Origin of the sequence: Nocardia sp. NPDC060259 (genome assembly GCF_042728775.1) — a bacterium.
Classification (GTDB): Bacteria; Actinomycetota; Actinomycetes; order Mycobacteriales; family Mycobacteriaceae; genus Nocardia.
Genome location: NZ_JBHXAY010000059.1, coordinates 1 through 43246, shown reverse-complemented (window position 1 = coordinate 43246; position 43246 = coordinate 1). Strand labels below are relative to the sequence as shown.

General features: G+C 67.5%; 46 protein-coding genes. 28 read left to right on the top strand and 18 right to left on the bottom strand.

Going from position 1 to position 43246, the window contains the following annotated elements; genetic code table 11:
• Nucleotides 1-348 (top strand): hypothetical protein (locus tag ACFWF2_RS21200; protein ID WP_379309153.1); only part of this gene is annotated, 348 nt, incomplete at its 5' end.
• A gap of 241 nt (nt 349-589) precedes the next feature.
• Here the strand turns inward: ACFWF2_RS21200 and ACFWF2_RS21195 are convergent.
• A complete protein-coding gene (locus tag ACFWF2_RS21195; RefSeq protein ID WP_379309152.1) occupies nt 590-871 on the bottom strand; it encodes a hypothetical protein in 282 nt (93 codons plus the stop codon).
• Between the two features lie 918 nt (nt 872-1789).
• On the opposite strand from ACFWF2_RS21195, the gene ACFWF2_RS21190 reads away from it, so the two are divergent.
• A complete protein-coding gene (locus tag ACFWF2_RS21190; RefSeq protein ID WP_379309151.1) occupies nt 1790-2683 on the top strand; it encodes an ADP-ribosylglycohydrolase family protein in 894 nt (297 codons plus the stop codon).
• A 129-nt stretch (nt 2684-2812) separates the two neighbouring features.
• Here ACFWF2_RS21190 and ACFWF2_RS21185 read toward each other — a convergent pair whose 3' ends face one another.
• Together ACFWF2_RS21185 and ACFWF2_RS21180 are read right to left on the bottom strand one after the other, a co-directional pair.
• Nucleotides 2813-3142: a hypothetical protein gene (locus tag ACFWF2_RS21185; RefSeq protein WP_379309150.1), complete on the bottom strand. Its 330-nt coding sequence runs from the start codon at nt 3140-3142 to the stop codon at nt 2813-2815.
• Nucleotides 3143-3326: 184 nt separating this feature from the next.
• Nucleotides 3327-3719, bottom strand: coding sequence for a hypothetical protein (locus ACFWF2_RS21180; RefSeq protein ID WP_379309148.1), 393 nt, complete (start codon nt 3717-3719; stop codon nt 3327-3329).
• A 181-nt stretch (nt 3720-3900) separates the two neighbouring features.
• Between ACFWF2_RS21180 and ACFWF2_RS21175 the strand changes: the two genes are divergently transcribed.
• A complete protein-coding gene (locus ACFWF2_RS21175; protein ID WP_379309154.1) occupies nt 3901-4074 on the top strand; it encodes a hypothetical protein in 174 nt (57 codons plus the stop codon).
• 116 nt (nt 4075-4190) lie between these two features.
• On the opposite strand, the gene ptsP is transcribed toward ACFWF2_RS21175, so the two are convergent.
• The 3 genes from ptsP to dhaK are packed head-to-tail and all read right to left on the bottom strand — an operon-like array spanning nt 4191 to nt 8355.
• Nucleotides 4191-6737, bottom strand: coding sequence for a phosphoenolpyruvate--protein phosphotransferase (ptsP, locus tag ACFWF2_RS21170; protein WP_379309147.1), 2547 nt, complete (start codon nt 6735-6737; stop codon nt 4191-4193).
• Nucleotides 6734-7354 carry a dihydroxyacetone kinase subunit DhaL gene (gene dhaL, locus ACFWF2_RS21165; protein WP_379309146.1) on the bottom strand — a complete coding sequence of 207 codons (621 nt, stop codon included), beginning with the start codon at nt 7352-7354 and terminating at the stop codon, nt 6734-6736. The genes ptsP and dhaL overlap by 4 nt, the downstream gene beginning before the upstream one ends.
• Nucleotides 7354-8355 carry a dihydroxyacetone kinase subunit DhaK gene (gene dhaK / locus ACFWF2_RS21160; RefSeq protein ID WP_379309145.1) on the bottom strand — a complete coding sequence of 334 codons (1002 nt, stop codon included), beginning with the start codon at nt 8353-8355 and terminating at the stop codon, nt 7354-7356. Before dhaK ends, dhaL begins: the two co-directional genes overlap by 1 nt.
• A gap of 211 nt (nt 8356-8566) precedes the next feature.
• On the opposite strand from dhaK, the gene ACFWF2_RS21155 reads away from it, so the two are divergent.
• A complete protein-coding gene (locus tag ACFWF2_RS21155; RefSeq protein ID WP_379309144.1) occupies nt 8567-9307 on the top strand; it encodes an IclR family transcriptional regulator in 741 nt (246 codons plus the stop codon).
• A 48-nt stretch (nt 9308-9355) separates the two neighbouring features.
• Here ACFWF2_RS21155 and ACFWF2_RS21150 read toward each other — a convergent pair whose 3' ends face one another.
• Nucleotides 9356-9631 carry a hypothetical protein gene (locus ACFWF2_RS21150; protein WP_379309143.1) on the bottom strand — a complete coding sequence of 92 codons (276 nt, stop codon included), beginning with the start codon at nt 9629-9631 and terminating at the stop codon, nt 9356-9358.
• Between ACFWF2_RS21150 and ACFWF2_RS21145 the strand changes: the two genes are divergently transcribed.
• The 7 genes from ACFWF2_RS21145 (at nt 9618) to ACFWF2_RS21115 (ending at nt 16828) form a co-directional block, all read left to right on the top strand.
• Nucleotides 9618-10700: an ABC transporter substrate-binding protein gene (locus ACFWF2_RS21145; protein ID WP_379309142.1), complete on the top strand. Its 1083-nt coding sequence runs from the start codon at nt 9618-9620 to the stop codon at nt 10698-10700. The two genes, ACFWF2_RS21150 and ACFWF2_RS21145, sit on opposite strands and share 14 nt — an antisense overlap.
• Nucleotides 10697-11557 (top strand): ABC transporter ATP-binding protein, encoded by an 861-nt coding sequence (locus ACFWF2_RS21140; protein ID WP_379309141.1) that lies wholly within the window; start codon nt 10697-10699, stop codon nt 11555-11557. The genes ACFWF2_RS21145 and ACFWF2_RS21140 overlap by 4 nt, the downstream gene beginning before the upstream one ends.
• A complete protein-coding gene (locus ACFWF2_RS21135) occupies nt 11550-12446 on the top strand; it encodes an ABC transporter permease (protein WP_379309140.1) in 897 nt (298 codons plus the stop codon). Before ACFWF2_RS21140 ends, ACFWF2_RS21135 begins: the two co-directional genes overlap by 8 nt.
• Before the next feature lie 13 nt (nt 12447-12459).
• Nucleotides 12460-13800, top strand: a complete 1341-nt coding sequence (locus tag ACFWF2_RS21130; protein ID WP_379309139.1) for an LLM class flavin-dependent oxidoreductase — start codon at nt 12460-12462, stop codon at nt 13798-13800.
• Between the two features lie 105 nt (nt 13801-13905).
• Nucleotides 13906-14841, top strand: a complete 936-nt coding sequence (locus tag ACFWF2_RS21125) for a TauD/TfdA dioxygenase family protein (RefSeq protein ID WP_379309138.1) — start codon at nt 13906-13908, stop codon at nt 14839-14841.
• A gap of 62 nt (nt 14842-14903) precedes the next feature.
• Entirely contained in the window at nt 14904-16493 is a 1590-nt protein-coding gene (locus ACFWF2_RS21120; RefSeq protein ID WP_379309137.1) for an FAD-binding protein, read from the top strand.
• On the top strand, nt 16490-16828 hold the full coding sequence (locus tag ACFWF2_RS21115) for a 4Fe-4S dicluster domain-containing protein (protein ID WP_379309136.1): 339 nt from the start codon (nt 16490-16492) through the stop codon (nt 16826-16828). The genes ACFWF2_RS21120 and ACFWF2_RS21115 overlap by 4 nt, the downstream gene beginning before the upstream one ends.
• Here the strand turns inward: ACFWF2_RS21115 and ACFWF2_RS21110 are convergent.
• Entirely contained in the window at nt 16818-17519 is a 702-nt protein-coding gene (locus ACFWF2_RS21110) for a hypothetical protein (RefSeq protein WP_379309135.1), read from the bottom strand. The two genes, ACFWF2_RS21115 and ACFWF2_RS21110, sit on opposite strands and share 11 nt — an antisense overlap.
• Nucleotides 17520-17791: 272 nt before the next feature.
• On the opposite strand from ACFWF2_RS21110, the gene ACFWF2_RS21105 reads away from it, so the two are divergent.
• A complete protein-coding gene (locus ACFWF2_RS21105; RefSeq protein WP_189028041.1) occupies nt 17792-18133 on the top strand; it encodes a hypothetical protein in 342 nt (113 codons plus the stop codon).
• 22 nt (nt 18134-18155) lie between these two features.
• Here ACFWF2_RS21105 and ACFWF2_RS21100 read toward each other — a convergent pair whose 3' ends face one another.
• Nucleotides 18156-18527, bottom strand: a complete 372-nt coding sequence (locus tag ACFWF2_RS21100) for a YybH family protein (protein ID WP_379309133.1) — start codon at nt 18525-18527, stop codon at nt 18156-18158.
• Nucleotides 18528-18596: 69 nt separating this feature from the next.
• On the bottom strand, nt 18597-19166 hold the full coding sequence (locus ACFWF2_RS21095) for a hypothetical protein (protein WP_379309132.1): 570 nt from the start codon (nt 19164-19166) through the stop codon (nt 18597-18599).
• 558 nt (nt 19167-19724) lie between these two features.
• On the opposite strand from ACFWF2_RS21095, the gene ACFWF2_RS21090 reads away from it, so the two are divergent.
• From ACFWF2_RS21090 to ACFWF2_RS21070, 5 genes are all read left to right on the top strand, one after another.
• Nucleotides 19725-20258, top strand: coding sequence for a hypothetical protein (locus ACFWF2_RS21090; RefSeq protein ID WP_379309131.1), 534 nt, complete (start codon nt 19725-19727; stop codon nt 20256-20258).
• Nucleotides 20259-20362: 104 nt separating this feature from the next.
• Nucleotides 20363-22216 carry a glycoside hydrolase family 15 protein gene (locus ACFWF2_RS21085; RefSeq protein ID WP_379309130.1) on the top strand — a complete coding sequence of 618 codons (1854 nt, stop codon included), beginning with the start codon at nt 20363-20365 and terminating at the stop codon, nt 22214-22216.
• A gap of 107 nt (nt 22217-22323) precedes the next feature.
• Nucleotides 22324-22644 (top strand): acetyltransferase, encoded by a 321-nt coding sequence (locus ACFWF2_RS21080; protein WP_379309129.1) that lies wholly within the window; start codon nt 22324-22326, stop codon nt 22642-22644.
• A gap of 108 nt (nt 22645-22752) precedes the next feature.
• On the top strand, nt 22753-24015 hold the full coding sequence (locus ACFWF2_RS21075) for a diacylglycerol/lipid kinase family protein (RefSeq protein ID WP_379309128.1): 1263 nt from the start codon (nt 22753-22755) through the stop codon (nt 24013-24015).
• Nucleotides 24016-24129: 114 nt separating this feature from the next.
• Nucleotides 24130-24801, top strand: a complete 672-nt coding sequence (locus tag ACFWF2_RS21070) for a TetR/AcrR family transcriptional regulator (protein WP_379309127.1) — start codon at nt 24130-24132, stop codon at nt 24799-24801.
• Here ACFWF2_RS21070 and ACFWF2_RS21065 read toward each other — a convergent pair.
• Nucleotides 24798-25769, bottom strand: coding sequence for a CSLREA domain-containing protein (locus ACFWF2_RS21065; protein ID WP_379309126.1), 972 nt, complete (start codon nt 25767-25769; stop codon nt 24798-24800). The genes ACFWF2_RS21070 and ACFWF2_RS21065 overlap by 4 nt on opposite strands.
• A 461-nt stretch (nt 25770-26230) precedes the next feature.
• Between ACFWF2_RS21065 and ACFWF2_RS21060 the strand changes: the two genes are divergently transcribed.
• Nucleotides 26231-26605 carry a hypothetical protein gene (locus tag ACFWF2_RS21060; RefSeq protein WP_379309125.1) on the top strand — a complete coding sequence of 125 codons (375 nt, stop codon included), beginning with the start codon at nt 26231-26233 and terminating at the stop codon, nt 26603-26605.
• Nucleotides 26602-27474, top strand: a complete 873-nt coding sequence (locus ACFWF2_RS21055) for an ABC transporter ATP-binding protein (protein ID WP_379309124.1) — start codon at nt 26602-26604, stop codon at nt 27472-27474. The genes ACFWF2_RS21060 and ACFWF2_RS21055 overlap by 4 nt, the downstream gene beginning before the upstream one ends.
• A 93-nt stretch (nt 27475-27567) precedes the next feature.
• Here ACFWF2_RS21055 and ACFWF2_RS21050 read toward each other — a convergent pair whose 3' ends face one another.
• The 4 genes from ACFWF2_RS21050 to ACFWF2_RS21035 form a co-directional block, all read right to left on the bottom strand.
• Nucleotides 27568-28590: a hypothetical protein gene (locus tag ACFWF2_RS21050; RefSeq protein ID WP_379309123.1), complete on the bottom strand. Its 1023-nt coding sequence runs from the start codon at nt 28588-28590 to the stop codon at nt 27568-27570.
• 89 nt (nt 28591-28679) lie between these two features.
• Nucleotides 28680-29261 carry a hypothetical protein gene (locus tag ACFWF2_RS21045; RefSeq protein WP_379309122.1) on the bottom strand — a complete coding sequence of 194 codons (582 nt, stop codon included), beginning with the start codon at nt 29259-29261 and terminating at the stop codon, nt 28680-28682.
• Between the two features lie 48 nt (nt 29262-29309).
• Entirely contained in the window at nt 29310-29897 is a 588-nt protein-coding gene (locus tag ACFWF2_RS21040) for a hypothetical protein (protein ID WP_379309121.1), read from the bottom strand.
• 202 nt (nt 29898-30099) lie between these two features.
• On the bottom strand, nt 30100-31092 hold the full coding sequence (locus ACFWF2_RS21035) for an Lrp/AsnC family transcriptional regulator (RefSeq protein WP_379309120.1): 993 nt from the start codon (nt 31090-31092) through the stop codon (nt 30100-30102).
• A 141-nt stretch (nt 31093-31233) separates the two neighbouring features.
• Here ACFWF2_RS21035 and ACFWF2_RS21030 point away from each other — a divergent pair, with 141 nt between their 5' ends.
• The 7 genes from ACFWF2_RS21030 to ACFWF2_RS21000 all read left to right on the top strand — a co-directional run bounded on the left by ACFWF2_RS21030 (nt 31234) and on the right by ACFWF2_RS21000 (nt 36802).
• A complete protein-coding gene (locus ACFWF2_RS21030) occupies nt 31234-31608 on the top strand; it encodes a VOC family protein (protein WP_379309119.1) in 375 nt (124 codons plus the stop codon).
• A 131-nt stretch (nt 31609-31739) separates the two neighbouring features.
• Nucleotides 31740-32075 carry a YnfA family protein gene (locus tag ACFWF2_RS21025; RefSeq protein WP_379309118.1) on the top strand — a complete coding sequence of 112 codons (336 nt, stop codon included), beginning with the start codon at nt 31740-31742 and terminating at the stop codon, nt 32073-32075.
• Between the two features lie 489 nt (nt 32076-32564).
• Nucleotides 32565-33224, top strand: a complete 660-nt coding sequence (locus ACFWF2_RS21020; RefSeq protein ID WP_379309117.1) for a hypothetical protein — start codon at nt 32565-32567, stop codon at nt 33222-33224.
• Nucleotides 33225-33322: 98 nt separating this feature from the next.
• Entirely contained in the window at nt 33323-33646 is a 324-nt protein-coding gene (locus ACFWF2_RS21015) for a hypothetical protein (RefSeq protein ID WP_379032151.1), read from the top strand.
• Nucleotides 33588-34181, top strand: coding sequence for a hypothetical protein (locus ACFWF2_RS21010; protein WP_379309116.1), 594 nt, complete (start codon nt 33588-33590; stop codon nt 34179-34181). Before ACFWF2_RS21015 ends, ACFWF2_RS21010 begins: the two co-directional genes overlap by 59 nt.
• 1 nt (nt 34182) lies before the next feature.
• Nucleotides 34183-35376 carry an MAB_1171c family putative transporter gene (locus tag ACFWF2_RS21005; RefSeq protein ID WP_379309115.1) on the top strand — a complete coding sequence of 398 codons (1194 nt, stop codon included), beginning with the start codon at nt 34183-34185 and terminating at the stop codon, nt 35374-35376.
• Between the two features lie 10 nt (nt 35377-35386).
• Nucleotides 35387-36802, top strand: coding sequence for a cytochrome P450 (locus ACFWF2_RS21000; RefSeq protein WP_379309114.1), 1416 nt, complete (start codon nt 35387-35389; stop codon nt 36800-36802).
• 1222 nt (nt 36803-38024) lie between these two features.
• Here ACFWF2_RS21000 and ACFWF2_RS20995 read toward each other — a convergent pair.
• Nucleotides 38025-38798 carry an SDR family oxidoreductase gene (locus tag ACFWF2_RS20995; protein WP_379309112.1) on the bottom strand — a complete coding sequence of 258 codons (774 nt, stop codon included), beginning with the start codon at nt 38796-38798 and terminating at the stop codon, nt 38025-38027.
• A 179-nt stretch (nt 38799-38977) separates the two neighbouring features.
• Between ACFWF2_RS20995 and ACFWF2_RS20990 the strand changes: the two genes are divergently transcribed.
• Nucleotides 38978-39913 (top strand): helix-turn-helix transcriptional regulator, encoded by a 936-nt coding sequence (locus ACFWF2_RS20990; RefSeq protein WP_379309111.1) that lies wholly within the window; start codon nt 38978-38980, stop codon nt 39911-39913.
• A 3-nt stretch (nt 39914-39916) separates the two neighbouring features.
• Here ACFWF2_RS20990 and ACFWF2_RS20985 read toward each other — a convergent pair whose 3' ends face one another.
• Nucleotides 39917-40561, bottom strand: a complete 645-nt coding sequence (locus ACFWF2_RS20985; protein WP_379309110.1) for a TetR family transcriptional regulator — start codon at nt 40559-40561, stop codon at nt 39917-39919.
• 136 nt (nt 40562-40697) lie between these two features.
• Here ACFWF2_RS20985 and ACFWF2_RS20980 point away from each other — a divergent pair, with 136 nt between their 5' ends.
• The gene (locus tag ACFWF2_RS20980) at nt 40698-41621 is read left to right on the top strand and encodes an SDR family oxidoreductase (RefSeq protein ID WP_379309109.1); all 924 of its coding nucleotides are present in this window, start codon (nt 40698-40700) and stop codon (nt 41619-41621) included.
• A 26-nt stretch (nt 41622-41647) separates the two neighbouring features.
• Here the strand turns inward: ACFWF2_RS20980 and ACFWF2_RS20975 are convergent, their stop codons facing one another.
• Complete coding sequence (locus ACFWF2_RS20975) at nt 41648-43183, bottom strand: carboxylesterase/lipase family protein (RefSeq protein ID WP_379309108.1); 1536 nt, start codon at nt 43181-43183, stop codon at nt 41648-41650.
• Nucleotides 43184-43246: the final 63 nt, after the last annotated feature.

The following is a 43246-nucleotide window of genomic DNA, read 5'->3' as shown; positions in this document are numbered from 1 at the left end:
ATCGACACCTTCGAAATCTGTGCTGGCATGCAGCCTGCAGGTGACGCGTACGGCGGACTCGTACCCCGATTCGTCCGGTTCGAGTCGGCGATGGATCACTTCCACGGGTCCTCTCCCCTCACCACGGGACAGAAGACTCCCGTACTTGCGTGCAGTTGCGGGGAATTGGGCTGCTGGCCGCTGCTGGCTCGCATAAGCCTGACCGGCGACCTTGTCGTGTGGGACTGCTTCGAACAGCCCTACCGCACGACTCGTGACTACACCGCATTCGGTCCATTCCTGTTCGACCGCAACCAGTACGACAAAGCCGTCCAGGGACTCAGCACCGCAATCGCCGCCCACGAATGAAACGCCCAAGACACACCTGACCGTTGAGCAAGCGCATCAGCGAGACCGCTCTCGAGAAGATCCTGTATTGCCGCGACCCGCGCTGACCGAACCGGGCACCGCGGCATTTCGGAGGATCAACGATGCGAGGCCGTACGACAGCCAGCAGTGTGCGCGCGTGCCGAGTATGTGGCGACTTCGCCTGCACCGCCCGGTGTGATGAAACCTGGCTCCGGCGCAGCCATCAGCCGAACAGATCGGGTCAGGTCCCGCGGCGGGCCTCGACTCGCTGTCCAATCGCGATGATCGAATAGATCAGGCTCCCCACCAGCGCGACGAAGCCGACGACCAGCGATATCAAACCTTCGTTCTGATTGGCCGACCGCTGCTCGGCGTAGCTGCGCTCACGCACCGTGGAGCCATCGATCTCCTGGCAGCGATCGCCGCGGCTCATCTGCTGGTAGCCGCACGACACCCGGGTCTCGGTCAGTTTGTCGTAGCTGTTCGTGAAGCTGCCGATCGCGATCACCACACCGAACAGCACCCAGACCACAGCACGCATCGGCCATCCCCCATAACACTCGCTCCCACCGATCGTGGGCTGACAGGAGATTAGCAGCGGCTGTGGGCGTGATGACCAAGGGTCGTGCTGCGGCCGCCGCGGTTCAAAGGATCTGCGGCTCAGAACGTCCGCATCTGCCGATGGCGTGTATTCGCCTTGGCGACCTCATCGGTCATGATTGGCCCATGTCCATGATCACGATGTACTGGCCACGCGTTTCGGCCGGACAGTCACGCCCAGCAGCATTCCCGTACGACAGAGATTGGATCACTGTCGGCTGGTACGGAACTCGGCCGAAGTTGCCAGCTCGTCGATTCCTGGCAGGTTGACTGCGTCGGCGCGGCATCGACTGGATGCCCCTGTGTGAAGACGAGTTCCGCTGGTGGAATCCACCAGCGGAATGTCCCGGCCCGCTGCCACCCATAGGGACTGTGGTCGAGATCCATAGTGGCGCGTTACGACGGCTTGGATTGCACCCTCGCCAGCAGACCGGGTTCGAGGTGGCCCAGCTAGGCGTACCTGGACCTTGGCCGGGCGAACGACTTCCCTGGGGCCAGATCGAAGTCACAGCCGCCCACTGGTGCTGGCACGGAGTAACAGACATGAACGGCGGCGCATGGACCTACGGAACAGGCTATGACTGGTGGGGGCTGTACTCCACGCCTTGCTCGAACCGGCCGACAGCGGCCGACAATGAATCCACGGAGTGGCCGTTCTCGATCTACCGGTGATGCTGCTGTCAGCGCACTGTAATGCCGCATACCGCGCTGACAGCGTCGGCCATAGTCCGCAGTGTCGGGTTAGATCCGTTGCGGCTCAAGGCATCCTGACCGTGGTCTACGTGCGTTCGGGCAACGTCGGATTTGGGCCGGTGGTCGCAATGGCTGTCAGACTGGCTGGATGAACCTTGATGCACGGGCGCGGGCACTGTCCTCTTTGCACGGTTTGGCGGTAGGGGACGCGTTCGGGGCGTGTTTCGACGACGCTATCAATCATGGCGCGCTGCGGTCGCGAACCCTGTTGCCTGGGCCGTGGTTGTGGACCGACGATACGCAGATGGCGTGCTCGATTTTCGCTGTGCTCAGTGCCCACGGTCGAATCGATCAGGAGGTGCTGGCTCGTTCCTTCGCTGAGCATTACGACATCTATCGCCGATACGGGCCCGGGACAAGCCGGATCCTGCGGCTCATGCGGCAAGAGGGCTATCACTGGCGTGAACTTGCTCAACAGGCACGCGAGGGGCAGGGTTCGTGGGGCAATGGTGCCGCTATGCGAGTGGCGCCGCTGGGTGCGTGGTTCGCCGACGACCTTGACCGGGTCGTCGATGAGGCGACAGCTTCGGCGGTAGTCACTCATGCCCACCCCGATGCTGTAGCCGGTGCGGTCGCGGTGGCTGTCGCTGCTGCCTTGTTCTCGGCGCAACCGCAGCTACGCCGCAGTCAGTTTCTCGGTACAGTGGCCGCCCGGACGCCGGCTGGCCCGGTCCGAGACAAGATCAGAGAAGCCCGGGATGTCCGCGATTCTGTCACTGCGGCTGTGGAATTGGGAGTCGGACACGACACCTCCGCGCTCGATACCGTCCCGTTCTGTCTCTGGGTCGCGGCTCACCACGGCCATGATTTCGCCGACTCGTGCTGGACAGCCGCCTCGGTGGGCGGTGATCGTGACACCACATGCGCAATCATCGGCGGCATTCTCGGTGCCAGCCCCGTCCTCGAGGGCGTGCCGCCCGAATGGTTCGCGAGCTGCGAGCTGCTACCTGAATGGGCAACCGCGGCTGTACCGCTCGCATGAAAGCGCGCTGTAATGCCGCTGGGCGCGGTCGCGAATGTCCGCATCTGCCGATTACCGAGCGGGGCAATCTCGGCCCGATAGCCGGACTAGCTGAGTGGATGCGGTGGTTCCACACCTATTCGCGGGTTTTCACTCGATCTCGTCGTACTCAGCGCTTGGGCTTACCAACTCGGGGTGGGTCTGCCAGTAGGAGCCATGCAATCCAACCATCGCCCAGTGCCAGGCTTCGTCGTGGAAGACGAGACCGCGGCACGGCGTGTCCGGTTCCTCGTAGTAGTAGAACGCCATTGCGTCGGCGTCGGCCTCGGCGCGTGCCTTCCCGCCATACCGTTGCAGCACCCAAGCGAAGCGCCGCCGCTCGGCCTCCAGCGTCGCGACGTACTCATCTTCGTTACGCCACTCAGGATCAACGTCCACCCGATCAGCGTAGAGTTGGCGACCTTCCAGCGGGAAGTCCACAGCCCAAGACCTCAGCCAATGTCCGGCAATGCCGCTGGGCGCGCGTTGAGCCGACCATGATCACTGGTCGGCCTGGCCGCACGGCGAACATCCGATACTGCCGACGAGCGTGCTATCCAGCGTGGTCGCAGGCGATCTGGGGCCGGTGCGGGTGTGCGGTGATGACTGAGCTGTCGCCGGGTGGTCAGCGGCCACTGCGCGGTTTACTCACCAACGCGCGGCCGCGTTCCAGGGTGAGGCTGTACGCCAGAACAGGGTCGGCGAGCAGCGCTACCGGGGCGATGTGATCTGGAGTGCGGGGCTGCCAGTGCGTCATCGCGGCCTCGAGCGCATGCCACAGTGCCGTCGGGCCGGAGTGGTGTTCAGCGAGCGCGTTTCGCACCGCGGTGTCGAAGGCCTGGTTTCCGTAGGTGAGCCGATAGCCTGGCTGCTGCACCCGCATTCGGTACTCGTCGATGGCACGACCGATCTCGAACGCTGTGTCGTTCTGGGCAGTTTCGAGGATCTGGGCGACTTCGAGCGCGGAGTAATGCGAGGACTCATCGCTCCACAGCTCCAGCCACGGTCTCCAGTTCATTCCATGAACGCTACGAGTAGCCGCCGACGAGTTCGGCATGCGTGATGGGGCAGATGTTCGTCCAGCGATTGTCGTCAAGGCCGGCATGCCGAGTTCTGTCGCTGTGGAGCCCGTTGCAGGCTGGCGTCGTGGAAATGCTCGCGTGCAGGTCCCGACCGGTGAGCTTGACTATCGTGGAGGCGTGGGCATCATGGGCGAACTGTTTCCGGGTAAGAAGCTGCAGAACGAAGGCAGTGGTGACAGCGATGGCCAGGGCCACCATCCCGCGCTGGCGATCGACCTCGATGCGGGTGTGGTCCGGCTGTCCGGCCCCGGTACGCATCCGAACCCGCCGCAAGATTCCGACGACGACTGACCTGGAGCAGCGGCCGGTCACCAGCGGTTGCTGCCGGTGGTCGATCCGAGTGCGCGGTCGAGGCGCCGGCGCAGCGAGTTCCGCTTCCTCACGACGGCATCCAGGTCGGCAGTCGTTCAGGGAATCAGTGCTCTGACCTCCTCGGCTGACGAGCAGGTCAGCGCGCGGGTGGCGAGTGCGCGGCACGATGTCGAATCCAGTTCCCGGACGGCGGCTTTCACCAGTGGGATCGAGGGCGGGCCGACGCTGAGCTCGTGGACGCCGAGACCGAGCAGCACCGGGGCCGCGGCTGGGTCGGCGGCCGCTTCGCCGCAGACCGCGACTCGTGCCCGGCCCGTGGCTGCCCGGCTCACGGTGTCGATCAGATGCAGGACGCCGGGGTCGAGGGGGTCGGCGAGGGAGCCGAGGGATTCGTTGCCGCGTTCGGCGGCCATGGCGTATTGGGTGAGGTCGTTGGTGCCGATGCTGAGGAAGTCGACGTGGTCGGCGAAGGCGGCGGTTTTGGCCGCGGTCGCGGGGACCTCCACCATGATGCCGATGTCCAGCGGAATGTTCTGCGGGACAACTTCACTCAGAATGCGGCGGGCCTCCAGGAGTTCCGCCAGCTGGGTCACCATCGGGAACATCACCCCGACGGGGTGGTCGGCGGCGACCCGGCCGATCGCGGTCAGCTGATCGCGCAGCAGCTCGGGGCGCGCGAGGGTGAGGCGGATACCGCGCACGCCGAGGAATGGATTCGCTTCGGGTGCCTGTTCGATGTAGGGCAGCGGTTTGTCGCCGCCGACGTCGAGGGTGCGCAGGATCAGTTTGCGCCCGTCGAGGGCCTCGGCCAGGGCGCGGTAGGCCTGTTCCTGTTCGTCGATCGATGGCGCGTCCGCCCGGCCGAGGAACAGCAATTCGGTGCGGACCAGCCCGGCGAGGTCGGCGCCGTTGCGCACGGCCGCGGACGCGTCGGCGAGGTCGCTGATATTCGCCGCCACGTGCACGGTAATGCCGTCTCGGGTGACGGCGGGCTTGCCTGCGGCTACGAGGGCGGCGTCGCGCTGATGCTGTTGCGCCACAGCACGTTCGGTGAACTCGGCCAGGACCTCAGGGTCCGGATCGATGACCAGCGCACCGGTTTGTCCGTCCAGCGCGACAGTGGTCCCCGCCCCGGTCTCCAGCACGCGCGTGCCTGCGCCGACGACTGCGGGAATCCCGTGCGCGCGCACCAGAATCGCGCTGTGCGCGGTCGGGCTGCCGTTGGCCAGCACGATACCGGTGACCTGTGCCGGATTCAGCGCGGCAGCCTGGGCCGGTGTGAGATCTGCGGCGACGAGAACGCCTGCGCGGCTGACCAATCGCGTCGCACGCCCTGTCAGTTCGGCGAGCACCTGGTCGCGCACGGCCCGCAGATCACCGGCGCGCGCTCGCTGGTACTCGTCGGGCAGCCGATCCAGTTCCGCCGCACCGGCATCGAGCACGCCGGCCCAGGCGAGGGCAGCGCCCGTTCCCGCCGCGATCCGGGAATGGACGGCGTCGAGCACTTCCGTGTCGTCCAGCAGCACCTGATGCGCCGCGAAGATGCCCGCCTCCGTCCCGGCGGTGACCCGTAGCCGGTCGATTTCGGCGCGCACCCTGCTGATCGCGGCATCGAGCCTGCGTCGCTCGCCTGCAGGAGTCTCGGCTCGTCCGGGATCGTCGAAGTCGGTGGTGTCGAACCGCGCGGCGGCGAGCTGCCAGCTCGGCCCGATTCCGATGCCGGGTGAGGCGGGCAGCGGACCGGTCCCGCGCGCAACGGGCGCGACCTCGGCGACGAGGCCGGGTGCTTCGTCGAAATGGCGTGCGGCGAGGGCGAGTACCCGGTCGACGGCCTCCGCCGCGTCGGCACCGGTCGCCGCGACTTCGAGGCGGTGGCCGGCGAGTGCGCCCAGCGCGGCGAGCCGGCTCAGACTCGAGGCGGGCGCGGGACCGGCGCCGGTGGTGAGATTGCCCAGCAACACGGAACTGTCGAGTCCGCGGACCGCGCCGACCAGCCGGGCCGCGGGCCTGGCATGCAGACCGTGCGGATTGTCGACGATGAATTCGGCCCGTGACACCGGGCCGGACTCGGCGACGGCGAACCCCCGGCCGTTCCACTCGATCTCGCGGGCGAGGTCGGCGGCTCGCTGTACCTTTTCGCGCTCCGAAGTCCCGGGGGCACTCCCGGCACCCGCACCCGCACCCGCACCCGCACCCGCACCCGCACCCGCACCCGCACCCGCACCCGCACCCGCACCCGCACCCGCACCGAGGTGAGTCTGCTTGCCCACCAATGCATTCGATGCCTCGGCCGCTACCTCGTCCAGATCGGCCCCGCCCGCCGCCGACACCGCGGCCGCGATCAGACCTTCGACGAACGGCGCCGCGCACAGCCGCACCCGATGGTCGCCCGCCAGCAGCTCCAGCGCGAGTTCGGCCGAGAGCACCGCACTGCCCAGATCCATCAGCACCAGCACCCCGTCGCCGCTGTCGGCGGCGGCGATGGCCTCCGACACGGCGACGGCGTCGGTCCCGAAGGTCTGCTCGTCCAGCCCGGCCGCGATCTCGATCCGCACCGGCTGCTCGTGCAGCATCTCCCCGGCCAGCGCGGCTGCCGCGTGTGCGAGCGTGTGACTGTGCGAGACCGCGACGATCCCGATCACCGCAGCGCCTGCCTGGCCGCGGCGACAAGCAAGGTCGCGCTGGTAGCGCCCGGATCCTGGTGTCCCACACTGCGTTCCCCCAGATAGGAAGCACGGCCTTTGCGGGCGACAAGAGGGATCGTCGCGTCGCGGCCGGTCGTCGCCGCGGCCAGCGCGGCATCCAGTGCCACCGCCAGGTCTGCTCCGGCGGCAACCTGCTCGTCGAGGGCGTCGGCCGCGGGCACGAGCGCGTCGACCATCGTCTTGTCGCCCAATTCGGCCTTGCCCCGGGCGACAACGCCGCCGAGACCGGCCCGGAAAGCCGCGGCGAAGGTCGGCCCGTCGAGCTCGCCGTCGCCGGTCGCGGTGGCACCGCGCAGGAAGAACGTGCCGTAGAGCGGTCCGCTCGCGCCGCCGACGCTACGAACCAGAACCATGCCGACCTGTTTGAGTACCGCGCCCGCGGTCGGCTGGGGATCGTCATCGAGTGCGGCGACGACGGCCGCGGTGCCGCGCCGCATATTGCTGCCGTGGTCGGCGTCACCGATGGCGGCGTCGAGCGCGGTGAGTTCGTCGGCGTGTTCGTCGATCAGCGCGGCGAACGCACGCAGCCACCGCGTCGCATCGATCGTCGTCATCAGACTCCCCAGCGCAGGGCGGGGGTGCGCACCGGCGCGTCCCACAGCGACAGCAGGTCGTCGTCGAGCTTGGTCAGCGTCACCGAACACCCGGCCATCTCCAGCGAGGTGATGTAGGGGCCGACCAGTGAGCGCGCGATCTCGACGCCGTGCCCGGCGAGGATCCGGGCGACCTCGCCGAACACGATGTACAGCTCGAGCAGCGGGGTGCCACCCAGCCCGTTGACGAAGCAGATCACCTGGTCGCCCCTGGCGAATGGCAGATCGGCGAGGATCGGCTCGACCAGCATCGCGGCCACGTCCTTCGCGGGCGCGAGTGCCGTGCGGCGGCGGCCCGGCTCGCCGTGGATGCCGACGCCGATCTCCATTTCGTCCTCGCCGAGCGCGAAGGTGGGCTTGCCCGCGGCGGGGACCGTGCACGAGGTCAGTGCCATTCCCATGCTCCGGGTGCGCTCGTTCACCGTGCGCGCGACCTCGGCCACTGCCGCCAGCGGCCTGCCCTGTTCGGCCGCTGCCCCTGCGATCTTCTCGACCACCACGGTCCCGCCGACACCACGACGGCCCGCGGTGTACAGGCTGTCCTGCACGGCGACGTCGTCGTCGATGATCACCGACAGCACCGTGGCGCCGGTCTCGGCGGCGGCCAGTTCGGCGGCCATCTCGAAGTTCATCACATCACCGGTGTAGTTCTTGACCAGGTGCAGCACCCCGGCGCCCGCGTCGACGGCGGTGGTCGCGGCCACGATCTGATCCGGCACCGGCGAGGTGAAAACCTCACCGGCGCAGGCGGCGTCGAGCATGCCGAAGCCGACGAACCCGCCGTGCAGCGGCTCGTGCCCGGACCCGCCGCCCGAGAGCAGCGCCACCTTGCCCGGTGTCGGCGGCTCGGCGCGCAACACCAGCCGGTTGTCCAGGTCGACTCGCAGCTCCGGATGCGCCGCGGCCAGACCGGACAGCGCGTCGTGGATCACCGTCGCCGGATCATTGATCAGCTTCTTCATCTGCGCTCTCCTCAGATGGCCCGTGGGATCGATTCTGCCTGGGTCCGCGGACCCCGCGAGCGATTCCTCGAAAGGGCACCCTCGACCGGCGCGCCGCCCGCGCCCGTTTCCGCAGGCCGGTGCCGTCGAATTCCGCTATCGCTGCGCGGAAGCATTGCGCCTGGTCACGACAGTGGCGATAGTTCACGGCACCCGTCGAGAGGGAGTCGCCATGACCACGACCGAACCACCGCGTTCCGGCGCGCAAGCAGTCGACCGCGCGGTGCATGTGCTGAACTGCTTCCACGGGGGCGATCCGGAGCTGTCGCTGAGCGAGCTGGCGCAGCGATCGGGACTGCCGGTGAGCACCACCTTCCGGCTCGCGCAGGCCCTGGTGCGCGGCAGGCTGCTCGAGCAGGACCCGGCCACCGACCGCTACCGGATCGGGCACGGTCTGGCCTGCCTGGCCAGGCCAGCGCTGTCGCGGCTCGGCCTCGATGCCGCCGCGCCGCACCTGTACGCGCTCGCCGCCGGCATCAAGATCACCGTCAGCCTGAGTGTGCCCGATGCGGAGGAAGCCCTCACCGTCTTCCAGGCGAGGCCACCGGTGTCCTTCTGCCACAACCAGATTCCGCAGGAACGCAGACCGCTCACCGCCAGCGCCGTCGGCCACGCGCTGCTCGCGCACACACCGGCCAGGGCCGACCGCGGCAACGGCGAACTGTTCGACACCGTGCGCAGGCGCGGGTTCGCGGTGGAGGAGATCGACAGCGACGAACCGATCCGCGCGATCGCCGTCCCCGTGCTCGGGCCCGACAAGCAGGTGTGGGGCGCGCTGGGTGTGCAGGCGCGCGCGGTGCGCCTCGACCGCGATCTCGTGCGGGCCGTCGTCCCCGCGATGCACCAGATCGCCGTGCGTATCGGTCCGTATTTCCACACCGCCGCCGCTGGTACGGGATTCGACTCACCATGATTTCCACGATGCGAAAACACCATTGCCCGGTCGATATCGGCAGGCGCACTATGTAATTCGATGCGGCGCATCCTTCGCCGCACCTGTAAGGAAAGTCTCGACATGATCGAATCCCCCGCGCTCGTCCGCCGCCGAACGGTGGACCTGATGCGCCTGTCTCCCGGATTCTGTCGTAGCTGACAGCGCGGCGACATTCTCCGTCGCCGATTCGCCTTCTCGTTTCCCGGTAATCCGTTCGCGCGGATCGTCGCGGCGTGCGCCCGTGTGGCCCGCCGCGCGGTCACGCGTGCCGTCGAAAGAACTCCCCATCATGTTGTCCACCATCTTCCGACGACGTCCGCTGCGTGCGCTCGCCGCCGCGCTCGTCGCTCCCGCCGCCCTCGCGGTGGTCACCGCGTGCGGCTCCGTCGAGGCGCCGACGACCGCCGACGGCAAGACCGTGCTGCGCTATCAGGGCCAGACCGGCTTGGTCACCGCCTACGAACTCGCCGACAACCTCGGCTACTTCAGCAAGATCAGCTTGCAGTGGGAGGGTGATACCACCAGCGGACCGGCCAATATCCAGGCCGCCGCCACCAAGCAGATCGAATTCGGCAGCGCGTTCAACGGCGCGGTGGTCAAGCTCGCCGCCGGTGGCGCCCCCGTGCAGTCGGTACTGAGTTCCTATGGTTCCGACGCCAAGTCCTACACCGGCTACTTCGTCCGCGAGGACTCCGGGATCACCAGCGCCCGCGACCTGATCGGCAAGAAGGTCGGCGTCAACACCCTCGGCGCGCACCACGAGTTCGTCACCCGTGAATGGCTGCACCGGCAGGGCCTGACCGAGGCCGAGATCAAGCAGGTCCAGCTGATCGTGGTGCCGCCGGTCAATACCGAGGAAGCGTTGCGCAGCGGTCAGATCGACGTCGGCGCGCTGAACAGCGTGTGGCGCGAGACCGCCGTCGGGCGCGGTGGGGTGCGACCGCTGTTCACCGACACCGCCATCTTCGGCGAATTCGATTACGGCACCTATGTTTTCCGCAAGGATTTCATCGCGGAGAACCCCGAAGCGGTCAAGGATTTCGTGCAGGGCACGGCCCGTGCGACCCGCTGGTTGCAGATCACGCCGCGCGATGAGGTGATCGCCAAGTTCACCGACATCATCACCAAGCGCGGCCGCAACGAGAATCTGAAACTGCTCGACTACTGGCGCAGCTCCGGCATTCCGGTGCCGGGTGCGGTGATCGCGGACAAGGAGATCCAGATCTGGATCGACTGGCTCGAGCGCAACGGGGAACTGCCCAAGGGCAAGATCGCCGCCACCGATCTGTTCACCAACAAGGACAACCCCTACGCCAACGGCACCTACCAGCCGGCCAGCGGCCCGACCGGAGAGGTGGTGGCCGCGAAATGAGCAGCACTACAGCGAAACTCGCGCTGCACGGCGTAGGCAAGCAGTTCGCCGTCCGTGGCGCGGCCGAGAAGTTCACCGCGATCGACGACATCACGATCGAGGTCGGGGCCGGCGAATTCCTCGTCCTGGTCGGGCCGAGCGGTTCCGGCAAGTCCACCCTGCTCGACCTGCTCGGCGGCCTGAGCACACCGAGCTCGGGGCAGATCCTGCTCGACGGCGCACCGATCACCGGCCCCGGCCTCGACCGCGGTGTGGTGTTCCAGCAGTACGCGCTGCTGCCGTGGCGCACCGCCCGCGCCAATATCCAGTTCGGGCTCGAAGCCAAGGGTGTCGCCCGCAAGGAGCGCAGGCAGATCGCCGACCACTACCTGGAACTGGTCGGCCTGGCCGGGTTCGGCGACCGCTACCCGCACGAGCTGTCCGGCGGCATGAAGCAGCGCGTCGCGATCGCCCGCAGCCTGGCCTTCGACCCGGAGGTCCTGCTGATGGACGAACCGTTCGCCGCGCTCGACGCCCAGACCAGGGAGTCGCTGCAGGACGAACTGCTGCGCATCTGGCGCACGACCGGCAAGACCATCCTGTTCATCACCCACGGCATCGACGAGGCCGTGTATCTCGGTCAGCGCGTCGCGGTGCTCACCTCCCGGCCGGGCCGGGTCAAGGCCGTGATCGACATCGACATCGACCGCACCGGCGACAACGATGTCCGCTCCAGCGAACAGTTCCGCGACTACCGCCACCGCATCTGGACCGAACTGCAGAGCGAGGTGAGCCGGGCCCAGCGGCTCGAACTCGCGACCGACGACAGCGCCGCTGCCGCGGACGCGTCCACCGACAGGAGTCCCGCCCATGTCTAGCGCCGTCCCCCTGCTCGTCCGCCCGAGCGAGGTCACCGCCGAACCGGCCACGCCGCGCGGCACCGTCGCGATCCCCAGGCCGGTCCTCCCGGCCGGACTCGTCCGCGCCGCCCGCACCAGCGCCACCACTCTGGTGCGCATCACCAAGCCGCTGCTCGCCTTCGTGCTGCTGCTCGGCGCGTGGGAACTCGCGCCGCGCCTCGGCGTGGTCGACGAGGTGTTCCTGCCACCGTTCTCGGTGGTCGTGCAGGCCTTCGCCGAACTCACCGCCAACGGGCAACTGGGCGAGCATGTTTCGGCCAGCCTCACCCGCTCGGTCACCGGCTTCTCCATCGCCCTGGTGATCGCGGTGCCGGTGGGGATCGCCATCGCCTGGTACAAGCCGGTGTCGGATTTCCTGAATCCGGTCCTCGAGCTGTTCCGCAACACCGCCGCGTTGGCGCTGCTGCCGGTGTTCGTCCTGATTCTCGGGATCGGCGAGACGTCGAAGATCGCGCTGATCGGCTACGCCACCTTCTTCCCGATCCTGCTCAACACCATCACCGGCGTCCGCACCGTCGATCCGCTGCTGGTGAAATCGGCGGTGTCGCTCGGCTTCTCGCCGATCAGGCTGTTCCAGAAGGTGATCCTGCCCGCGGCAGTCCCGTCCATCTTCACCGGAATCAGGATGGCGGCGGCGGGCTCGATCCTCGTGCTCATCGCCGCGGAGATGGTCGGCGCCCGCGCCGGCCTCGGCTACCTCATCACCGCGGCCCAGCAGAACTTCCAGATCCCGCAGATGTACGCGGGCATCGTGGCCATCTCGCTGATCGGCCTCGGTTTCAACTTCGCCCTCGTCGCACTGGAACGCCGCCTGTCGCGCTGGCGCACCTCACCGGCCGACGCCTGACCAGGAGTTCCCCATGTCCCGCAAGACCTTCCATCTCAACGCCTTCCTGATGGGCGTCGGCCACCACGAGGCCGCCTGGCGCCACCCGCGCACCGACGCGCACCGCGTGCTCGACGTCCGGCATTTCCAGAACCTGGCCCGCATCGCCGAGCGGGGCAAGCTCGACTCGGTGTTCTTCGCCGACACCCTCGCCGTCGGCCCGCGCATCGAACGCAACACCCTCGCGGTGTTCGAGCCGGTGACGCTGCTGTCGGCGATCGCCACCGCCACCGAGCGGATCGGCCTGATCGCCACCGCCTCGACCAGCTACAACGAGCCGTTCAACCTGGCCCGCAAGTTCGCCTCGCTCGACCACATCAGCGCGGGCAGGGCGGGGTGGAACATCGTCACCTCCGGCAGTGTCGACGAGGCCTACAACTTCGGCCTCGACGCGATTCCCGAGCACGCCCGACGCTACGAGCGGGCCGAGGAGTTCGTCGACGTGGCTGTCGGGCTCTGGGACAGCTGGGAATCCGAGGCGATCGTGCTCGACACCGAGGCGGGCGTCTTCGCCGACCCCACCCGAGTACACACCCTCGACTACGCCGGGGAGCGATTCCGGGTGCGCGGCCCGCTCAATTCGCCGCGCGGCCCGCAGGGCAGGCCGCTGCTGGTGCAGGCCGGGTCATCGGAGTCGGGCAAGGAGTTCGCCGCGCACCGTGCCGAGGCGGTGTTCACCGCGCAACGCACCGTGGAAGAGGGCGTCCGGTTCTACCGCGATCTCAAGGCACGGCTGGCGAAGTACGGTCGCGCCGAGCACGAACTCAAGGTGCTGCCCGGCCTCGTTCCGTTCATCGCCGACACCGTCGAGGAGGCCAGGGCGCTAGAGCAGGAGTTCACCGACCTGATCTCGCCCGACTACGCGCTGCGCCAGCTCTCGTCCATGCTCGGCGTCGACCTCACCGCGCACGCACTGGACGCACCGCTGCCCCCGTTGCCCGCCGAGAGCGAGATAGAGGGTGGCAAGAGCCGCTTCACGCTGGTCAAGGAGCTGGCCGAAACCGAGGATCTCACGGTGCGCCAGCTCATCGGCAAGCTGGGCGGCGGCCGTGGACACCGTACGTTCGCCGGTACCCCCGAGCAGGTGGCCGACGAGCTGCACACCTGGTTCGACGCGGGCGCGGCCGACGGCTTCAACATCATGCCGCCGTACCTGCCCGGCGGCCTCGAGGACTTCGTCGACCGGGTGGTGCCGATCCTGCAGGAACGCGGCCTGTTCCGCGCCGACTACGAATCCACCACGCTGCGTGGTCATTACGGGCTCGACCCCGTCGAAAGCCAGTTCGCCCAGCGTGATTCACGGGTGAGCGCCTGATGCACACCCGGCGACTCGACATCGAGCTCATGCGGGTGGTGAGCAGCGCCTGTCCGGGCCGATGACCACCCCCGTCCCAGCCTGCTCCACCGAAGGACCAACGACATGACCACCATCGAAAGCCCCCGCACCGCCACCACGCTGGAGATCGCCCCGGTCGCCGGGCACCTCGGCGCCGAAGTCACCGGCATCGACCTGCGCCAGGAACTGACCGACGCCAACGTCGACGAGCTCACCGCGGCACTGCACCGGCACAAGGTGCTGTTCTTCCGTGATCAGCAGATCGGCCACGCCGAGCAGATCGCGTTCTCCCGCCGCTTCGGCGCCGTCACCCCGTCACACCCCTACGACGACGACGCGCCCACCGAGCACCCGGAGATCCTCGCCGTCGACAGCCGCCTCTACGAGAAGCGGTTCGGCCGCAAGAAGTTCAGCTACACCAACCAGTGGCATACCGATGTCTCCCCGCTGATCAACCCGCCCGCCGCCTCCATCCTGCGCGCGGAGATCGCCCCGGAGCGTGGCGGCGACACCCAGTGGACCAATCTGGCCGCCGCCTACGCCGGTCTGCCGGAATCGCTGCGCACCTTCCTCGACGGCCTGCGCGCCGAACACCGCTTCGGTGGCCGGATCCCGCCGTGGGACGCCGACAGCGACTACGCCCGCAAGATCGCGGCCTCGCCGCTGGTGACCGAGCACCCGGTGGTGCGGGTGCATCCGGTGACCGGTGAGCGGGTGCTGTTCGTCAATCCCGGCTTCACCACCCGGATCATCGGCCTGACCCCACCACAGAGCGATGCCCTGCTGCAGCTGCTCTTCGACGAGATCTCCCACCCCGCCTACACCGTCCGGTTCCGGTGGGACAAGGGCAGCATCGCGTTCTGGGACAACCGGGCCACCGCCCACCTGGCCCCGAGCGACCTCGATCATCTCGACGTCACCCGGGTGCTCTACCGCACCACCCTCGAGGGCGATATCCCGGTCGGCGTCGACGGTGTGGCGTCCAGCTCGGTGGCCGGCGCGAAATTCACCGGCGCCTGACAACCCCTCCGGTGCCCGGTCTTCCGGGCCGGGCACCGGTTTTTCGACAGGAGAACGATTCGATGAGCGAAACCTGGCACGCGAGTACGGATGTCCTGGTGATCGGCGGCGGTCCGGCCGCCTCCTGGGCGGCGATCCACGCCCGGGAGTCCGGCGCCGACGTGATCCTGGTCGACAAGGGGTACTGCGGAACCAGTGGCGCCACGGCGCCGTCGGGCACCGGCGTCTGGTACGTCGCGCCGGAAGCCGAGGCGCGCGCGTCGGCCAAGGCGGCCCGCGAAGCGCTGGGCGGCCACCTCGCCGACCACTACTGGATGGACCGCGTCCTCGACCAGACCTACACGAACATGAACCGGCTCGCCGTCGAAGGCCGCTACCCGTTCCCGGTCGACCCGGCGACCGGCGAGCAATGGCGCACCGGTGTGCAAGGGCCGGAGTACATGCGCCGGATGCGCGCCTGGCTCCAACGGATCGGCGTCCACATCCACGATCACTCCCCCGCACTGGAACTGCTCGTCGACGACTCGGGCGCGGTGCGCGGCGCCGCGGGTCACCAGCGTCAGCTCGACCGCGACTACCGGATCACCGCGGGCGCGGTGGTGCTGGCCTCCGGTGGGTGCGCGTTCCTGTCCGGGGCGCTGGGCACCAATGTCGACACCGGCGACGGCGCGCTGATGGCCGCGGAGGTCGGCGCCAGGTTCTCGGGGATGGAATTCTCCAACGCCTACGCGATCGTGCCGAAGGGCTCCACGATCACCAAGACCGCGTACTACGGCTACGCCACCTTCTTCGGCGAGGACGGACGGGTACTGGAAGACGCGGGCTCCACCAGGGGCCGGTCGGTGATCGCGCGAACCCTGGTGCAGGAGAAGGTGTTCGCTCAGCTCGATCGCGCCGACGCGACCGTGCAGGCGCAGATGCGCCTCGGTCAGCCGAACTTCTTCCTCCAGTTCGACCGGCGCGGCATCGACCCGTTCACCCAGCGTTTCGAGATCGACCTGCTCGCCGAGGGCACCGTACGCGGCACCGGCGGCCTCGATGTGGTCGACGACGACTGCGCCACCACGGTTCCAGGCTTGTTCGCGGCAGGCGACGCGGCGACCAGGGAGCGCATCTGTGGCGGCTTCACCGGCGGCGGGAGTCACAATGCGGCGTGGGCGATGTCGTCGGGCAGCTGGGCCGGGGCGGGCGCCGCGCGCCATGCACGCTCGGCGTCGCCTGGCGGCGAGGTCGAGGGCGCGGGCCGAGTCGGGTTGCGGCCCAGCGGTTCCGGATCACTGACCGCCGTCGAGGTGGTGAAGGCCGCGCAGCACGAGCTGATCCCGTTCGAGAAGAACTATCTGCGCCACGGCGATCGGCTGCGGCCCGCGCTCGCCCGACTTGACGAGCTGTGGACCGCGGCAGCCGCGGAATTGGGTGGGGCGACCGGCGACGAGCGGGTGCGGGCCAGGCAGGCCGCGGCGATCACCGCGGTGGGCAGGCTGATGTATCGATCGACGTTGTCGCGCAGCGAGACTCGCGGCATGAGCAAACGCGCCGACCATCCCGGCACCGACCCGGCACAGCATCACCATGTGGTCTCCGGCGGACTCGACGCACCGTGGACCGGCACGGCGCAGACCCACAACTCCGGCCTGGCGGTGGCGTCGTGATCGAACTGCTGCGGGCACAGGACTGCATCGGCTGCGACAAGTGCGTGCTGGCCTGCCCCACCAACGTCTTCGATCGCACCGACACCGGAATACCGGTTATCGCGCGGCAATCCGATTGCCAGACCTGCTTCATGTGCGAGGCCTACTGCCCGGCGGACGCGCTCTACGTCGCTCCCGATGCCGCACCGCTCGCACCGACGGCCACGCTGCCGACCGAGCAGATCGGCCGATACCGCGAGAAGCTCGGCTGGGGCAACGGCCGGACCGCGGGCGCCCGTCTCGCGGTGGGTCCGCGCTTACCGCACGGCGCACCGCCGCCCCGGCTCAACCCCTGAGGACGTCCTCCGGCAACCGAAGCGCGCCGAAGAGCGGATCGTCGTAGACGGTGGGTTCGACGACCGGCTCCGGCACCCGGAGCAGGTCGGCGGTACTCACCTCGGCGAAGTCGTATCGCCCGCTCTCGCACTGCAATTCGACCAGCTTGATCGCCGAGACCGTGTCGTCGAGGGTGAAGTCGGCGAAGCCGTCCTCCGCGAACGCCGCGCGCAGCGGCTCGACCGGCATGGGGCGGGTGGCGTGGGCCAGCGCCAGATACGGGCGCAGCGGCTCACCGAACTCGGGGATCCGCTCCCGGATCCACACGTCGGTCAGCGCGCCGGTCAGGTCCGTGCGCACACTCAGCAGCTCCGCGGGCAGGGCGATCGGCAGGCGGACCGAGTCGGCGGCGACCACCGGCGGGCCGAACGCGATCTGGAACGGCGCGTGGTCGGCCAGCCGCGCCCTGGCGCCGGCGACCAGCGCCGCCAGGTGCACCCCCTTCACCCCGTCGACGAAGCCGATCCCCTGCACGCCGATGCGCAGGCGGGCCGCGTCGACCTGCTCGAGACCGGGCAGCCGGGCGATGGTGGGTGCGAAGATCTCCACCAGCTTGTCGGCGACCGGCTGGGTCGGGGTGACCTGCCAGTCATAGAACGAACGTCCCGGAGTCCACCCCGGTCGCCACCACCAGCGGCTGGCAACAGTCATCTCGCCCGCGATCATGGTCCCACCTCCCGATCTCCGCCGCCGCTTCCAGCGACCACCCGGACCGGCAGATCTGTCCGCCATCGACAGCTTCGACCAGTCACCCCGACACGCACCGGACACGATCGGCACCCATGCTGCGATGCCAGTTACCTCTCAGCGACGCTATTACCGGCACGGGGCACCCGCAACACGGCGAGACCGATCCGTTGTACCTTCGATCCCTAGTCCACGCTTTTCACGGCGACCGGCCGACTCGCACTACACTGACCGTCATGCCTGTTCGTCGGCTGATCGCGCTGTCCGCGTTTGCCCTCCTGCTTCCCTTCGCCGCGTCCGCCTGCACCATGACGGGCCACGGCACCACCTCCGAGTGCACCGTCAGCGGCTGCACCGTCACCTTCGATCGCGGGGTGAACGCGAAGGCCTCGGTCCTCGGCATCGATGCCGAACTGGTCGCCGTCGACGGTGACGTGGTCACCTTGAGCGTCGGCGGTCAGCAGGTCACGGTGCCGGTCGGGCAGTCGCAGGCATCCAACGGCATGGATGTCCGGGTCAGGGAAGTGACCCAGGACAAGGTCGTCGTCGTGTTGTCGACGGGCCTGAACCAGAACTGACGCAACGGATTCGCGGGCCTGATCAGCCCAGCACGTTCGGCTGGTCCAGGATCCAGCGCCAGCTACCGTCGGGCTGCCTGCGCGCCACCTCGACGGTGGCGCCGGTGCCGCCGGGCAGCCGCGACGAGGTGAGTGCGAGATCGCCGGCTTGCAGAGCGGGCGCCTGGGGCCCCGGCTGGAACACCGGACGGTCGGCAACCAGGCGCGCGTAGGCCGCCCGGATCTCCTCGATCCCCGTCGCCACGACCCCGTGCGGCAGGGCGAGCACCGCATCGGATTCGTACAATTCGACCAGGCCGTCCACGTCGCCGGCATTGAGCCGTTCGACCACCAGCCGGCTCAGATCCTCCGGACGCTGCGCTCGTTCCCGCACGCCGTCGACACTGTCGGTCATCGTCACCCTCCTCGACATGGGCTGTGCGCCAACGGTAACGCCGGGGTCCGACAGAACCGGACGTCCGTCTCAGTGCCCGTCGTGCGTGTCCACGGAGAACCGGTACCAGTTCCCGTCGAACGGCGTGTAGACCGGCCGGTACACCGACGGGACGTGCACCGGCGGGCGGGCACCGGCGGGAAAGTGCGCCAGGCCGCCGAGCGAGTCACCGATCCCGAACAGGCAGCCGCCGTCCCGGCTCGCGATCGAGGACACCCGGACGACCCCCACCCAGCCGCCGTCGGCGTCGTCGCACGACCCGTGCGCCGCCTCGCTCATCGCCGATTCTGACAGCCACCACGCCACCCGATCCGGGATGCCCGCCGCCGCGATGCCGATCCCGATCAGGACCACCAGCGGCGCGATCGCCACGGTGCCGTAGCGGCGGTATCGCGCACACCCGATCGGCGCGAAGACCATCCACAGCACCCCGGCGACCAGCAGCGCGAGGACGGCGACGACCACGACAAGCAGGTCGAACTCGGTGGCGTCGTTCAGCAGCAGGGCGAGGATCGCCCCGGTCGCCAGCGTCACCGACGTGCGCATCGCCAGCACCCAGCGCCGGGTCGGTGGCAGGGCCTCGGTCTCCACGGTGGTCATGGCCCCACCCTACGGAGCCCCGGCCGATCCGCCCGCCGGTCAAATGACGAAACCCCCGAAAGCCGAGGGGCTTTCGGGGGTTTCGCGCGCACAGGTCACACCGTCACAGCGGCGGGAATCCCGCAGAGCCGGTCGCCATCCAGTTCCAGAAACCGGCGGCACGGTTGACCAGCAGGGCAATGACGTCGAGAGCAGTGCTTCCCATCAAGCTTCCTAACATTCGGACGAACGATTCGCCTGCCCACCATAGCAACTAGCTGGCGCTGATCACGACGCGATATCGCCGACGTTGGAGCATTACCAGCGAGCGCGCTCGTGTATTCGTCTCGCCGACAACGTGATCGCCGTTTCAGCAGGTGAGGCGGGTGCCGACGCGGAATCGACCCGGTGCCCGAGTTCCGCTCGCGGTCGGCACGTCGGACGATCAATTGCCGGTCGAGGCGCATTTCCGACCGGCACGGACGGTCCACAGAATTTCGCCGTCGAAATATATAGTACCGAGGGAGCAAACCTTTCCGAAGTGAGACCGGTGACGCCCGACGAACACGGTGAGGACCGATGGCAGGCAACAGATACGAGCTCCTGCACCGACCCTTGTTCGCCCGCGCCCCGCTCGATCAGGGCAACGCGGCCAGTCGCATCAGCGCCTACATCTACGGCAACGTCCTGATCCTCGCCGCACTGATCCCGGTCTCGCCGTCCGCCGAGAATGTCGGCATCCTCGTCGTCATCGGCACCGCCTTGTCCACGTTCATCGCGCACTCCTTCGCCGAGAGCGTCGGTCGATCGGTGCGGCACTACCCACCGCGCTCCACACCGCAGCGCTGGGCGAATCTGCGCGACTCGCTGCCCATCCTCAGCTCGGCGGTGGTGCCCTGCGCGATCCTGGCGGCCGCGGCCTTCGGGTGGCTCGAACCGCGCACCGCGCAAATACTCGCGGAGGTGGTGATGCTGGTCCGGATCGGCGGCATCGCCTTCGTCATCCATCGGCTCCAGGGGCGAGGTCCCGACCGTTCGACACTGGTCGGAGCGGTACTCCTGAGCTGCGCGGCCACCACCGTCGTGGCGATCAAGGTGATCTTGACCCACTGACCGGCCACGAGATTCACCCGTTCCGGGTGAGGCCGCCGACGCGGTCCGCTGGTTGGCTGAAGTCGGCCGGCCACCGGGCGGACGGTCCCGAGGGAGGAGCGCTCGTGAACGCGTACCCACCGATCGACGAGCACGGCATCGTCGGTGATCTCCAGACCGCGGCGCTGGTCTCGGCCGCCGGAACGATCGACTGGTGGTGTGCTCCCCGATTCGATTCCCCCAGCGTGTTCGCCTCGCTGCTCGACAGCGACAAGGGCGGGTACTGCTCGATCGCCGTCGACACCGCCGCCGCGGGCGCCGTCCGGCAGCTCTACCTCCCGGACACGGCCGTCCTGGTCACCCGGTTCTCCGGGCCCGACGGCGTCGGCGAGGTCGCCGACTTCATGGAACCGATCGAGAACACCGCGCCCACCGACCGGCACCGGCTGGTGCGAGTCGTGCGGGTGGTGCGCGGAAGCCTGACCTTCACCCTCGGGTGCCGCCCCCGGTTCGACTACGGACGCGCCACCCACACCCTCGACCGAGCCGACGACCGCACCGCCGTGTTCCGGTCCGCCACCGCCGACCTCCACCTGCAGACCACCGACCCGATCACGCTGCACCCCGACGGCACGGATGTCACCGCGCGATTCACGCTGGCCGCGGGTGAGCGAGCCGCCGTCGTGCTGACGACCACCGCCGCGGGTGGGCCCGCCGCGGCGCCTCCGTCGTGGGATGAGATCGCCGAGGAGTTGGACCGGTGCCGTCACTTCTGGCAGACCTGGTTGCGCTCGTCCACCTACCGCGGCCGCTGGCGCGACGAGGTCAACCGTTCCGCGATCACTCTCAAACTGCTCACCTACGCGCCGACCGGTGCGCCCATCGCGGCGGCCACCATGGGACTGCCCGAGCAGATCGGCGGCGAACGCAACTGGGACTACCGCTACACCTGGATCCGGGATGCCTCCCTCTCGGTCCGGGCCTTGATGGACCTCGGGTTCACCGCGGAGGCCTACGCGTTTCGCCACTGGCTGCGCGACCGGGTCGAGGCGGGCGGGACCGTCTCGGGTGAACCGCTGCAGATCATGTACCGCGTCGACGGCGACCCCCGGCTGGACGAAGTGATCCTGACTCATCTGGAGGGCTACCAGGGTTCGGCGCCGGTACGGGTCGGAAACGGCGCGGCAGACCAGATTCAGCTCGACATCTACGGCGAGGCGGCCGATGCCCTGGCCCAGGCCACCGATCTGGCCGCCATCTCCGGGTGGCGGACCTTCACCGGTCTCCTCGACTGGCTCGCCGACAACTGGGACCGGCCGGACGAGGGAATCTGGGAAACACGCGGTGGCAAACAGGAATTCACCTACAGCAGGCTGATGACCTGGGTGGCCTTCGACCGCGGCATCCGGATGGCGACCGAGCAGGCCAGACCCGCCGACCTGGCCCGCTGGACGGCCGAACGCGACGCGGTCTTCCGCGAGATCGTCGAGCGGGGCTGGAGCGAGCAGCGCCAGGCGTTCGTGCAGCACTACGCCACCGAGGTCCTCGACGCGTCGCTGCTGCTCATGCCCCGCATGGGCTTCCTGTCACCGACCGACCCGATGTGGCTGAGCACCCTCGACGCGATGGACCGGGAACTGGTCAGCGACAGCCTGGTCTACCGCTATGACCCCGAGGCATCGCCGGACGGTCTGCGCGGGACCGAGGGCACCTTCAACCTGTGCAGCTTTCTGTACGTGGAAGCGCTCGCGCGGACCGGGCGGCTGCAACAGGCCCGCTACGCCTTCGACAAGATGCTCACCTATGCCAATCACGTCGGTCTGTTCGCCGAGGAGATCGGTCCGTCCGGCGAGCAGCTGGGCAATTTCCCGCAGGCATTCACCCATCTGGCTCTGATCGCCGCCGCCCTCGCGCTCGACGAGGAACTCGATCGCGCCGAGGCCGAGCCGCCGTCTACAACCACGAGGAGTCGAAAATGACGAGCGATACACCACCGGCGCACCGCCCCCCGCCCGAGGTAGAGCCTTTTCAACGGCAGGCCGTCGCGGAGGGAATATCCGTCGTGGCCGGGTGCATGCTTCTCATCTTGGCGGCAGTCTCGGTCCTGCAGGGTATTTCCGCCCTGCAGAGCGACGAAATATATATCGCCGGAACCGAATATGTGTACAAATTCGACACCACGACCTGGGGCTGGGTCCATGTCGTGCTCGGCGTACTGGCGCTGGTCGTCGGCGTCGGCCTGGTAATGGGGACGACCTGGGGCCGATACAGCGCGCTGGGAGTCGCCGCGTTGGTGATCGTCGCGAATTTCTTGTCCCTGCCCTACTACCCGGCCTGGTCCCTCGTGATCATCGGGCTCAGCGTGGCCGTCATCTGGGCCGTCATGGCCTGGCAGCCCCAACACTGAGTCCATTCCGGCGATGTGCGACGACGATCGGCGGTCCACACGGTGAACGATGACTCCGCGGCTCGGATCCGATGCTGGGCGGCCAGGGCGGCCTTCCTCTTCGCCGCCATGACAGCCGTGATCCCGGTGCTGTTCGCGGGGGTGGTCGGGACGCTCGGGTTGCTGATCGTGGGTACCGGCGGCGTCGTGGTCACGGTCGCCGCGCTGTACTGGTTTCTGACCATGTACGGGCCTGTGCGTTGGGTGTCGCTGGCGATCGCGGTGCTGTCGCCGATCTTCGTCATCGTGGCCTTCGTGCGCGCCCACCTGCTGTGGGTGGCGCTGCTCGCCGCCGGATCGGCCCTGCTGGCGGTCGCCTGCGCGCGCGTCGCGCTGCGCACCGGGAGTCCGCGCACCGCCGCAGTCGAGCATCCCGCCCCGCAGGCCCGGCATCCGTTCCTGATCATGAATCCGCGTTCCGGCGGTGGGAAGGTCGAGAAGTTCGATCTGCGCCGCAAAGCCGAGGAACTCGGGGCCGAAGTCGCCCTGCTGGAGGGCTCCGTCGATGTCGAGGCGCTGGCCAGGCAAGCCGTCGACCGAGGCGCGGATCTGCTCGGGGTGGCGGGCGGTGACGGCACCCAGGCGCTGGTGGCAGGCATCGCCGCCGAGCACGGACTGCCGTTCCTGGTGATCAGTGCTGGGACCCGGAATCACTTCGCGATGGACCTCGGCCTCGACCGCGCCGATCCGGCCGCCGGGCTCGACGCCCTCCGCGACGGGGTGGAGTTGCGCGTCGACCTCGGCCGCATCAACGGCCTGCCCTTCGTCAACAACGCGTCGTTCGGCGTCTACGCCGAGATCGTGCGCAGTCCCGCCTACCGCGACGACAAGACCGCGACAGTCTTGCGCCTACTCCCCGATCTCCTCGCCGGGCACGCGGGCAACCGGCTCGTCGTGCGCGTCGACGGCACGACGATCACGGGGCCGCAGGCGATCCTGGTCAGCAACAACCCCTACGGCACCAGCGATCTCGCCGGGCTGAGCCGACGGGATCGCCTCGATCGCGGCGCGCTCGGCGCGGTCACCCTCTCGGTCGCGAACACCCGCGACGCGGTCGGCCTGATCCGTCGCACCCGCAGCCACGGCCTGACACAGCGGACCACGATCGAAGTCACCGTCGACACCGACGCACCGCGGATCCCGGTCGGCGTCGACGGCGAATCCCTTCAGTTCGACACGCCCGTGCGCTGCGTCATCGAATCGGGCGCGCTGCGCGTGCTGGTTCCGCGAAACCGGCCGGGAACCCCTCCCGCCGCGCCCACGATCGATTGGCTCCGGCTGCGGGACTTGGCCATTCACGGCGATACCGGAGAACTTCGCCGAACGCGGTGAGCGATTCCGGCCACGGTGATCGTTGGCGCTGAGGCGGCAGAGACCCCGATCCGTGCGGACCGGAGTCTCCTTTGGTCTGCCGAACCGGCTCTTCACGCCAGGCGCGCGCCTGATATGAAGGTGCGGGTGAGACGTAAGAAGTTGCTGGAGCCGACCCTGGCGGAGTTGCCGCACGGGCCGCATGGCCTTGCTCGTGAGCTGGTTACCGGGTCGCAGCGGCAGCGGCTTTTGTACGGGGTGACGGTCGTCGTCGCGGATCGCGGCTATCTCACTGTGACGATCGCGGATATCGCTGCGGCGGCGAAGGTTTCGCGCCGGACGTTCTACCAGCACTTCCCGGACAAGGAAGCGTGCTTCCTCGCCGCGGCCGAGACGGGCCGGGATCTGATGATCGAGCATCTCGAGCACGTGATGAGGGAGGTATTCGCCGGACCGGTGGAGCCGTTCGAGGCACTGCGGCTGGGAATTCGCGAATACCTCACCCTGTTGCGTGACGAACCGTCGTTCGCCCGCTCGTTCTATCTGGAGACCGCCCCGGCCGGGCCGCGCGCGATCGAGTCGTTCGAGCGATGCCAGCACTGGTTTGCCGGGTTCATCCGATCATGGCGTGCAGCGGCAGGCCCCGTTGATCCATCGGTGCCGGACGACGCGTATCTGGCGGTGACCGATGCGACCAACGAGGCCGTCCGCAGGACCCTGCGCGCCGGAGGTGACTTGCTCGAGCTCGAGGACATGGTGTTGTACATCCACCGCACGCTGCTCGGGCTGGAAATCCCTGCCGGCTAGGGCACGACTTTGTCGCCCGGCCCGGTGAGGTCGCAGGAATCGTCGTCGCTGGTGTTGCCGCCTTCGGAAACAATCCTCGCGAACACCTTCGCGCAGTTGGCCCGAACGGTGTCGGAGGTGTTTCCCCGGATGGTGGAGTTCCGCAATATCACGGTGCCCACTGGAAAATTCACCACGTCCGTCACCTGCTGTGGAAGGGTGTCGAGGTAGGCGGGCGCCACGTTGATGCCACCACCCGCGTCCGAGGCGCTGTTTCCGGTGACGGTCGCACGATCGAAAGTCACCACGCCCCGGCCCCGGACGTCTACGCCGCCGCCGCGTCCGGCGAATCCACCCGGGCGGTACCACACTTCGGGATTGACCACGCGGTTGTCGGAGATCGTCGAGTCGGTGAAGGTGCAGGTGTTATCGCATCGCACGCCGCCCGCCTCGCCGGATGTGTTGCCGGTGATAGTCGTGTTTCTCGTCTGCAGGTCCGACCCCGGCACGTTGAAGATCCCGCCGCCGTACCCGGCGCTGTTACCCCGGACCACGACATCGTCGAGTACGAGATTCGACGAATTGGAAATTCCGCCGCCGCCGGTGTCGTAGTACGGGATCTCATGCTGCGCGGTGACTCCGCCGGTCACGGTCGATCCCGTCAACGTCACGGGCGCGGAGATACTGAGCACCCTGTCGATCCCATTGGCATCCAACACTGTCCGGTCGCGGCCCGCGCCACGCAGCGTCGTCGGCGCGGTGAGGTTCAGGTCTCCCGTGGTCGGATCCGGGTTGCGGCCCTGCACTTTCTGTGGGTCGGGCGGGATCGTCAAGATGTAGCGCCCCTCGGGCACCACGACTGTGCTCCCCGGCCGGGCATTGGCCGTCTGAACCGCCGCTCGCAGTGTGCAGGTGCCGGAGGCAGTACGGCATAACCCGCTTTGTGGATCGGCCGCGACGCCGTCTGCTGTGGTGTCGACCGTGATCACCGTGGGAGAACCGGGTGTGTTGTCGGCGTAGGCCGCCCCGGGAAATCCGCCTGCGGAACCAACGATCAGGGCTGTGATGGCGACGGCGCGGGCCGCCGCGGGGGATGTGCTCGTCCTCATAAGGTTACTGATCCAATTCACGAACATCGAGTGAGGTACGCCCGCGTATGAGTGGGGTACGCGAGCGTCTACCACTATGTCGCAGAGCGGTGCTCCTCGGGCGTGTTTCCAGAAATCCGTTTCGGAGTTACGGATTCGCCTCGCTCGGCCCGGCGCTGATCCAAGATCGACCGTTTCCCGTGACACAGCGGAAAGGCTTCATACGGCACACCGTACGGCGGTCCCGGTGAAGTTCATCCCCGGGGCGCACACGAGTACGACCTGGGGCTGATGTCTGCAGTGCAATGCGCTGGAAGGATCGCGCAGACCGCCGAGGCCGTACACCGCTCAGGAGCGATCGAATGGACCTGCACACCAGCGACTTTCTGCCGGTTGCGACCGCTGCGAGCGTCGTACTGCTGGCCGTGGCCGAATGGACACCGCGCCCGGTCCGTGCGGCGTGGACCGCGGCTGCCTTCCTGTTGACGGTGCTGTGCGGAGCGGCATCGGTGGCGGCCCAGGGCTGGCGTTGGCAGTTCTGGCCGGTGACCGTCGCGGCCGGCGCGCTCACCGGCGCGCGCCTGGACACATTGCTCGACCGGATCTCGACCCCAGAGGTCCGTCGCCGCGCCGCGGCCTACGCCGCGGGGTTCACCACCGACGGTATCGAGCGAGCCGCCGACGCACTCGCGCCGGTCACCACCGAACTGATCGACGCCGCAGGGAGGCTCCCATGACCACCGACATCGCCATCCGCACCAGCGGGATCGGCAAGTCCTACGGCGATTTCACGGCGGTGGGCGCCGTCGACCTCAGTGTCGCGGCGGGTACGGTCTTCGCCCTGCTCGGCCCCAACGGCGCGGGCAAGACGACCACCGTCCGCATGCTGGCGACCTTGGTGCGCCCCGATCGTGGCAGCGCGGAGATCTTCGGCTACGACATCGCGCGCGACGCGACGGCGGTGCGCTCGATGATCGGACTCACCGGCCAGTACGCCTCCGTCGACGAAACCCTCACCGCCGGTGAGAACTTGCGCCTCTTCGGGCGATTGCTCGGGCTGTCCCGCCGCGAGGCCGCCGCGCGCAGCGCCGAACTCCTCGACGAGTTCGAGCTGACCGCGGTCACCGATCGTCCGGTCGGCCAGTTCTCGGGCGGTATGCGGCGGCGTCTGGATCTGGCGGCGACGCTGATCACCGATCCCCCGCGTGCCGCCACCGCCTACCGCGACCCGGCGACCACCCCCGCCCTCCAGCACCTGCAACCCCTGCAGATGATTCTTCCCCGCTTCGTCCTGCACCACTTCGCCCGCACCGCCAAAGCCCCGGAATGCCTGTGCACCAACCTCGGTGAAACAGCCAAGGGCGTCGCCGCCATCGGCGACCACCACGCCACCGCCGTCCTCATGCGCCCTGTCGTCTGCACCGGCGACCCCGCCATGTTCCGCCGCGTGGAAGTCGGCGTAAACCTCTCCTTCTCCACCGACGGCCACACCGTCACCCTCGCCGTGACCGGCGCCGACCCCGACCGCTTCCCCACCCGCACCGCCCTGCGCGCCCTACTCTCCGCCGAATTCGACTTCTGGGGCCTCACACCCCGCTTCTGGTGACCGATATAACCGATATACCGACCACATCTGTCTGCCTTGTTCGGCTGTTCTACAACTCGCAGGCCTGTTCTGCCGCCACCCGAGGGCGCGCTTTCAGGCAGGCCGCAGGCCGAGTTCCGCACTGACGTACGACATGTCATCGCCGCCACGCAGATTGCAGAAGGCGTCGACTGCCAGCCGAGCGGGCTGGTCCACTCCGCCGACGGCGCGTAGCGTCTCGATCGCCATGGTGACCATGTGACGTACCGTCGGATCGGCAGTGCCGCGCCCAGCCGGTGGGGTGAGCCAGTTCGGAGTATCGTCGATGCCTTCGAGATTCGGCGGTACTGCCCACAGCCAACCGAGGTCCCGCATGCGCCCGTTCACCTCCTGACGCGGCAGACCCACTTCCTGCCAGCCCAAGCACCAACCGTGAACGGCCGCGGCCTCTTCTCGCCCCAGCTGCACGAATAGCGAACTCCCCGGAATCGACACATTGACGGTGCCGAACAGTGGCAACGTGCTCAGGACCCATTCAAGACGCTCAGCGAGTTCATCCCAGTCGCCGCAGCGCGGGGCCATTCCCCGCGCTGTGGGCCGACCCGGGGGCACCGTACCGACACATGGTGTTCGAGTTGGCCCGTAGTCGTTGTAGGCGCTCACACTCAACTCGGGCGAAGTGCTGCCCAACCCGTCACGGATGACCGCGACAATCGCGACCGCGAACTCATCGCGATTGCCTGCAGTATGGCGCCAACCCGTCTGCCATTCCTGAGCATGTTCGTCCCACTGCTGGGGATAGTTCCGGATCGTGTCACCTGGAAGCGGCCGCCACAGCGGTTCCTCGATCGGACGAAGCCCACCAGAGCGGTAGTCACGTCCGAGGGAAAGGGATGTGGTCCGTTGCGAACGCAGGACTGAACGCAGTCGAACAGCAGCGACTGGGTCACTGGGTACCGACACCGAGACTCCCACGCCCCGTCCCTCGGCGTAGAACAGGATTCGCTGGCCCGACACAGCGTCACGCAACTGCACAGCCTCGCCCTCGCACGGCCAGACCACCTCCCCGTTGTTGTCCCATTCTGCGGACAGCATCCGCGGGATATCGGCTGCCAGGCTCAACCATTCATCGACCACATTCGCTCCTGTCTCGTGGCAGCCGACAACCTAACAGCAACCACGACCGAGACTGCAAAATCCCGTGAGCCCAAGGCGCCCAGCGGATTTCAATCAATGTAGTCCGCCACGAACTCGTAGCGGTACCACTGCCCGTCGAAGGGCGTGTACCGCGTCGAGCTCTCGCCCACAGGGGGAACCTGGACACCCGGCGGGAAATAGGCCAGCCCGTCGACACCCAGCCGATCACCGATGCGGAACTCACACGTGCCGTTACGATCCCGCCGGATCTCCTCGACCCGAAAGACACCGACCCACCGCGGCTCCGCCAGCCGATCACACCGCTGCGCTACCGACGTGATCCTGGATTCGGACACCAGCCACGCGATCCGCTCCGGCAGATGCATCATCGCCGCCACCACACCGCAGACAACCATCACCGGCTGGATCGCCAGCAGCGACCGCCCACCAGGTTTCGACGCATCGAATCCCGCGGCCAGACAAATCCACGAGATCCCTGCGCCGAGAACGACGGGAACACCGTATAACCAGGCGACGAAATCCGGCGACACCGCCTCAATCACCAAGATCAACACCACCGAGAACCCCGATATCACGGCCGAGGACGCGACCCAGGCAGACCACGGACGCGATCGAACCCGCTCCCGCCGCTGCAATTCCCGCACCGTCATCATCGCATCGCCCTGATCCCTTCCGCCGCCGAAACCGCACCCCGCATGTCACCAGTAGTTGTAGTCGTACTTGTGCCAAGCCTCGTCGAAGGGCAGATAGTAGATCGCCGCCTCCGCCTCGGTTCGTTCCGGTGCGGTGGTGCCCGGCGCGAAGTAGGCGAATCCGTTCGAGCCGATGCCATTGCCGACGCGGAACAGGCAGGCGCCGTCATCGTTTCGGCGGACCGAATCGACGCGGTGCACGCCGATCCACGTCGGCTGGGTTCGTTCGGCGCACTCCTGCGCCACATCGGTCATGGCGCCCTCGGACAACCGCCACGCCGCCCGCTCCGGAAGACGTTGATCGATCGCCACCATCGTCCCCACGAGGATCAGCGGCAGGATCGACGACACCGCGAAGGCGCGGTACTTCACCACGCCCACCAGCGCCAGGACCAGCCAGGGTATGCCCGCCGCCAGAATGGTCGCCATCGCAAGGACAGCGAGCAGCAGATTCGAGTCGAGGGCCTGCGCGATCGAGAGGATCAATGCCGCAAGCCAAGTCACCGCGGTCACCACACCCATCGTGATCAACCACCAGCCGGGCGGTCGTTGACGCTGTCGCCCCGGCCGCGGCATCTCCCCCACCGAAGTCATATCGCCACACTATCCCGCGCCGATCCCCTCGCTCAGAACCGCAACCGCACCCACAATGCGAAATCCCCCGGGAACCCGAAGGCTCCCAGGGCATTTCGATGACGTGGAGTTGGATCAGCCGTTGTCGGCGGCCTTGAACTCACGACGACGACGGTGCAGGCGACTTCTTGCCCGGGCCGGGCGGTCTACTCGCAGCGATGTGTCAGGCGCGAGGTATCAGTATTGGGCCGGCTCGCTTGATCCAGCCCGAGATGATCTCGCTGCGGACATGGTGCACACCGGGCAGGCCACCGATGCGGTCGGCGAGGTAGTCGTGGAGTTCATCGGCGGCGGTGAATTCGAGAAGGGTCAGGACGTTGCTCGCACCGGTGGTCGTCGCGGCGAACGCGACTTCGGCATGGGAGCCGATGGCATCGGTCACGACACGCAGTGCGGAGGGACGCACGTCCAGCCAGCAGATGACGTCGAGGTTGCATCCGTAGAACTTGGGATCGACTTCGACCTCGAACATCAGCACGCCGCGTTCGATGAGCTCGCCGATTCGACGGCGCACAGTCGATTCGGGGATGCCGGAGACGGCGGCGAGGCGTGCGATGCTCATCCGCCCGTCGATGGCGAGCAGCGCGAGCAGACGTTCGTCGGCGTCCGAGCGGGGTGTGTCTGTCCATGACCGCTCAGGTGTCAGCGTCGCGGGAGCCGGGGCGATGGCCGCTTGCTCATCGAGGGTGAGCGCTTGTAGTCGGCCTGGCCATCCGCCGACACCGGCGACAGGGGTGAGCAGTCGCTGTGCGGTCATCGTGCCGATATTGGCGCGCCGTCGGAACTGCTCGAGCACGTCGCCGGCCTCGCGGGTTGTCGCGGTGGTGCGCAGCATGCAGATGAGTTCACCGCTGCCCGCCAGCGACGCGATCCAGGAGGTGTCGTTGCGGGCGGCGAGTGCTCGAGCGAGGGCGTCGACCGATGCCGGTGGAGCCGTGATGCGCAGCAACCAGTCGGCCTGCGCGCGCGGGTCGTGCCGGGTCACGCCGACCACGCGCAGCACCAGCCGGGAACGCAGGCGGTGGTATCGACGCGAGACCGCGCGCTCCGACAGGCCGAGCACCGTCGCGATGCGTGCGAACGAGGCACGGCCGTCGAGCTGGATCGCGTGCAGTATGCGCCGGTCATCCTCGTCGAGACTGACGACTTCCACCATGAGCACCAACTCTAGTGCCGGTATCCGCCATGTGACACCGCCGTGAACGACGATCTCCCTCGTACAGGTCACAGTGGTCGTGTGTACCCGTCCAGGGCGACCCGGCTACGCCGGAAGTCCGTGAACGCCAAGGAGACTCTCGTGCTGACAGTTCTGCCCATCCGCTACGTCGCCGATGTAGCGGCATCCCGTCGCTTCTACGAAGGTCTCGGATTGACCTATCGCGCTGAGGAGAGCGTCGCCGTATGGGCGCAGCTGGACGCCTCCGCCGGCGCGGTCGGTATCCACGACGCCGCGGTGTCGAAGGGGCGCGCGCCTGGCACGGTCGAACTCGGTTTCTCCACCGATCAACGGCTCGAGGACGTTTCCGCCCGGCTGAGCGCCGACGGTTACGAGCACACCCTCGTCGAGGAGGATTTCGGCCGCAGCATCCGGGTTACCGATCCGGACGGCGTCGTTCTGCAGATCCAGGAGATCGATCCCGAGACCGTTCGGCGTTCGCAGGCAGCACTGTGAATCACGCCGGGCTGTGCGACGGCCGCCACCGTCGCATCGAAGCTTTCTGGGTCGAGGTGAACATCCAACAGTTCGGTGGGTGACATGACGACGGTCACCACCTCCTGACATCGGAGAATTAGGCTCAGCGGATGACGGTGGTGCGCTCGATCCTGTTGTTCGTCCTGGCCGCGATCGCCGAGATCGGCGGTGCCTGGCTGGTCTGGCAAGGAGTGCGCGAGCACCGCGGATGGGCCTGGATCGGTGCCGGGGTGATCGCGCTGGGGATCTACGGATTCATCGCGACGTTGCAGCCCGACGCCAACTTCGGACGCATCCTGGCCGCTTACGGTGGGGTGTTCGTCGCCGGATCGCTGCTGTGGGGCATGGCACTGGACGGGTTCCGACCCGATCGCTGGGATGTGAGCGGCGCGGCGATCTGCTTGGCCGGGGTCGCGGTCATCATGTACGCGCCGCGAAACGCCTGACCGGCCGATCTCGTTCGTCGCCGAACGGGTGAATCATGCAGCTTGACCGGCCTCATCCCGGCGCACCGACGTATCGTGGATGCCCTGGCTAGGCCGATGCTCGTAGCCGCCCACTCGCCGATGAACCGTGTCGACATCCCGTGCGGCAGAACCGTGGACGCTCCCCTCCAGCGTCCACGGCCTGCCCGCGCACCACGACTCGCGTGGCCCGGTCCTCTGACACGCAATTGGGTCGGGCCTGTCGCGCACGTCGGCGCGGACCAAACCGGCTGACCCTGTTCCGTCTCCTCGGCATCTCCCCCGAACGTTCGACTCTTGTTGTCTCTCTTCGACCTTCGAGCTCAGCCCGGAGGCGACATCGCCGAGCCTAGTCACAGCAACGACTACCGGCAAGAAATTTCGGTTAAAAATTACCGAAAGTCCTTCGGTGCCACGCATGAACAGTGAGATGTAGGAGAAAATCGGTCAACTATCGCTACGATGTGTTCCATGCCAGGAGGACATGCCGAGATCCTCGCGGGGTTCGTCCGAGACCGCCGCGAGAAGAAGCTCAACATGTCCTTGGCCGATGTGGCCGATGCCGGTGGGCCGTCGAAGCCGACGATGGTCAAGATCGAGGCCGGGGAGATCACCAACCCCAAGAAGAAGACCTTCAACCGCCTCGACACGTCCCTGCAATGGGTGCCCGGCTCGGCGGCGGGCGCCTACTGGTACGCGGCCACACCGGTCGGGCTGGAGGATGAGCGTCGAGGCGGTGAGCCGCTCAGGCTGACCGGCGGGACAATCGAGGTTCCGCTCGAACGGGTCTCGGGGTTGATGGAGATCCAAGCAGATTTCCACACTGCCCTCGATGGTGATCCCAAACTCGCCAGCCTACGCGGACTCGCTGAGCGTCTCGATTACGAGGTCAACCTGATTGTTGGGCAATGGGTCTCAGATATGATGGCGCGCAACCGATCTCAGGGAACTCTCCACGCAGGACTGGAGGTTGTTCTCGGGGAGGCGCTGTCGACTCCCGTTGCGAGCGACGACCCGAACGCCGAGGATCGGCTGTATCGGCGATACCTCGCCGGCGGTAGGTACGCCGAGAATCTCTCTGCGGACTTGCAGCAGAAGTTCGAGCGTCGGGCCAAGCAGCAGAGGAGGTGACACGCATGCCGAGTGACAGTCCGCTGCTGCCTCCCTTGAGTGCAAGGGTCAACCAGCTGTTCAGGACCTTCCATTCAAGGTCGGAACCTGAACAATCCGTGACCATCGTCGCCCGGTCCATCAGCCACCTCATCGGCAGATCTGTCGAGGAGATCGAGATCGTCCGACTTCGTGCGGGCGATCACGACGACGGCAGCGCCGACCCTGATCTGCTTTCCGGCATTGCGCAGCATTTCTCGGTGTCTGGTATCTACTTGGGCACCGAGCCGCATGTCGTAGCCGGTATCGACCAGGACCTGCGATTGCTGGCCGCCGCGCGTGATGCCGGTGTCAAGCACATCGCGTTGCGAGGTGCCAATGTCGATGCCGGACAGCTCGCCGCGGCGCTGGCCCATCTTGCAGAGATCGACGAGAAGCGTTAAGTCGGCCAGGGCCGACAGGGGGGTGATGATGGACCAACAGAAATTCGACGAACTGACGCGCACGGCGCCGATCCCCTACCCGTGGGATCCGACCGAGTACGTCAACCGCGTCGCCGAAGCCCGCGGACGTCCGATCGTGCTGTGCCCGATCGATCCACAAGCACTGGCAGGTACCGGATGCGGAACCGGCAGCGGATTGTGGATCGCGCGCGAACACGACGACGTGATCATGTACGGCGGGGCAACCGAGTCGCACGCCTACCACATCATCGCCCACGAGATCGGGCACATGCTGCTCGGCCACGACCAGGCGGGGGCCGGCTCGACCGAGGCTGCCGATGCTCTGCCGTTGAACGACTTGATGCCGTCCCTGACAGCCGAAAGTATCCGCAGCGTACTGCGGAGACAGGACTACGGCAGCGACCGCGAGCGTGACGCCGAGACTTTCGCCGACCTCTTGATGGTCCACGCCATGCTTCCCCAACGGACGCCGAGTCGGATCCGCTCGACGCTCTTCCGCGCCCGGCACCGGTGAGATGACTTCCCACATTCCGCTGTATCTGAGCGTGCCGATCATCGTAGGCATCTTTGCGACCCTGACCGGGCGCGCACTGCTGCTGAACGAGACCACGGTGGACCGGCTGATCAACCGCGCGATCGCTGCCGCGCTGGTCGGCATGCTGCTGCGCGAGTCATGGGTCGAACACGCCCTGGCCTGGATGCTGCCGGGAGACAACAACAACGTCGTGAACCTGGCTAGACAGGTGTCGCATGGACCGGTCTTGCTGATCGTGTCCAGCCTCTACGGGATCGCCAAACTGTGGGGCGGCGCCGACCCGGCAACAGCATGGAAACGACAGCGCAGATACGACCTTTTCGTTGTCGCCTGCACCGTGATCCTCATGATCGCCGGCACACCAGCGCGGCGAGCGAACCTGCTCGTCGATCAGCTTCTGGGCTGGCCGGCGGTCGTCTTCTTGATCGTCTACTGCCTTCCCATCGCGGCCGCCATGATATTGCTCGTCCGGATCTGTATCCGGGAGATGCGCCATGCGGACACCACCGTCTACGAACGCGCGGTCTTCGCTGTCATCGTGATCACCGGCGTCGGGCTCTGCGCCGACATAACCTTCAGCGTGGTCGAGGCGATCACTTGCGTCCTGACCGACCAGCCGATCGCCGATCCCGAGATGCGAAGAGACGCAGCGACGTTCGTGGCCGCGACGGTCCTCCTGGTCGGCGTCACGGTAGTCCCCTTGGTCAGCACTCTCATCACGAGGCTGGGCTGGGACCGCGTCAGCCGGTACCGGCGACGCCTGCACCCCCTGTGGGCGGATTTGACCGCTGCAGTACCCGAAGTCGTGCTGGATCTGCCGCGGGGCCGAGGCAGCGACATCGACCCAGCGGTTCTTCTGCATCGCATGACCGTGGAGATCCGCGACAGCCTGTTGGACCTCGAGCGCTACACCGATGCCGGCGAGACTCTTCGGCCCGGCAGCGGCGGTACACAGGACAACGCACGGCGGATCGCGGTGGCGATGGCCGCCAAAGCCGGTGGCCGCGAACCGCGGATCGGCCTCACAACATTCCGCACCGAAATCCAGCCAGGGACCCACGATCTCACTGCAGAGCTTGTGGAGCTGCTGGCGCTGGCCACAGCATGGCCGCGCGCCCGCGGCATGCTGACAACCGATGACCGCAGACGTCTCGATCTGTCTGTGGCCAGATAGGAGCTACGCCATGGTGACCACCACCTCGGCCCCGGCGCCCCACCGCGCTCTCCCCCACCCGAAGTTCCGGCTTCCGTGGTTCGGCGACTTGCTGACCACCGATCCGGTCAAGCCTGTCCAGATGTCGTGGCGGGACGCGCAGAACCTCGGCGAGATCTTCGAGCGCAAGATCATGAACTGGCCGATGGTCGTGGTTTCGGGCACCGACCTGATCAACGAGGTCAACGACGAGAAGTTCTGGACCAAGCACGTCGGGGTCCTGTTCAAGAAGCTGCGGCCGATCGCTCGTGACGGCCTGTTCACGGCCTACAACCATGAGCCGAACTGGCACCGAGCGCACAACATCCTCGCGCCGAGTTTCACCGCGCAGTCGATGCGCAGCTACCACGACACGATGTGTGGAGTAGCCGACGAGCTGGTGGACTACTGGAGCGATCGCGCCGGCCAGTGGGTTGACACTGCCGAAGACATGAACCGTTTCACTCTGGAGGTCATCGCTCGAGCCGGTTTCGGCGGCTACGACTTCGAGTCCTTCGGCCGCGACACCCCGCACCCCTTCGTCGCCGCGATGCTGCGCTCGCTGCGCTACATCAACAGCTACGCCAATCTGCCTACCTTCCTGGAGAAGACCGTCGGGCGCCGGGCAGCTGCTCAGCACAAGCGCGACATCGCCACGACACACGCGATCGTCGACGACGTGATCGCGGCCCGCAAAGCCAGCGGCACCGTCGGTGAACACGGCGACCTGCTCGATCGCATGCTCACGGTGGAGGACCCCGAAACCGGCGAGCGGCTCTCCGACACCAACATCCGGTATCAGATCTTCACGTTCCTGGTCGCCGGCCACGAGACCAGCGCCGGAGCCCTGGCGTTCGCACTCTACGAACTCGCGCGAAACCCGGAGGCAGCGGCGAAGGTACGCGCCGAGATCGACGAACGTTTCCCCGGCCGCGACCGGCCGACGATCGCGTTCGAGGACGTGGCCAAGTTACGGTCGGTCCGTCGCGTCGTCGATGAGACTCTCCGGCTCTGGCCCGTGGCCCCGGGATACTTCCGGGAGGCGATCACCGACGTCACTATCGGCGACGGCTACCACTTCAAGCCCGGCGATTGGGTATTCGTCCTCACGTTGCAAGCCCATCGCGATAAGAGCGCTTGGGGCGAGGACGCGGACCAGTTCGAGCCCGACCGCTGGCTCAGGACGAACCTCGCCGAGACCGACAACCGCCGAATCTACAAACCCTTCGGCACCGGGCTACGCGCCTGCGTCGGCCGCCAATTCGCCTACCACGAGATCATGCTCGCGCTGACCTACATCCTTCATCAGTTCGACTTCGAGCACGAGCCCGACTACGCGCTCGACATCGCCGAGCAGATCACCCTCAAGCCGCGAGGCTTCAAGCTGCGAGTCACCCCCCGACGGTAGCTGCGAGCGCCGAGGCCGGAGCGCACGGAGTACCGGTAGTAACCGCGCAGAAACCAACGAAGTCCGGGTAGCGGCGGGTCAGGGCGTTTGATGGTTCTGACTGCGGTGCGTGGTGTTTGATGCTTGGCTTGGCTGCTGACGGGGTTGGTCGGTGTGCTGGAGGGTCGGGTTCGTGGCCACGCGAGTGTTCGCGGGCGAGGAGTTGGAGCGTCTGGGGGGTACCCGGAGATCAGCCGTGAGGAGTTGTTCCGGTATTTCACGTTGACTGACATTCCTCATGGAGAGACGCGACCCTGACACGTGCGTGACCGACTGTCGCGGCAGGTGTTGGCTTGCCAACCGCTATTGCGGCCGCCGACACTGAACGGCCGAGGTGGCCGACTCAGCTCGGAGGCGCAGACGCCGATGTCGCCTGCGCAGAATGCCATTGGCCGCGGCCCTTCCAACTCCGCTGAATCATTGCCGGCCATGCTCGCGGTGACCACCGGCAAGGTGAACTCATCGCCGGTCAGGCCACCGGCCGACGCCCCTACGTCGGGTGCGTTCAGTCTGCCGATTGACCACCCTGAACCGCCTGCCCCGACAGCCAGAACGCCGAATGCCCCTTGCTCGCAACAAGTTCGGGCGTTCGTGATCGGGGAGTCGGCCGCGCAGAGGCTGAGAGTCCGTGAAGCGACGGCGAACACGACGATTTGAGTTGTTCGCACAGGGTGGCGCCTCCTTCGTTGTTGTCCTGCAAGGCGAGTGGACGACGGCCGGGGTGCCTTCTCCCCCAATTCCTTCAGTCGCTCTGCCTTCAGGCTATCCCTGTTCCTTCCTGCTCAGCTCCGAACAAGATCAGCCCACACCGCCACCGGATGCGCACCTGAAACCAACACACAACAAACACACACTTTTGACCGGAATCGACGGGAACCAATGAGAACCAGCCAGCGCATCGACCACATGAAATATGTTGACTACCAGCATTATTGGGAACTGTTGGGCAGCTTCCGAGGAACTGGAATTGCCGTCCTGTGGTCGCAGGTTCAAATCCTGTCAGCCCGACATCGGATCGGGCACCTGCGGGAGAACAGCTGAAATCTCGCCGAGTGAGTCGATCCGCTTGCGGATCTCGGTCTCGGTCAGTCGGGCGATGGTGCGATCGCGATGGGTCCGATCGAACAGGGGTGGCCAGCCAACGATCAATCGATGAGGTGCGATGTAGTCGCGAAAGATTCGCTTACGACGGCTGCCGGGTCGGCATGATCGTGACCTGCTGCAGGTTCACGTGCGCAGGCTGGGATGCCAGGAAGTTGACGGCCTCGGCGATATCCTCCGGGTCGAGCCAGGTCATCTCCTGTTTCGAACCCTCGAGCCATTCCCGGGCGCCGGCGTCGGTGACATGGCTCTGCAGTTCTGTGCCGACGATGCCCGGCTCGATCGCGCAGACACGGACATCCTTGGCGCCGAGTTCCGCGCGCAGGGTCCGCGACAGGTGCGTCACGTAGGCCTTGGTGCCCGAGTACACCGCGAAGGTCGGGAACAGGTTCTGCGCGGCGATCGAGGACGTGTTGACCAGGTCGGCCACGCCCTTGTCCGCGGCCGCGGCGATCAACTGCGGTACGAACGCGCCGATGGCATTCATCAGGCCGGTCACGTTCAGATCGATCTGCTGCTGCCACTGCTCGACCGGCAGCTCCTCGACGGGTGCGGGCAGCATGACACCCGCATTGTTGAACAGCAGATCGGCGGTACCGAGTTCGGCGGCCACCCGCTCGGCCGCGGTGCGCATGGCCTGCGCATCGGTGACGTCGACGGTCAGGGCCAGCGCCGTCCCGCCCGCCCGTTCGATTTCCTTGGCCAGGAGTTCGAGCCGATCGGCCCGGCGTGCGAGCACGGCCACCGTCGCCCCGGACGCGGCCAGCCGCTTGGCGGTGGCGGCGCCGATGCCGCTGGAGGCGCCCGTCACCACGGCAACGCGACCGGCGAGGGGGGAGGTGGTGTGAGTAGTCATGGGTGTGATCTCTCCTGTGTGTCGTCCGCGGCGGATGCGCCGCGTATTCGATACAACAGCGGGAACAGGGCCCGCGGACGGCCTAATTGCGCCCTGCTCGACCTAGGTCCGGCGAACCTGGGTCCAGCAGACCGACCTTGGTTGCGATGTGTGGCCGCCGTGCACGTCAGACTGGATCCATGGAGCACAATGCCGAGCTGAAGGAGTTCTTGCGCAGCCGCCGCGCCCGTCTGAACGTCGATGACATGCAGATCGGCGGAACCGCCGGGGTACGCAGAGTACCGGGGCTGCGTCGCGAGGAAGTTGCCCAGCTGGCCGGGGTCAGCGTGGACTACTACAGCCGCCTCGAGCAAGGACGCAACATCAACGTCTCCGACGAGGTCCTCGACGCCGTGGCCCGCGCCCTGCGCCTGGACGAGGTCGAGCGCTCCTATCTGTTCCAGATCGCCCGGGCGAATCCGCGGCGCGCCCGGCGCCGGACTCCGGCGCGAGTGCAGCGGGTCCGTCCCGGGATCCGCCGCATCCTCGAGACGCTCGACGACGTGATGCCTGCCTTCGTCTTCGGCCGCCGCATGGACATTCTCGCCGCCAACCATCTCGCCCGGGCGCTGATCACCGACTTCGAGGCGCTCCCGCCCCGGGACCGAAACATGTTGCGCTACACCTTCCTCGACGAGTCCGCCCGCGAGCTGTACCTCGATTGGGAAGAGGTCGCCCGGGAAAACGTCTCGGTCCTGCGCCTGGATGCCGGCCGTCACCCGGACGACCCGCTGCTGGCCGAACTCGTCGGCGAACTGGCGGTCAAGAGCCCGCAATTCCGGCGCTGGTGGGCCGACCACAACGTTCGCGAACGCAGTCATGGCAGCAAGCGCTACCACCATCCCCTCGTCGGTGATCTCACCATCGACTACGAATGCGTCTCGCTACCAGGCGATCCCGACCAGACGCTGTGCATCTACACCGCCGAGGCGGGCTCGGCGTCGGAGACCGCGCTGCGGCTGCTCGCCGCATGGACCGGGTCGCAGGCTACGTCCGTGCACCCGGCGGCCGAGGGTTCCGATGCGGAACACTCCGGTGTGCCGCATGCTGAACGGTTGGAGACCGAGGAACGCTGACATTCAGGGCTCGGGTACCCGCCGGGCAGTGATGGTGCCCCGCGCAACCGCCGGGAAGCTCACATCGTCGGTCGCGGCGACATGTTCGGCAGGTGCGGTGAGGTGCCTAGCGGTGTCCAGGGTTTCCCGAATGCGCTGGACGAGGGGGTGTCGGTCGGGGTCATCGACCCAGCGTTCGTAGGCGACCTTGAACGTGGCGATCCCTATTTCGGCCGCGAGTGCCGCGGTGGTGGTCTGTAGACCGCGTTCGCGCAGCGCGTGGGCGAGTGTGGAAGCGAGTGCGGCGAGTTTGGCCAGTTCGCGTTCCTGGAGTTCGGGATTGGCCGAGATGACGGCGTGGCGTTGCCGTGCCAGGTCCCCGCGTTCTTCGAAGACGGGAGCGGCTTCGGTCAGCGCGTGGGTGATCACCTCGAGCGGCGGGAGCGAGACAGGGGCGGCGGCCGCAGCGCTCGCGAGGATGTCGGCGAGGGGGATGGTCAGGAAGAGGACTTCCCGTTTGTCGGCGAAGTACCGGTAGAAGGTCCGTTCGGTGACGCCGGCGCGTGTGGCGATCTCCGCCACGGTAGTGGCGTCGAAGCCCTGGTCGTTGTAGAGCTCCAGCGCCGCCTTCTCCAGACGGCCTCGTGCGTCGGGTTTCCATCGGCTCATGCTCCGATCCTACATACCGATGACAGAATCTGACATCAAGTGATGACAGAGTCTGACATCACTGCTACGGTGATGTCACGAACTGACATCAGGTGCCCCGCCTCGGGTGGGATTGCCGCAGCAGAAAGGGCGCGCCATGCGCGTATTCGTCACTGGAGCCTCCGGACACGTTGGCTCCGCCGTCGTCCCCGAACTACTCGAAGCGGGACACCAGGTCGTCGGCCTGGCCCGCTCGGACAAGTCCGCCGCCGCCTTGACGGCTGCCGGTGCCGAGGTGCACCGGGGCGACCTCGACAATCTCGACGGCCTCGCCGCGGCCGCCGCCGCGGTCGACGGTGTCATCCACCTGGCCTTCAAGCACGACGTCATGTTCGCCGGCGACTTCGGCAGCGCGGTGGCAGCGGATCTGCGCGCCATAGACACGCTCGGGGAAGCGCTCGCCGGCACCGGCAAGCCTCTGGTGACCACGTCGGGAACCATGCTGCTCGCCTTCGCGGGGCTGGGGGACGCCGCCACCGAAGCGGATGTGATCGACGCGGGGCCGCGGATCGACGCCGAGAACGCGGTGGTCGGACTCGCGCAGCGCGGCATCCGCTCGTCCGTCGTCCGGCTTGCTCCGACCGTGCACAGCACGCTCGACCACAACGGCTTCGTCCCGACTTTGATCTCCATCGCCCGGTCCAAGGGCGTCGCCGCCTACGTCGGTGACGGGGCCAACCGCTGGCCCGCCGTGCACACGCTCGACGCGGCCCGCCTGTACCGGCTGGCGCTGGAATCGGCGCCGACGGGATCGCGGCTGCACGCCGTCGATGACCAGGGGATCCCCTTCCGGGAGATCGCCGAGGCCATCGGCCGCGGGCTGAACGTGCCCGTGGTCAGCATTCCGGCGACGCAGGCCGACGGCCACTTCGGCTTCCTCAGCGCCCACGCCACGGCCGACAACCCGTCCTCGAGCACGCTGACCCGGGACCTCCTCGGCTGGAAGCCCGTCCAGCCCGGCCTCATCGATGACCTCGGTCAAGGTCACTACTTCGACGTCCCGGCCACCATCACCCCCTGAGCCCGCTCCAGTTCCCTCCCGCTACGTCAGTGGGTGGTTCCTGTTCGGGTGTGGGGGGCGTGGGTCCAGGCGTCGCGTTCGGCGGCGAATGGGTCGTCGACAACGGCCCATTCGTCGTTGATGAGCTGCGTGGTGCGCCGGTCGGGGCGGTATTCGGGCCAGCCGGGTGTACCGATGGTGACGAAGTCGACCCAGGCGCGATGTACTCGGGCGGCCAGCGGGGCAGGAGCAGGCGTGCCGAGTAGCCCGTCCGCACCCTGGAAGGTGGGCAGCAGGTTGTCGAAGACGAAGGGCAGCTCGACGATGTGGGTGGCGCCGAGTTGCCTGGCGAGTGCGGGCGAGCGCCAGCCGAACGCATAGGCGTAGGTGCGTCTGCCCGCCGCCGAGTGACTGTCGGCCATGGCCCGGCTACCGGCCCCGAACACCGCCTCCCCGAGGATGATCGAGCGCAGCCTGCCTGGCGTGGCGGTGGGATGCAGCCTCCTGTAGACCGACAGCAGCCGGTCCGGGTCGGGGTCGGCGTACTCGGCGGCTTCGGTCAGATGTTGCGGGGTTGTCGCCGCCGCGACGCCGTTGGGCAGCAGATACAGATTTCCTTCCTCGGTGTTGTGGCCGATCAGCAGGTCGACAGGTTGGCCCGCTGCGCGGGCCACGGTGGTGACGGGCTGGTCGTCGAGGACCACACCCAACGGTGTAATCCGTTGCAGCGGGTCACGGACCGTCGCGGTGCCGAGGTCGAGACCGGTGAGCTCCGGTACCGCATCGATGAGCTGCCGATCTGTCAGGTCGGCGAATCCGTCGAGAGTCGCTGCCACCCCGAGCGTCGCTGCGGCGGCATCACGCACGATCGCGGCCTGTTCGCGGCTGAATGCCGCACTGCCGCTGCCGCTTTGCATCACGGCACGGCCGAACAGGCCGGCAGCCTCGGGTGCGGCGATCGCGGCGGCGGTGAGTATCGCTCCGGCAGACTGACCGGCCAGGGTCACCCGCGCGGGGTCGCCGCCGAAGGCTGTGATGTTGCGGTTGACCCACCCCAACGCGGCAACCACATCGGCGAGGCCCCGATTCGGGAAGGCGCCGGGGATGTCGAGGAACCCGGCAATGCCCAGGCGGTAGTTCACCGTGACAACCACGACGCCGTGCTGTGCGAACCGGGAGCCGTCGAGCATCGGCGAGTGCGACGACCCTGCGACGAACGCGCCGCCGTGCAAGAACACCAGCACCGGGGCACCGCCGGACACATCGCGCGGTGACCAGATGTCGACAGTCAAATAGTCGGGTCCGACCCGCCACCCTGGGTCGAAATACGCCGAGATATCCAGTGATCCGAAACGGCCGCGCGGTAGCTGCGGGGCGGTCGGCCCCGGCGCGGTGGCCGCACGCACACCGAGCCACGGCCGAACGGGAGCCGGCGCCTGAAAACGGCCGATCCCGACCGGCGCGGCGGCGTAGGGGATGGAGTAGAACACCGTGTGGGTCGGGAATGCAGTGCCGCGGAGCCGTCCGCTCTCCACGTCGCGCACGACATCGGCGGGCTGTGAATCGGCGGGTTGTGAAGCCATCATGGAGCGCCTCGATCTGGGTAGCGTGTGAGGGGTGCAGCGCCGCCCCGCGCGGGTGCGGGG

Bases quoted from the DNA above. Each gene is read 5' to 3' on its own strand.
- ACFWF2_RS21190 (WP_379309151.1), top strand. From the start codon at position 1,790: ATGAACCTTGATGCACGGGCGCGGGCACTGTCCTCTTTGCACGGTTTG.
- ACFWF2_RS21180 (WP_379309148.1), bottom strand. From the start codon at position 3,719: ATGAACTGGAGACCGTGGCTGGAGCTGTGGAGCGATGAGTCCTCGCAT.
- dhaL (WP_379309146.1), bottom strand. From the start codon at position 7,354: ATGACGACGATCGATGCGACGCGGTGGCTGCGTGCGTTCGCCGCGCTG.
- dhaK (WP_379309145.1), bottom strand. From the start codon at position 8,355: ATGAAGAAGCTGATCAATGATCCGGCGACGGTGATCCACGACGCGCTG.
- ACFWF2_RS21155 (WP_379309144.1), top strand. From the start codon at position 8,567: ATGACCACGACCGAACCACCGCGTTCCGGCGCGCAAGCAGTCGACCGC.
- ACFWF2_RS21145 (WP_379309142.1), top strand. From the start codon at position 9,618: ATGTTGTCCACCATCTTCCGACGACGTCCGCTGCGTGCGCTCGCCGCC.
- ACFWF2_RS21150 (WP_379309143.1), bottom strand. From the start codon at position 9,631: ATGGTGGACAACATGATGGGGAGTTCTTTCGACGGCACGCGTGACCGC.
- ACFWF2_RS21140 (WP_379309141.1), top strand. From the start codon at position 10,697: ATGAGCAGCACTACAGCGAAACTCGCGCTGCACGGCGTAGGCAAGCAG.
- ACFWF2_RS21135 (WP_379309140.1), top strand. From the start codon at position 11,550: ATGTCTAGCGCCGTCCCCCTGCTCGTCCGCCCGAGCGAGGTCACCGCC.
- ACFWF2_RS21130 (WP_379309139.1), top strand. From the start codon at position 12,460: ATGTCCCGCAAGACCTTCCATCTCAACGCCTTCCTGATGGGCGTCGGC.
- ACFWF2_RS21125 (WP_379309138.1), top strand. From the start codon at position 13,906: ATGACCACCATCGAAAGCCCCCGCACCGCCACCACGCTGGAGATCGCC.
- ACFWF2_RS21120 (WP_379309137.1), top strand. From the start codon at position 14,904: ATGAGCGAAACCTGGCACGCGAGTACGGATGTCCTGGTGATCGGCGGC.
- ACFWF2_RS21110 (WP_379309135.1), bottom strand. From the start codon at position 17,519: ATGACTGTTGCCAGCCGCTGGTGGTGGCGACCGGGGTGGACTCCGGGA.
- ACFWF2_RS21105 (WP_189028041.1), top strand. From the start codon at position 17,792: ATGCCTGTTCGTCGGCTGATCGCGCTGTCCGCGTTTGCCCTCCTGCTT.
- ACFWF2_RS21100 (WP_379309133.1), bottom strand. From the start codon at position 18,527: ATGACCGACAGTGTCGACGGCGTGCGGGAACGAGCGCAGCGTCCGGAG.
- ACFWF2_RS21095 (WP_379309132.1), bottom strand. From the start codon at position 19,166: ATGACCACCGTGGAGACCGAGGCCCTGCCACCGACCCGGCGCTGGGTG.
- ACFWF2_RS21090 (WP_379309131.1), top strand. From the start codon at position 19,725: ATGGCAGGCAACAGATACGAGCTCCTGCACCGACCCTTGTTCGCCCGC.
- ACFWF2_RS21075 (WP_379309128.1), top strand. From the start codon at position 22,753: ATGACAGCCGTGATCCCGGTGCTGTTCGCGGGGGTGGTCGGGACGCTC.
- ACFWF2_RS21070 (WP_379309127.1), top strand. From the start codon at position 24,130: ATGAAGGTGCGGGTGAGACGTAAGAAGTTGCTGGAGCCGACCCTGGCG.
- ACFWF2_RS21060 (WP_379309125.1), top strand. From the start codon at position 26,231: ATGGACCTGCACACCAGCGACTTTCTGCCGGTTGCGACCGCTGCGAGC.
- ACFWF2_RS21055 (WP_379309124.1), top strand. From the start codon at position 26,602: ATGACCACCGACATCGCCATCCGCACCAGCGGGATCGGCAAGTCCTAC.
- ACFWF2_RS21045 (WP_379309122.1), bottom strand. From the start codon at position 29,261: ATGACGGTGCGGGAATTGCAGCGGCGGGAGCGGGTTCGATCGCGTCCG.
- ACFWF2_RS21040 (WP_379309121.1), bottom strand. From the start codon at position 29,897: ATGACTTCGGTGGGGGAGATGCCGCGGCCGGGGCGACAGCGTCAACGA.
- ACFWF2_RS21035 (WP_379309120.1), bottom strand. From the start codon at position 31,092: ATGGTGGAAGTCGTCAGTCTCGACGAGGATGACCGGCGCATACTGCAC.
- ACFWF2_RS21025 (WP_379309118.1), top strand. From the start codon at position 31,740: ATGACGGTGGTGCGCTCGATCCTGTTGTTCGTCCTGGCCGCGATCGCC.
- ACFWF2_RS21020 (WP_379309117.1), top strand. From the start codon at position 32,565: ATGCCAGGAGGACATGCCGAGATCCTCGCGGGGTTCGTCCGAGACCGC.
- ACFWF2_RS21010 (WP_379309116.1), top strand. From the start codon at position 33,588: ATGCCGGACAGCTCGCCGCGGCGCTGGCCCATCTTGCAGAGATCGACG.
- ACFWF2_RS21005 (WP_379309115.1), top strand. From the start codon at position 34,183: ATGACTTCCCACATTCCGCTGTATCTGAGCGTGCCGATCATCGTAGGC.
- ACFWF2_RS21000 (WP_379309114.1), top strand. From the start codon at position 35,387: ATGGTGACCACCACCTCGGCCCCGGCGCCCCACCGCGCTCTCCCCCAC.
- ACFWF2_RS20995 (WP_379309112.1), bottom strand. From the start codon at position 38,798: ATGACTACTCACACCACCTCCCCCCTCGCCGGTCGCGTTGCCGTGGTG.
- ACFWF2_RS20990 (WP_379309111.1), top strand. From the start codon at position 38,978: ATGGAGCACAATGCCGAGCTGAAGGAGTTCTTGCGCAGCCGCCGCGCC.
- ACFWF2_RS20985 (WP_379309110.1), bottom strand. From the start codon at position 40,561: ATGAGCCGATGGAAACCCGACGCACGAGGCCGTCTGGAGAAGGCGGCG.
- ACFWF2_RS20980 (WP_379309109.1), top strand. From the start codon at position 40,698: ATGCGCGTATTCGTCACTGGAGCCTCCGGACACGTTGGCTCCGCCGTC.
- ACFWF2_RS20975 (WP_379309108.1), bottom strand. From the start codon at position 43,183: ATGGCTTCACAACCCGCCGATTCACAGCCCGCCGATGTCGTGCGCGAC.